The sequence below is a fragment of the Xenorhabdus sp. KK7.4 genome, assembly GCF_963876465.1.
In the GTDB taxonomy this organism is placed as follows: Bacteria; Pseudomonadota; Gammaproteobacteria; order Enterobacterales; family Enterobacteriaceae; genus Xenorhabdus; species Xenorhabdus stockiae.
Map to the genome: position 1 here is coordinate 1 of NZ_CAWNQF010000080.1, position 46445 is coordinate 46445.

43 protein-coding genes and 1 tRNA gene are annotated in these 46445 nt (G+C 40.8%); 27 read left to right on the forward strand and 17 right to left on the reverse strand.

What is annotated here, in order from left to right:
- Nucleotides 1-139: 139 nt before the first annotated feature.
- On the reverse strand, nt 140-2776 hold the full coding sequence (gyrA, locus tag AACS90_RS13965; protein WP_099123067.1) for a DNA topoisomerase (ATP-hydrolyzing) subunit A: 2637 nt from the start codon (nt 2774-2776) through the stop codon (nt 140-142).
- 209 nt (nt 2777-2985) lie between these two features.
- On the opposite strand from gyrA, the gene ubiG reads away from it, so the two are divergent.
- From ubiG to AACS90_RS14000, 7 genes are all read left to right on the forward strand, one after another.
- The gene (gene ubiG, locus AACS90_RS13970) at nt 2986-3720 is read left to right on the forward strand and encodes a bifunctional 2-polyprenyl-6-hydroxyphenol methylase/3-demethylubiquinol 3-O-methyltransferase UbiG (RefSeq protein WP_099123068.1); all 735 of its coding nucleotides are present in this window, start codon (nt 2986-2988) and stop codon (nt 3718-3720) included.
- Between the two features lie 358 nt (nt 3721-4078).
- Nucleotides 4079-6370 (forward strand): class 1a ribonucleoside-diphosphate reductase subunit alpha, encoded by a 2292-nt coding sequence (nrdA, locus tag AACS90_RS13975; RefSeq protein WP_099123069.1) that lies wholly within the window; start codon nt 4079-4081, stop codon nt 6368-6370.
- A gap of 12 nt (nt 6371-6382) precedes the next feature.
- Nucleotides 6383-7513 carry a class Ia ribonucleoside-diphosphate reductase subunit beta gene (nrdB, locus tag AACS90_RS13980; protein ID WP_099123070.1) on the forward strand — a complete coding sequence of 377 codons (1131 nt, stop codon included), beginning with the start codon at nt 6383-6385 and terminating at the stop codon, nt 7511-7513.
- Nucleotide 7514: 1 nt separating this feature from the next.
- Nucleotides 7515-7781 carry a class I ribonucleotide reductase maintenance protein YfaE gene (yfaE, locus tag AACS90_RS13985; protein ID WP_099108346.1) on the forward strand — a complete coding sequence of 89 codons (267 nt, stop codon included), beginning with the start codon at nt 7515-7517 and terminating at the stop codon, nt 7779-7781.
- A gap of 376 nt (nt 7782-8157) precedes the next feature.
- Nucleotides 8158-8928, forward strand: a complete 771-nt coding sequence (locus tag AACS90_RS13990) for an N-acetylmuramoyl-L-alanine amidase (protein ID WP_099123071.1) — start codon at nt 8158-8160, stop codon at nt 8926-8928.
- Nucleotides 8929-9648: 720 nt separating this feature from the next.
- Complete coding sequence (locus AACS90_RS13995; protein ID WP_153043686.1) at nt 9649-10116, forward strand: hypothetical protein; 468 nt, start codon at nt 9649-9651, stop codon at nt 10114-10116.
- A gap of 654 nt (nt 10117-10770) precedes the next feature.
- On the forward strand, nt 10771-11229 hold the full coding sequence (locus AACS90_RS14000; RefSeq protein WP_099123073.1) for a lysozyme: 459 nt from the start codon (nt 10771-10773) through the stop codon (nt 11227-11229).
- Nucleotides 11230-11245: 16 nt separating this feature from the next.
- On the opposite strand, the gene AACS90_RS14005 is transcribed toward AACS90_RS14000, so the two are convergent.
- Nucleotides 11246-11839 carry a lytic polysaccharide monooxygenase gene (locus AACS90_RS14005; RefSeq protein ID WP_099123074.1) on the reverse strand — a complete coding sequence of 198 codons (594 nt, stop codon included), beginning with the start codon at nt 11837-11839 and terminating at the stop codon, nt 11246-11248.
- 444 nt (nt 11840-12283) lie between these two features.
- Nucleotides 12284-12781 (reverse strand): HIT family protein, encoded by a 498-nt coding sequence (locus AACS90_RS14010; protein WP_099123075.1) that lies wholly within the window; start codon nt 12779-12781, stop codon nt 12284-12286.
- Nucleotides 12782-12968: 187 nt separating this feature from the next.
- Between AACS90_RS14010 and atoD the strand changes: the two genes are divergently transcribed.
- Genes atoD through AACS90_RS14025 form a run of 3 tightly spaced genes read left to right on the forward strand, consistent with a single transcriptional unit; the run spans nt 12969 to nt 15621 of the window.
- Nucleotides 12969-13619, forward strand: coding sequence for an acetate CoA-transferase subunit alpha (atoD, locus tag AACS90_RS14015; protein WP_099108341.1), 651 nt, complete (start codon nt 12969-12971; stop codon nt 13617-13619).
- Nucleotides 13620-13633: 14 nt separating this feature from the next.
- The gene (locus AACS90_RS14020) at nt 13634-14299 is read left to right on the forward strand and encodes a 3-oxoacid CoA-transferase subunit B (RefSeq protein WP_099123076.1); all 666 of its coding nucleotides are present in this window, start codon (nt 13634-13636) and stop codon (nt 14297-14299) included.
- Nucleotides 14296-15621 carry a TIGR00366 family protein gene (locus AACS90_RS14025; protein WP_099123077.1) on the forward strand — a complete coding sequence of 442 codons (1326 nt, stop codon included), beginning with the start codon at nt 14296-14298 and terminating at the stop codon, nt 15619-15621. Before AACS90_RS14020 ends, AACS90_RS14025 begins: the two co-directional genes overlap by 4 nt.
- An 88-nt stretch (nt 15622-15709) precedes the next feature.
- Here the strand turns inward: AACS90_RS14025 and AACS90_RS14030 are convergent, their stop codons facing one another.
- A complete protein-coding gene (locus AACS90_RS14030) occupies nt 15710-16414 on the reverse strand; it encodes a LexA family protein (RefSeq protein WP_099123103.1) in 705 nt (234 codons plus the stop codon).
- Between the two features lie 98 nt (nt 16415-16512).
- Here AACS90_RS14030 and AACS90_RS14035 point away from each other — a divergent pair, with 98 nt between their 5' ends.
- The 3 genes from AACS90_RS14035 to dkgB all read left to right on the forward strand — a co-directional run bounded on the left by AACS90_RS14035 (nt 16513) and on the right by dkgB (nt 18191).
- A complete protein-coding gene (locus AACS90_RS14035; protein ID WP_099123078.1) occupies nt 16513-16719 on the forward strand; it encodes a Cro/CI family transcriptional regulator in 207 nt (68 codons plus the stop codon).
- 87 nt (nt 16720-16806) lie between these two features.
- Nucleotides 16807-17247, forward strand: a complete 441-nt coding sequence (locus AACS90_RS14040) for a DUF2335 domain-containing protein (RefSeq protein ID WP_099123079.1) — start codon at nt 16807-16809, stop codon at nt 17245-17247.
- A 137-nt stretch (nt 17248-17384) separates the two neighbouring features.
- Nucleotides 17385-18191 carry a 2,5-didehydrogluconate reductase DkgB gene (gene dkgB / locus AACS90_RS14045; protein ID WP_099123080.1) on the forward strand — a complete coding sequence of 269 codons (807 nt, stop codon included), beginning with the start codon at nt 17385-17387 and terminating at the stop codon, nt 18189-18191.
- Between the two features lie 170 nt (nt 18192-18361).
- Here the strand turns inward: dkgB and AACS90_RS14050 are convergent, their stop codons facing one another.
- Together AACS90_RS14050 and AACS90_RS14055 are read right to left on the reverse strand one after the other, a co-directional pair.
- Nucleotides 18362-19285: an AEC family transporter gene (locus AACS90_RS14050; protein WP_099123081.1), complete on the reverse strand. Its 924-nt coding sequence runs from the start codon at nt 19283-19285 to the stop codon at nt 18362-18364.
- A 76-nt stretch (nt 19286-19361) separates the two neighbouring features.
- Nucleotides 19362-20402 carry an NAD(P)-dependent oxidoreductase gene (locus AACS90_RS14055; RefSeq protein WP_099123082.1) on the reverse strand — a complete coding sequence of 347 codons (1041 nt, stop codon included), beginning with the start codon at nt 20400-20402 and terminating at the stop codon, nt 19362-19364.
- A gap of 328 nt (nt 20403-20730) precedes the next feature.
- Here AACS90_RS14055 and AACS90_RS14060 point away from each other — a divergent pair, with 328 nt between their 5' ends.
- From AACS90_RS14060 to lldD, 3 genes are all read left to right on the forward strand, one after another.
- Nucleotides 20731-21282, forward strand: coding sequence for an NADAR family protein (locus AACS90_RS14060; protein WP_099123083.1), 552 nt, complete (start codon nt 20731-20733; stop codon nt 21280-21282).
- Between the two features lie 267 nt (nt 21283-21549).
- The gene (locus AACS90_RS14065) at nt 21550-22122 is read left to right on the forward strand and encodes an RBBP9/YdeN family alpha/beta hydrolase (RefSeq protein ID WP_099123084.1); all 573 of its coding nucleotides are present in this window, start codon (nt 21550-21552) and stop codon (nt 22120-22122) included.
- A gap of 195 nt (nt 22123-22317) precedes the next feature.
- Entirely contained in the window at nt 22318-23469 is a 1152-nt protein-coding gene (gene lldD / locus AACS90_RS14070) for an FMN-dependent L-lactate dehydrogenase LldD (protein ID WP_099123085.1), read from the forward strand.
- Between the two features lie 60 nt (nt 23470-23529).
- Here the strand turns inward: lldD and AACS90_RS14075 are convergent, their stop codons facing one another.
- Together AACS90_RS14075 and AACS90_RS14080 are read right to left on the reverse strand one after the other, a co-directional pair.
- Nucleotides 23530-24036 carry a DUF1543 domain-containing protein gene (locus AACS90_RS14075; RefSeq protein WP_099123086.1) on the reverse strand — a complete coding sequence of 169 codons (507 nt, stop codon included), beginning with the start codon at nt 24034-24036 and terminating at the stop codon, nt 23530-23532.
- A gap of 55 nt (nt 24037-24091) precedes the next feature.
- On the reverse strand, nt 24092-24871 hold the full coding sequence (locus AACS90_RS14080) for a PhzF family phenazine biosynthesis protein (protein WP_099123087.1): 780 nt from the start codon (nt 24869-24871) through the stop codon (nt 24092-24094).
- 167 nt (nt 24872-25038) lie between these two features.
- Between AACS90_RS14080 and AACS90_RS14085 the strand changes: the two genes are divergently transcribed.
- A complete protein-coding gene (locus tag AACS90_RS14085; RefSeq protein WP_099123088.1) occupies nt 25039-25491 on the forward strand; it encodes a hypothetical protein in 453 nt (150 codons plus the stop codon).
- Between the two features lie 157 nt (nt 25492-25648).
- Here the strand turns inward: AACS90_RS14085 and AACS90_RS14090 are convergent, their stop codons facing one another.
- Complete coding sequence (locus AACS90_RS14090) at nt 25649-26593, reverse strand: Kdo(2)-lipid IV(A) acyltransferase (RefSeq protein WP_099123089.1); 945 nt, start codon at nt 26591-26593, stop codon at nt 25649-25651.
- 492 nt (nt 26594-27085) lie between these two features.
- On the opposite strand from AACS90_RS14090, the gene rmf reads away from it, so the two are divergent.
- Entirely contained in the window at nt 27086-27244 is a 159-nt protein-coding gene (gene rmf, locus AACS90_RS14095) for a ribosome modulation factor (protein WP_086956221.1), read from the forward strand.
- Nucleotides 27245-27352: 108 nt separating this feature from the next.
- On the opposite strand, the gene fabA is transcribed toward rmf, so the two are convergent.
- Both fabA and AACS90_RS14105 read right to left on the reverse strand, forming a co-directional pair.
- Nucleotides 27353-27871: a bifunctional 3-hydroxydecanoyl-ACP dehydratase/trans-2-decenoyl-ACP isomerase gene (gene fabA / locus AACS90_RS14100; RefSeq protein ID WP_086956222.1), complete on the reverse strand. Its 519-nt coding sequence runs from the start codon at nt 27869-27871 to the stop codon at nt 27353-27355.
- An 85-nt stretch (nt 27872-27956) separates the two neighbouring features.
- Nucleotides 27957-29687, reverse strand: a complete 1731-nt coding sequence (locus AACS90_RS14105) for an AAA family ATPase (protein ID WP_099123090.1) — start codon at nt 29685-29687, stop codon at nt 27957-27959.
- 204 nt (nt 29688-29891) lie between these two features.
- Between AACS90_RS14105 and matP the strand changes: the two genes are divergently transcribed.
- Entirely contained in the window at nt 29892-30341 is a 450-nt protein-coding gene (gene matP, locus AACS90_RS14110; protein ID WP_099123091.1) for a macrodomain Ter protein MatP, read from the forward strand.
- A gap of 77 nt (nt 30342-30418) precedes the next feature.
- Here the strand turns inward: matP and ompA are convergent, their stop codons facing one another.
- Together ompA and sulA are read right to left on the reverse strand one after the other, a co-directional pair.
- Nucleotides 30419-31549 carry a porin OmpA gene (gene ompA, locus AACS90_RS14115; RefSeq protein WP_099123092.1) on the reverse strand — a complete coding sequence of 377 codons (1131 nt, stop codon included), beginning with the start codon at nt 31547-31549 and terminating at the stop codon, nt 30419-30421.
- A 357-nt stretch (nt 31550-31906) separates the two neighbouring features.
- Nucleotides 31907-32479, reverse strand: coding sequence for an SOS-induced cell division inhibitor SulA (sulA, locus tag AACS90_RS14120; protein ID WP_099123093.1), 573 nt, complete (start codon nt 32477-32479; stop codon nt 31907-31909).
- Between the two features lie 249 nt (nt 32480-32728).
- On the opposite strand from sulA, the gene AACS90_RS14125 reads away from it, so the two are divergent.
- A complete protein-coding gene (locus AACS90_RS14125; protein WP_099123094.1) occupies nt 32729-33337 on the forward strand; it encodes a TfoX/Sxy family DNA transformation protein in 609 nt (202 codons plus the stop codon).
- A 110-nt stretch (nt 33338-33447) separates the two neighbouring features.
- On the opposite strand, the gene yccS is transcribed toward AACS90_RS14125, so the two are convergent.
- The gene (gene yccS / locus AACS90_RS14130) at nt 33448-35655 is read right to left on the reverse strand and encodes a YccS family putative transporter (protein WP_099123095.1); all 2208 of its coding nucleotides are present in this window, start codon (nt 35653-35655) and stop codon (nt 33448-33450) included.
- A gap of 66 nt (nt 35656-35721) precedes the next feature.
- Between yccS and helD the strand changes: the two genes are divergently transcribed.
- Nucleotides 35722-37791 carry a DNA helicase IV gene (gene helD / locus AACS90_RS14135; RefSeq protein WP_099123096.1) on the forward strand — a complete coding sequence of 690 codons (2070 nt, stop codon included), beginning with the start codon at nt 35722-35724 and terminating at the stop codon, nt 37789-37791.
- Nucleotides 37792-37833: 42 nt separating this feature from the next.
- On the opposite strand, the gene mgsA is transcribed toward helD, so the two are convergent.
- Nucleotides 37834-38292 (reverse strand): methylglyoxal synthase, encoded by a 459-nt coding sequence (mgsA, locus tag AACS90_RS14140; protein WP_099123097.1) that lies wholly within the window; start codon nt 38290-38292, stop codon nt 37834-37836.
- 136 nt (nt 38293-38428) lie between these two features.
- On the opposite strand from mgsA, the gene AACS90_RS14145 reads away from it, so the two are divergent.
- A complete protein-coding gene (locus AACS90_RS14145) occupies nt 38429-38842 on the forward strand; it encodes a CoA-binding protein (protein ID WP_099123098.1) in 414 nt (137 codons plus the stop codon).
- A gap of 72 nt (nt 38843-38914) precedes the next feature.
- Here AACS90_RS14145 and hspQ read toward each other — a convergent pair whose 3' ends face one another.
- A complete protein-coding gene (gene hspQ / locus AACS90_RS14150) occupies nt 38915-39235 on the reverse strand; it encodes a heat shock protein HspQ (protein WP_186435674.1) in 321 nt (106 codons plus the stop codon).
- Nucleotides 39236-39520: 285 nt separating this feature from the next.
- On the opposite strand from hspQ, the gene yccX reads away from it, so the two are divergent.
- Nucleotides 39521-39799 carry an acylphosphatase gene (gene yccX, locus AACS90_RS14155; RefSeq protein ID WP_099123099.1) on the forward strand — a complete coding sequence of 93 codons (279 nt, stop codon included), beginning with the start codon at nt 39521-39523 and terminating at the stop codon, nt 39797-39799.
- A gap of 15 nt (nt 39800-39814) precedes the next feature.
- On the opposite strand, the gene tusE is transcribed toward yccX, so the two are convergent.
- On the reverse strand, nt 39815-40144 hold the full coding sequence (tusE, locus tag AACS90_RS14160) for a sulfurtransferase TusE (protein WP_169926668.1): 330 nt from the start codon (nt 40142-40144) through the stop codon (nt 39815-39817).
- A gap of 182 nt (nt 40145-40326) precedes the next feature.
- Between tusE and AACS90_RS14165 the strand changes: the two genes are divergently transcribed.
- From AACS90_RS14165 to AACS90_RS14180, 4 genes are all read left to right on the forward strand, one after another.
- Nucleotides 40327-40414: transfer RNA gene (locus AACS90_RS14165), tRNA-Ser, on the forward strand.
- Between the two features lie 194 nt (nt 40415-40608).
- The gene (locus AACS90_RS14170) at nt 40609-41823 is read left to right on the forward strand and encodes a tyrosine-type recombinase/integrase (RefSeq protein ID WP_099123100.1); all 1215 of its coding nucleotides are present in this window, start codon (nt 40609-40611) and stop codon (nt 41821-41823) included.
- 101 nt (nt 41824-41924) lie between these two features.
- Nucleotides 41925-44366, forward strand: coding sequence for a toprim domain-containing protein (locus AACS90_RS14175; RefSeq protein WP_371635626.1), 2442 nt, complete (start codon nt 41925-41927; stop codon nt 44364-44366).
- A gap of 1056 nt (nt 44367-45422) precedes the next feature.
- Nucleotides 45423-46235: a hypothetical protein gene (locus AACS90_RS14180; RefSeq protein WP_099123102.1), complete on the forward strand. Its 813-nt coding sequence runs from the start codon at nt 45423-45425 to the stop codon at nt 46233-46235.
- Nucleotides 46236-46445: the final 210 nt, after the last annotated feature.

A 46445-nucleotide genomic window follows, 5' to 3' on the forward strand; every position in this document is an offset into this window, starting at 1 on the left:
TCACTAGAATGCAAATGTCAGATTGCGATGCGCCTGTTAGGGCGCGGCAGGTAAGAGAGCCTTATAGGCGCATATGAAAAACCCCCGGCTATGCCGGGGGATACTTATTAATGTATCAGTGGTTCAGAAAAAGAGGATGTTATTCCTGATTTTCTGTTCCATTACCTTCTTCATCAGAAGGCGTGACTATATTATCGTCTTCGTCTTCATCAGGTTCAGCGACACGCTGCAAGCCAACCACTTTTTCATCTTCCGCCGTGCGGATCAAGGTAACACCTTGAGTATTACGACCGACGGTGCTGACTTCAGACACTCTGGTGCGTACCAATGTTCCCGCATCAGTAATCATCATGATTTGATCGGTTGGTTCAACCTGAATTGCCCCAATCACATTACCATTACGTTCACTGACCTTGATCGAGATAACGCCCTGAGTTGCACGGGATTTGGTTGGGTATTCTTTCTCTGCGGTTCGTTTTCCATAACCGTTTTCTGTCACTGTCAGGATCTGTCCTTCTCCGCGAGGAATAATCAGAGAAACGACTTTATCTCCTTCAGCCAGTTTAATACCCCGGACTCCGGTTGCTGTACGTCCCATTGCACGGACGCCTTTCACGCGAACCGTACCATCTTCCAGCGTTTCTTCCTCTTCTTCAAGGAAGCGAACTACTTTACCCTGTGCAGAGAACAGCATGACTTCATTACTGCCATCAGTGAGGTCAACACCGATCAGTTCATCGCCTTCATTCAGATTAACGGCGATAATACCGGCGCTACGCGGACGGCTGAATTCGCTGAGCTTAGTCTTCTTAACAACGCCGCTTGCAGTTGCCATGAAGATATTTAGACCTTCTTCATATTCACGTACCGGCAGAATAGCGGTAATGCGTTCGTCCTGACCTAATGGCAACAGGTTGACGATTGGCCGGCCACGGGCACCGCGACTTGCTTCTGGCAGTTGATAGACTTTGAGCCAGTACATTTTGCCTTTGTTAGAGAAGCAAAGAATTGTATCGTGAGTATTGGCTACCAGCAGACGTTCAATGAAATCTTCTTCTTTGATACGTGCTGCGGATTTACCCTTACCACCACGGCGCTGGGCTTCATAATCAGACAGAGGCTGGTATTTTACATATCCCTGATGGGAAAGTGTGACGACAACATCTTCCTGATTGATCAGGTCTTCAATGTTGATATCTGCTGAGTTTTCAGTCAGTTCAGTACGACGTTTATCGTTATACTGCTCTTTGATGGCAAGTAACTCTTCCCGGATTACTTCCAGCAGACGCTCAGGGCTTTCCAGAATAAACATCAGTTCAGCGATAACTATCAGCAGCTCGCGGTATTCATCAAGCAGCTTTTCGTGCTCCAGACCGGTTAGTTTCTGCAAACGCAGATCCAAAATAGCCTGAGCCTGTTGTTCGGTCAGATAGTACTTGCCGTCACGAATACCAAATTCTGGTTCCAGCCACTCAGGGCGGGCTGCATCGTCACCGGCCTGAGACAGCATGGCTGCAACATTACCTAACTCCCATGCCTGAGAAATGAGGTTTGCTTTCGCTTCAGCAGGAGTAGGAGCACGGCGGATCAATTCGATAACCGGATCGATATTTGCCAGCGCAATAGCCAGTGCTTCAAGGATATGAGCACGATCACGGGCTTTTCGTAGTTCAAAAATTGTTCTGCGGGTAACAACTTCCCGGCGGTGGCTGACAAATGCAGAAAGAATTTCTTTCAGATTAAGCAGCTTAGGTTGACCCTGATGCAGAGCAACCATGTTGATACCGAATGAAACCTGCAACTGGGTAAGAGAGTACAGATTATTCAGAACAACTTCACCGACCGCATCACGTTTTACTTCGATAACGATGCGCATACCATCTTTATCGGATTCGTCACGTAACGCACTAATCCCTTCGATCCGCTTATCTTTAACCAGTTCAGCGATTTTCTCAATCAGGCGCGCTTTGTTTACCTGATAAGGGATTTCATTGACGATAATGGTTTCGCGGCCATTTTTCTCGTCAGTTTCAACTTCTGCGCGGGCACGGATATAAACTTTACCGCGACCGGTACGGTAGGCTTCCTGAATGCCACGACGACCATTAATAATGGCTGCTGTCGGGAAATCAGGCCCCGGGATATATTCCATCAGGCCTTCAATACTGATATTTTCATCATCAATATATGCCAGACAGCCATCGATCACCTCAGACAGGTTATGAGGCGGAATGTTAGTTGCCATGCCGACCGCAATCCCTGATGAACCATTCACCAGTAGATTGGGGATACGGGTTGGCATTACATCGGGAATTTGCTCAGTGCCATCATAGTTAGGCACAAAATCGACGGTCTCTTTTTCCAGGTCTGCCAGCAATTCATGGGCTATTTTTGACATGCGTACTTCGGTATAACGCATCGCAGCCGCAGAGTCGCCGTCAACTGACCCAAAGTTCCCCTGACCGTCAACCAGCATATAACGCATGGAGAATGGCTGTGCCAGACGAACGATCGTGTCGTAAACAGCGGTGTCGCCGTGTGGATGGTATTTACCGATCACATCCCCAACAACGCGGGCAGATTTTTTATAGGGTTTATTCCAATCATTTCCCAGTACATTCATCGCAAAAAGTACACGGCGATGTACGGGCTTCAGTCCGTCTCGAACATCTGGCAGTGCGCGTCCAACAATAACGGACATCGCATAATCCAGATATGAGCTTTTCAGCTCTTCTTCGATATTGACCGGGGTGATTTCTCTGGCAATGTCGCTCATGGAGCCACTGTCCCTCATACTCCGAATTCAAAGGCTTAGAATTATACCACAAATTGACAGTTTTATAAAAATCAGATGCGGGTATTTCAAGATTAAGGTGTGTATAATAGTTTCTTATCACACATCCCCATAATACTGTTACATTTTCTGTGAATCAGTTTTCTGTGAACCAGTTTTCTGTGAAGCAGTTCCTAGGAGCGATATTGCTGATGAACGCTAAAACCCCCGATTCACACACTCAATCACATGCCAACGTGGATCAACAGGAAATCGAAAAATTTGAAGCAGTTGCTTCCCGATGGTGGGACCTTGATGGCGAATTTAAGCCATTACACCGTATTAATCCATTACGCTTGAACTATATCCTGCAACGAGCCGAAGGGCTTTTTGGTAAAAAAGTACTGGATGTCGGATGTGGTGGAGGAATACTGTCAGAGAGTATGGCTCGTGAAGGGGCTGATGTGACCGGTCTGGACATGGGTTTTGAACCATTGCAGGTTGCCCGGTTACATGCATTGGAATCCGGTATGTCGGTGACTTATGTGCAGGAAACTGTGGAAAGTCATGCTGAACAGCATCCGCACACCTATGATGTCGTAACCTGCATGGAAATGCTGGAGCACGTCCCCGATCCGGGGTCGGCGATTCGCGCTTGTGCTAAACTGGTTAAACCTGGTGGCCATGTGTTTTTTTCCACCATTAACCGTAATCGAAAAGCGTGGCTAATCGCTGTTATCGGCGCTGAATATATTTTGAACATAGTGCCAAAAGGAACACATGATGCGAAGAAATTTATCCGCCCTTCGGAGCTAATTGGCTGGCTGGATAAAACTTCTCTGAAAGATCAACATATTATTGGTCTTCATTACAATCCGTTAACAGATAAATTTCGTCTTGGACACAATGTGGATGTGAATTACATGCTTCATACCCAATCCGCTTAACAAGAACAATTAAAGGATTAATAAAACAACAAATAGATACTTTTTTTAAGTTTTTATTTTTGAGTTTTTGCCGATAGGTTTGCGAAAGTAACATCAAGTAACTACGCAGGTTATCGGCTTTTTGACAAAATTAATCCTCAAGTTATCCACAAAACTTCCCGATCTTGTACACTTGATAAAATGCGAAATTAACATTATCTTGTTATTACAGTTTTATTTACCCCCTATATATTGTGTTTCTGGACGTTTCACTGCTACTAGTTCCCAACTGGCTTTCAGTCTTCTTGGGGGCATTGTGCTGTCAACGGACAGGAAAAACAATTCAAGGCGAGATACGAAAAAGAAGGTGTATTTCCTCATGAACCAGAGTCTGCTAGTAACCAAGCGTGATGGGCATAAAGAACAAATTGATCTTGATAAAATTCACCGGGTTGTTGCCTGGGCTGCCGAAGGGCTGAAAAATGTCTCAGTATCACAAGTAGAGTTGCGTTCCCAGATTCAATTTTATGACGGTATTAAAACATCCGATATCCATGAAACCATGATTAAGGCTGCTGCTGACCTGATTTCAGGTGATGCTCCGGATTACCAGTATCTGGCAGCGCGTTTAGCCATTTTTAACCTGCGCAAAAAGGCTTATGGTCAATTTGAGCCGCCAGCGTTATATGACCACGTTGTACGTATGGTCGATTTAGGTAAGTATGACAAACATTTGCTGGAAGACTACTCCAAAGAAGAATTCGAGCAAATGGACAGTTTTATTAGCCATCTGCGTGATATGGATTTTTCCTACGCAGCTGTTAAACAGCTCGAAGGCAAATATTTGGTACAGAACCGTGTTACCGGTGAAATTTATGAAAGTGCCCAGTTCTTGTATGTACTGGTAGCTGCATGCTTGTTTTCCACCTATCCGAAGGAAACACGTCTGGATTATATCCGCCGTTTTTACGATGCGGTTTCTACTTTTAAAATTTCATTGCCAACGCCGATTATGGCGGGAGTTCGTACTCCAACCCGTCAGTTCAGTTCCTGTGTTCTGATTGAATGTGGTGACAGCCTTGATTCTATCAATGCAACATCCAGTGCGATTGTGAAATATGTATCCCAGCGCGCAGGTATTGGGGTGAATGCAGGCCGTATCCGTGCATTGGGCAGCCCGATCCGCGGTGGTGAGGCTTTCCATACTGGCTGTATTCCATTCTACAAGCACTTCCAGACAGCAGTGAAATCCTGCTCTCAGGGTGGTGTTCGTGGTGGTGCGGCGACATTGTTCTACCCAATGTGGCATCTGGAAGTAGAAAGCCTGCTGGTGCTGAAAAACAACCGTGGTGTTGAAGGAAACCGTGTTCGCCATATGGACTATGGTGTGCAGATCAACAAGCTGATGTATGAGCGCTTGATCAAAGGGCAAGACATTACTCTGTTCAGCCCGTCTGATGTACCGGGGTTATATGATGCTTTCTTTGCTGATCAGGATGAATTCGAACGCCTGTACACGCAATATGAAAATGACAGCAATATCCGTAAAGAGCGTATCAAGGCAGTAGAGCTGTTCTCTTTGATGATGCAGGAACGTGCTTCAACCGGCCGTATTTATATTCAGAACGTTGACCACTGTAATACACACAGTCCGTTTGATCCGGCTATTGCGCCTGTTCGTCAGTCGAATCTGTGTTTGGAAATTGCTCTGCCGACCAAACCGTTGGATAACATTAACGATGAAAATGGTGAGATCGCATTATGTACGCTGTCTGCGTTCAACCTTGGAGCCATTGAGAATCTGAGCGAGCTGGAAGAGCTGGCAGATTTGGCTGTTCGCGCACTGGATTCCTTGCTGGACTATCAGGATTATCCGATTGTTGCGGCTAAACAGGGTTCAATGGGGCGTCGTACACTGGGTATTGGTGTCATTAACTTTGCTTATTATCTGGCGAAAAACGGTGTTCGTTATTCTGATGGCAGTGCGAATGGTTTGACGCATAAAACATTTGAAGCTATTCAGTATTATTTGCTGAAAGCTTCCAATAAGCTGGCTAAAGAGCAGGGAGCATGTCCGTGGTTCGGTGAAACAACGTATTCACGGGGCATTCTGCCGATTGATACCTATAAAAAATCGCTGGATACATTGACCAGTGAACCATTGCATATGGACTGGGAAGCTCTGCGTAGCGATATCCTGCAATATGGTCTGCGTAACTCAACTTTATCAGCGCTGATGCCATCGGAAACTTCTTCACAGATTTCCAATGCAACGAATGGTATTGAACCACCAAGAGGTTACGTCAGCATTAAGGCATCAAAAGATGGCATTCTGCGCCAGGTTGTACCGGAATATGATCGTCTGAAAAGGTCTTATGAATTGCTGTGGCAAATGCCAAGCATTGACGGTTATCTGCAATTGGTAGGGATCATGCAGAAATTTATCGATCAGTCTATTTCTGCCAACACTAACTATGACCCAGCGCGTTTCCCTAACGGCAAAGTTCCGATGAACCAATTGCTGAAAGATTTACTGCTCGCTTACAAATATGGCGTGAAGACTCTGTATTACCACAACACCCGAGATGGTGCGGAAGATGCTCAGGATGATTTGGAAGAAGTTGTCGAATCTACTGATTCCGATTGTGAAGGCGGCGCGTGTAAGATTTAATCTGAGGAAACTATGTCCTATACTACTTTTTCGCAAGTAAAAAATGATCAGTTACAGGAGCCGATGTTTTTCGGCCAATCTGTGAATGTAGCGCGTTATGATCAACAAAAGTACCCTATTTTTGAAAAGCTGATTGAAAAACAGCTCTCGTTTTTCTGGCGTCCTGAGGAAGTTGATGTTTCCCGTGATCGCATCGATTACAACGCGTTGCCGGATCATGAAAAACATATTTTTATTAGTAATCTGAAATATCAGACGTTGCTGGATTCTATTCAGGGCCGTAGCCCGAACGTAGCGTTCCTGCCACTGATTTCAATCCCAGAATTAGAAACGTGGGTTGAAACATGGTCGTTTTCAGAAACAATTCATTCGCGTTCTTACACACATATTATCCGTAATATCGTGAATGATCCTGCTGTTATATTTGACGATATTGTTACAAATGAGCAGATCCTGAAACGAGCGCAAGATATTTCGAAGTATTACGACGATCTGATTGAAATGACCAATTACTATCACCAGTTGGGTGAGGGTACATACAATGTTGCGGGTCAGGAAATCACAGTGAGTTTGCGCGCACTGAAAAAACAGCTTTATTTATGCTTGATGAGTGTTAATGCGCTGGAAGCGATTCGTTTCTATGTCAGCTTTGCTTGTTCATTTGCGTTTGCTGAACGTGAATTGATGGAAGGCAATGCAAAAATCATCAAATTGATCGCTCGTGATGAAGCCCTGCATTTAACAGGCACTCAACACATGCTGAACCTGCTGCGCTCTGGTCAGGATGATCCTGAAATGGCAGAAATTGCACAAGAGTGTGAACAGCAGTGTTATGACCTGTTTGTACAGGCAGCTGAACAGGAAAAAGAATGGGCAGAGTATCTGTTTAAAGATGGCTCGATGATTGGCCTGAATAAAGATATTCTGAGTCAGTATGTTGAATATATTACTAATATTCGCATGCAGGCTGTAGGCTTGAAACTGCCATTTGAAATTCGCTCAAACCCGATTCCTTGGATCAATTCGTGGTTGGTTTCTGACAATGTTCAGGTGGCTCCACAGGAAGTCGAAGTCAGCTCTTATTTGGTTGGTCAGATTGATTCGGAAGTCAATACTGAGGATCTCAGCGGTTTCGAACTCTGATATGGCTGATTACAAAGTTACCCTGCCTTTGAGGCAGGGATTATCTGTCTATTACTCTTCCCGTCTTCACAGTAATCTGTTGGAAGCTTTAGAACAAGGCAAAGTACAGATTGAATATCAATGTCGTGAAGGATATTGTGGTTCTTGTCGTGTTCGATTGCTAAAAGGGAAGGTAGGGTATCCTTGTAAGCCATTAGCATTTGTTAATGAGGGCGAGATTTTACCTTGTAGCTGTTATCCCCTTTCTGATATTGAAATTGAGCCTTGATTGATATTGACGGCAATTTTCTTTCCGGTAGATAGTAAATAAGGCAAAGAAATTGTAAATTTTTACTGTTGTCCAATATTAAAGTCATTATTAATAGTAAGTATATTAGAGATATGAATCGATATGCTTACTTTTTTCTCGTTGTTTCCCTTTCTTCTGCATTGCTTCTTGTTATTAATTCCCTTATCTTTATAAATACTATTCAATCCTTACTGAATATTGACAGTGCCAGAAAGATAATTTTAGTTAATTCAGTGATTATAGATATTTTATGTAATTTTAATTTATTAGGATTTAATTCTCTGCTGTTTTTGGCAGAGTGTTTCATTTAAAACAATTTAATCGATAAGATAAGTAAAAGGTAAGGAGCATATCTATGTATAAAATTGATTATAACTCATACCGTTCAATCAAAAGTTTTAATCGACGTCCCCGTTTTTTAGTGATGCATTACACGGCATTAAATTTCGAAAAATCTATTGAGGCATTAACGGGTGAAGGAGTCAGTGCGCATTATTTAGTGCCTAACCCTGATGACCCAACATATAAAGCAGCTGGCTTTGACAGTATTCGTATATTTAATCTGGTTGATGAGCCAGAAAGAGCCTGGCACGCGGGAATGAGTAGTTGGTCAGGGCGAAATAACCTGAATGATACATCTATTGGCATAGAAATTATTAATGAGGCCAGCGATAATTGTGGTGTTATAACTTTTCCACCCTATCATCCAGATCAGATTAATGCGATCAAGGAGTTAGTCGTTAATATACTACAGCGATATCCGGATATTACCCCGACTCATGTTATCGGGCATTCTGATATTGCTGTGGGTAGGAAAAGTGATCCAGGCCCTGCGTTTCCCTGGAAAGAGTTATATGAGGCAGGAGTAGGAGCGTGGTATGACGAAGAGGTAAAACAAAAATATATTAAAGAGTTTAGCAAATCTTTTCCTGATAGAGCCGACATTTTGGAAAAATTTGACCAGTATGGATATGCTGTTCCTGATTTGAATGATAATGACGGTTTTAAAAGTTTAATTAAAGCATTTCAAATGCACTTTCGCCAGTCAAATTATGATGGAATTTCTGATATAGAAACTATCGCAATTATATGTGCTTTAGTTGAAAAGTATTTTCACAAAGCTTAGAAAATAATAGAACAATTATTCGTGATATGATCTTATGAAATTTTCATTAATGTCTTATCTTAGTGTTTGTTTGTATTAAATACAGTTTTGGCAAACTATAAGAACGAATTACACTCTTTATCTTTTAAGCTGTCTCTTTTGGACTACACCTCCTCAATCGGTCATCTTATTTATAAAATATGGTGACCAGAGATGTATCAAAATCTCACCAAAAATTAGCCATTGGCTTAGCTGATTTTTCCTTTACTGCCAGGGTACAATTCTAATCTTCACTGAATATAATTCCATTTATATCTTTTTTATATAGATTAACTTATTGATAACAATAGCAAATAATTAAAATTGTGACTTTTTAAAACTCTATGCCATTATTAATATAAATTATAGGTAATATCTATTTTAGGTGAAATTTATTGTTTTAATCGCATATATTGTTATGCTTTTTTGTTTCATCCTTGCTCTTTGGTAAATGCTAATCTAATCTTAATGTTTTCTTTATGGATTTTTTTAATCCATGGATTATATAAAGTGTTTTATGCTGAAAATATCTTAAACTGTATTGTGGTAGCAATAGAATAAATTTTCTGGAGCATAGACAAATGACTATGCGTTTATGGTTTTACGTTTATAACGATAGGCATCAGAGGTAGGGTGCGGCCAGAAAACGAGGCAACTTATAAGACGACGAGTATATACCATTACGAAGATTGTCAGGAGCCTATGATGGGAGTACGGTTAGTTGTGATTGTTATGACGGTAGGAGTAGTTACAGCTATATATAATACCGCTAAAGCAAAATCACCTTATGATGGCGAATATTTGTGCAAAATAAATAAGGAATTGAATGATGCTACTCTCAGAAGTGGCGGGATGTATTTTTTTTCTGCAAATCAGGATACAGCTACAGTTTCTTATAAAGATGCGAGTTTTATTATTCATGAAATAAAACCTCAAGAATTTGTCAGCCCTAAATTAACCCTTATCACTAAATTTGGCATCTTAAATAAAAAAGATCTCTTAGAGATAGGTGAAAACACTTTAATATATGGTGGGAAAGATTATGGATTGGGGTATTTTAGACCGGGTAAAAATGAGTTTTTTATTTCTAAAATAAATATCCCTAGCCTAAAAGGGGCTTATATTCTCTCTTTAGAGTACTGTGTCAAAAAAATGAGTAATACTGAATGAAATTTCACCTAAAGAAATCAGGTTATTGAGTTAAATTAGCCTATGTTGTTAATGGATTTCTATTATGAAAAATTACGAACTACTGAATAATTCTTCATGCTACCGCTCCTCATAACCATTCATCTGAATCATACCTTTCCATCTAATGTGATAGACCACATTGTGATTAGTACATTTTAGAGAATTAGTCAGACTATTTTGAGAATTGAATGATAAAAAGCCAGTTTTTTATTTTAACTGACTTATTTTTTCAGCATTGGCATAGTTTTTTACATGAAACGTTTTGTTGACAGACGAATAACAACACAATGTACATTGGAGAAGAAAGATTTTACAGATTTCATAATGGTTTCCTTTCAGAGTTTATAAATTGTGATTTACTTCACGAAAATCTAAATTCTGAGAGGCATTTTATGCACAAACAGAAAAGAGTCAAGGTATTTATTAAATTATTTTTTTAAAATTTAAAATATTTTTGTAACTTTATGTAACCAATTGAAATTAAAGTTTTAATTGTTTGGTTGTGTAACTATAACCTGTTGATTTATGACCATTTGTACTGTGACATATGCGTATAACTTTTTAATCTGTCTATACTTTATCCAAAAGAATAAGTTTTAACCTGATAGTGAGTTCAACTATTGGAGAGCGCTTATGGAAATCAGTGAAAATGGTATCAATGCAATAAAAAGCTATGAGGGGTTGAGGCTAAAAGCTTATCCAGACCCTGCGACAGGTGCAGAGCCTTGGACAATAGGTTATGGACATACAAAAGGAGTTGTTCCCGGTCAGCTGATTACCAGCCAACAAGCAGAAGCATTTTTACGTGAAGATTTAACCCCTATTTATGCCGTTTTACAACGATTCGTTAAGGTAGCTTTAACACAGGGACAATTCGATGCGTTATGTTCGTTCATTTTTAATGTGGGCATTGGTAATTTTCTGCGTTCAACGTTACTGAAGAAATTGAATGGGGGTAATTATCAAGGTGCTGCGCAGGAATTTCTTAAATGGGATCAGGCCAGTGGGCACGAATTACCCGCGTTACTGGCCCGTCGAAAATCCGAACAAAAAATGTTTTTATCATGTGCTGGCTCTTTCACCAGCACATAATTAATATCCCAGATAACTATTTTATATCAGCATCAATGACCTGATAGAAAGCATTGGATGTATCAGCGATTGTCCAGACACCAAGGATCACGTGGTAGCCTGAGCGATCAGGAACCTCACAGCTAATATTCACTTCCTGCTCTGGCCGTTTTCCATGATCTTCCTGTGAACAGAAAGGCGTAAGATCGAATTGTGCGCGAGCAAGAGGTTTATTCGGATCCCAGTCAGGTTTAGTTATAAAAAACTGCCATGATGTCGTACTGTGTCGGGCAGTTAAATGCCATTTAAATGTATTTTGTCCTTTATTAACCGGAACGTGATGCCAACGATCTTCGCTTTGTTCATTGAGCTGTTTGAATTGTCCAACACCCGCACTGGCTATCTGGCCATCAGGTGGCCCTGCTTCAGGAAATCCTTTGGGGCCTTCAACAGATTGGGGTTCATACATGACAGGCCCACAATTTTTATTGATTCCTTTTTTACACAGAAGTGCTCTGCTTGGAGGGTTTTCTATATAGCCATGGCGATTCTGAGACTCAGCATTAGCAAATAGAGGAGTAGAGAATAAAGCTGTCAGTCCTACTAATAATAATGGCTTTTTAATATTCATGATAAAAGTCCTATTTTCCATTCTTGACTGTAAAAATAGTAAATTTATTAATGTGTTATATTAAATCACTATTATAAAATATATGTGATTTATACAGTAATACATATGAGTGTTTATAACAAAATCATTAAGTTATAAATACTTAATTTATATTACAGGTGTAATAGAAGGAGAGGACTTCCAAAAGAAGGTGAGTATATATAACAAAGAACCCTCCCAGACAACAAGGAGGGTGAAGGAATAATAAGAAGCAAATGAGGGTGTGTGAAAACATACTTTGATAGTAATATATGTTACATGAAGCTAGCATACAATAAACAGATAATAAATAGCTCTCTTTTTTTATAAATTTGAAGACAATACGTGTCATATCCTGCAATGATAATATTGATCTTTAGGTGGTTAATGCTTTGATTATTAACTGAATTTTATGGATAATTTTTCTTATGAAACGGTTATTGCGTTTTTCAGTTCTATTTTTAGTGCTGAAATAATTTCATCAACAGAAATTCCTTGCACTGGCGGTGAAATTTCTTTCTCGCAAAATTCACGCCAAATAAAAAAAGTTAGCTCAGCTCCATCGGTAAGGTGTGACTGTGATGGTTTCCCAAAATCACCTAATATCCGATAACGTTCATCACTCCAGAATAAATTCAATACCCATTGTGATATAGGAATAAAATGAAAGTGAAATGGTGTATTGGGTGTATGACCATATCTTCCTATATAGATATATTTTGGAAAGATAAATTTTTTTAAGGTTTTTTCAATATATCCCATAAAAATTCCCATTTCCTGTATGGCTTTGTTTGATAAATCACAAAGATTCATATGGTTATGTCTGGATTGTAGTATCACATAGCCAGGAAGGGATGAATCAATCCTATGATTAACAATCCAATTATTTGTTTTTAGAATTATTTTTTCGTTTGGGATTTTCATGTCTTAAATTTCTCAGTGTTTAAGTTTTATTACCGCATGATAAAATATTTTCTATCAATTTATATAGGTTCAATAAACTTTGTTGTCTTAATAATTCTATTATGGGTGGAAAAATTAAAATTTAATATTTTTTTATCCGCTTTATTATTTCATTGTTGAAGAGGATATTCTTAATCAGGAAAGTAACATGAAAAATAAACAAATAACGATTGAGCAGGCAAAGGAATTCTTTTGTGATGGAATGACCGTTATGGTTGGCGGATTTATGGCAGTTGGCACTCCACCACATTTAGTTACAGCGTTATTTGATTCAGGGGTAAAAGATTTGACCCTTATTACCAATGATACCGCGCTCGTTAATATTGGTCTGGGGCCTTTGATTGTCAATGGGCGGGTAAAAAAAGTCATTGCTTCTCATATCGGAACTAATCCGGAAACAGGCCGCCGCATGATTTCCGGTGAAATGGAAGTGCAGCTGATACCACAAGGAACACTGGCTGAACGGATCCGTTGCGCTGGTGCGGGATTGGGTGGTTTTCTAACTCCAACAGGTGTGGGAACCATGGTGGAAGAAGGGAAAGAAAAGAAAATGATCAATGGCCGTGAATATCTTCTGGAGCTGCCATTATATGCTGATCTGGCTCTGATTCAGGCTCATAAAGCCGATACTTTCGGCAATCTGACTTATCATCTCAGCGCCCGTAATTTCAACCCGCTTATTGCTCTGGCCGCAGATACTACATTTGTTGAACCGGATGAAATTGTTCCTGTTGGCTCTCTCGATCCGGATCATATTGTCACGCCGGGGGCCATTATTGATTATCTCATTGTTAAATAAAGAGGGAATTAACTATGGACGTCAAAGAATTTATCGCTCGCCGTGTAGCCCTTGAATTGAACGATGGAGATATCGTTAACCTTGGTATTGGTCTTCCGACTCAGGTGGCGAACTATTTGCCAGAGGGAGTGCATATCACCCTACAGTCTGAAAACGGTTTTCTCGGTTTGGGGCCTGTTACACAGGTTGATAAGGACTTGGTGAACGCTGGTGGGCAACCTTGTGGTGTCTTGCCGGGAGCTTCTATGTTTGACAGTGCTTTTTCTTTTGCATTGATCCGGGGTGGTCATATTGACGTCAGTGTACTGGGGGGCTTGCAGGTTGACCAGAATGCGAATTTGGCTAATTGGATGATACCGGGAAAAAGAATAACGGGTATGGGAGGGGCAATGGATTTGGTTACTGGTGCTCGTAAGGTGATTATTGCAATGGAACATTGTGCAAAAGATGGTTCAGCCAAAATTTTGCGTGAGTGTACTATACCGCTGACAGCAGTAAATGTGGTGAATACACTGATCACGGAACTTGCAGTATTCCGCTTCGAAAATAATCAGATGATACTGTCTGAGTATGCACCGGGTATAGGCATTGACACTATCAAGGCGAAAACTGAGGCTGAATTTATCATCTCTTCTGACGTGAAATCGATGCTTTCTGGCATAACCGGAGATGGCCTATGATTGGTCGCATTTCTCGTATAATGACACGGATTGTTAGCCGCTACCTGCCTGACCCTCTCATCTTTGCCATGTTACTCACCATACTTACCTTTTTCATTGCGCTATCATTGACGCCCAGCACTCCTGTGGATCTGGCAAGAATGTGGGGGGATGGTTTCTGGAACTTACTTGCCTTCGGAATGCAGATGGCGCTGATTATAGTCACGGGACATGCACTGGCAAGTTCTGATCCGGTTAAGCGCCTCCTGAAGCTGACAGCTTCACTGGCAAAAAATCCTGCTCAGGGAGCGATGTTGGTGACTTTTTTTGGCTCCGTTGCCTGTGTGATTAATTGGGGATTTGGTCTGGTTGTTGGCGCGATGTTTGCCCGTGAAGTAGCACGTAGGATACCCGGCTCTGATTATCCGTTGCTGATTGCTTGTGCTTACATTGGCTTTCTGACATGGGGAGGAGGTTTTTCCGGCTCAATGCCGCTGTTGGCTGCAACTCCCGGTAATCCGGTTGAACATATTTCAGGCCTGATACCCATTAGTCAGACCCTATTTACCAGTTACAATATCTTTATCACTCTCAGCCTTATCGTTGTGATGCCATTTGTCACTCGCATGATGATGCCTAAGAAAGAAGATATTGTGGTAATCGATCCAGTCCTGCTGGAAGAAGAGCCAGATTATCAGAAAAAATTGCCAGAAAATGCGCCGTTATCTGAACGTATGGAAGAAAGCCGTATTATCGCAGGGCTTATCGGAATACTGGGATTTACCTACCTCGGCATATATTTCTTCAGCAATGGTTTTAATATCACCATCAACACAGTCAATATGATTTTCCTGCTGACCGGTTTATTATTGCATAAAACCCCAATGGCGTATATGCGAGCGATAATTGCAGCGGCGAAAAGCACAGCAGGTATTCTGGTGCAGTTTCCTTTTTATGCCGCTATTCAGTTAATGATGGAAGGTTCAGGGTTGGGCAGGCTTATCACTGAGTTTTTTATCAATGTTGCCAACAAAGACACATTCCCGATGATGACGTTTTTAAGTTCTGCACTGATTAACTTTGCTGTGCCGTCTGGTGGAGGTCACTGGGTTATTCAGGGGCCGTTTGTGATGTCTGCGGCTGAAGCTTTGGGGGCGGATTTAGGTAAATCGGTTATGGCTATAGCGTACGGTGAGCAATGGATGAACATGGCGCAACCATTCTGGGCATTACCGGCACTGGCTATTGCAGGCCTGGGTGTGCGTGACATTATGGGTTATTGTATCACCGCGCTGCTTTTCTCCGGCCTGATATTTATTATAGGACTTACCTTGTTTTATTAAAGGATACACTTCGCGGTGGCCGGTCTTTGTCACTCCTTTGCCGCCGCGATACATCCTGAAATCCATTGTGTATAAATAAATTTTTGCTTTATGGTAATTTCGCCACTTTGGCTTCTACTACGACACCCAGAATATGAATATTCTCACTGAGAGGTATCATACTGTACTGAGGATTCAGTGGCTTGAGATATTTATCATATCCTTCCGTAATTAATTGTTTAAACGTTAATTTTTCTTCACCCTCAAGTTTTGCAATAACTAATTTATTAGCGAGGGGTTTTACTTTCGGGTCTACTAAAATGATCATTCCCTGCGGGATACTGATTCCATTTGGTGAAGTCATAGAATCATTTTTTACTTCCAGCCAAAAAGCATGGTGTGAACACTCAACAGTGCTGTCGTACCGCTGTTTAATACTGTAGGGCAATATGGGTTCTTCGCACCAATTGCCGACATCTGCCCAGTCGAGTAACGGGTATTGTTTGCAGGTATCGGGTTTCTCAACCAGAGCAATATTTTTGCCATAAACGGCCGTTAAGAGTTTCTTTGCTTGTTTATCCAATGTAGGGCTGAAATCTGTGATTGTGACCTCTAATTTATTGGCAAAATAAGCGGCTATCTCCAAATTAAGCGCATTTGTACCATTAATATAATGCGAGATTGCTCCTTGACTCTTGCCAAGTTCATCCGCGAATTTTTCCTGAGAGATACCTAGCTGTTTCTTCTTTGACACGTATATGTCTTTTAAGCGTTTGGCATCTGCAAGTTGTTCTGCTGTGAGTTTCTTTTTCATAAAACTCATTTTAATACCAATGCTATTAAAATAGTAAATACTAAAAGTATTGAAATATTTAATACTTTGGATATTATTCTGAAATACAGGAGGCATATATGGAAAAGATTTCATTATCAGAATATGTAAAACAAAATGGTCAGGCGAAAACAGCGAATTTAATTGGAGTACATCAAACCGCTATTAGTAAGGCATTACGTGCTGGGCGAAAAATATTTCTGATCCGTCAGGAGGATGGGAGTTATAAAGCTGAAGAATGTCGGCCATTTCCGAGTCAGAAACCACCTGAATCAGGAAAAGAATGAGTTTCAGCAGTATTAATTATTGATTCTTGTTAATTAGTTAGTTGATTTTATTCCCATCGGTTTTGTGTATATTCTTTCGGAGAAAATATGGCTTATCACATTCGTTGTTATCTCAGAGCAATGGGGAGTATTTTTGATATTATGCCCGCAAATGATTATCAGGACATTTTGGATAATAAAAAGAATTTCGAAAATCAGGCATATTCGGCCTGCATCGGGCCTCTGCCTCCTCCCGATGTATTAAGGGATTACGAATCCATATTGTCTGGAAGCACTGAAAGAATATTATTATTCAGGGAGAAAGAGCAAAAATTTCAGTATGACAATAATAGGTTGGCGCTGGATGGCATGATAAAAAAAGAGAGGAGAGGGCAGTGGATGGGTTTTTCCATTGCGATGTTTATCTTAATTATTGCGACATTTTTTGCATTCAGAGGTGAAATAGTATTTGCAGGAACGTTAGTTACCATTGATCTGATTGGGCTGGCAGCCGTATTTGTGATAGGAAGAAAGTTAAGCAGTAAATGATCCGGCCAAAATTCGATGGTAATTTCAGTATTGTTGCAGTAAACGCAAAAGACTTCTGCATTTATTGCTCTTTTTCATAGAAAACGATCTCATGATAATAAACCTCGGATTAAACATTAACGGTATGAGATTTTATTATGTCTGTTCCTGCATTTGGATTAGGTACTTTTCGTCTGAAAGATGACGTTGTCATAGCATCGGTAAAAAACGCTCTTGAGCTGGGGTATCGCGCGATTGATACTGCGCAGATTTACGAAAATGAAGCAGCGGTAGGCCAAGCGATAGAAGAAAGTGGTATTACCCGTGAAGACATCTATATTACGACAAAGATCTGGACAGAAAATCTGAGCAAAGAAAAAGTGATATCAAGCCTCAAAGAGAGTCTTGTGAAACTGCGCACGAATTATGTGGATTTGGCACTCATTCATTGGCCGTCACCAAAGAACGTGGTGAGTGTTGCAGAAACAATGAATGCGTTGCTGGAAGCCAAAGAAATGGGATTAACACGTGAAATTGGCGTTTCAAATTTCACCATTGATTTGATGCAACAGGCAATTGAGGCGGTAGGTGCTGAACATATTGCCACGAACCAGATTGAACTTTCCCCTTATCTGCAAAATCGTGATGTAACTGCTTGGGCACAAGAGCATGATATTCATATCACTTCTTATATGACCCTAGCTTATGGCAAAGCGATTCATGATGAAGTTATCGGGCGCATCGCTGAAAAACACCAGTCTACCCCTGCACAGGTCATTTTGTCTTGGGCAATGTCATTGGGGTATAGCGTGATCCCTTCTTCAACTAAGAAAGAGAATTTAGCGAGCAACTTAAAATCTACCGCGTTGAAACTGGATGCAGATGACATGGCCGCTATTGCTGCTCTTGAACGTAACGAACGTATCGTTAACCCGGAAGGTCTTGCTCCTCAGTGGGATAACTAATCACTCCCGTCTGTTCATTTCCTGAGTCATCCCTCAGCAATGCTGAGGGAAAATATGTTCAAATATTACACTATCAACGAATCTGCGCTTTTTAGCTGGTAGAACGATTTGAAAAACATTTCGTTAAAATATCCAATACTTTATTGGGATCAATGACCTGTAAAGTTGAGTTACAACATTTCGACGATGGTAATGCCACCGATAATAGAGATAAGGGCAGCAAGAGTACTGAGTAACACAGTTTCTGCGGAGGTATCTGTGTAGGCTTTATTAGTGATTGCCAGAGCAGGGACTGCCGTTGCGGTTGGCAAAAACCCGATAATAAATGCTGATTTCAGCATATCGCTTTGAAGACCTAATGCGATACCTGTACCAAGGACTAAAGCTGCTTGTACAAAGTTTTTCACAAAGACGTTAAAAACGATTTCAACACTGATTTTTAATTTAATGCCTGAGAGTAATAAGCCAAGGAAGAACAGGGCAACACCACCCGCCGTTTTACCTAATTCATCGACGGAGTTTTGCAAAATTTCCGGTAGCTTGACACCAAAAATTGCCAGCAGTGCTCCCAGAATGGGTAAGAACACTAATGGTTGAGCAATGGCTTTTCCTACCGATTTTAAAACACTACTATTTTGTTGCCTGTCACTTATCATCAGTAAAGTGAAAGGAATAATAATAATCGTATAGATTAAATTCCCAAGTATCATGGCAATCAGGCCGGATGAACCAACGGTTGCCAATAATACCGGTGGCCCACAGTAAGCCATGTCCGGGAAAGAAACGGATAATGCCTGCATGGCTGCATCTTTTTTATCATGGCGGAAGAGAATCTTACCTGCAAAAAAACCGATAATATAAGATGCAATCAACCCGACAGCTAACGTTAATAAGTAGTTAATATTCAGTAGTACTGATGGTGATGCTTTTGCGGCTGCGAGAAATAAAGCAAAAGGTAAGGCAATCTTAACAACAAAGTCGGCAAATGCTTGTGAATATTCACGTTTTATCAATCCATATTTACCGGACAGCCAACCTACTGCTAAACCTAAAACAATAGGCCCGAGTGCAGCCATTATGATTTGTAATAGCATAAAGCCCCTTAAAAGATGAAATAACAATACACGTTAATCAGAATAGCAGGCTTATGAGGTATCTGAGATCCTTATACTACTTCAATCCCAGATAGGACAGAATGGCCTGCTGAACCTTTAGTGCTGAGTTTAATATGGCTGAGGAAGTTGAACCCGCGATATGAGGTGTCAGCAGGGCCTCATCAAAATCTTTCATTGGCGTAGAAAAGCTCTCTCCTTCATTTTCGAAAGTATCCAGAGCAACACCGGAGATCCAACCTGGATTTTGTTGCATGAATGACGCGAGAGCCTTTTCATCGATCAAACCACCACGCGCCATATTAAGCAAGTAGGCTCCTTTTCGAAAATGAGGAAGGATGGCTCTATTAATCAGATGATGCGTCTCAGTATTTAGCGGAAGATGTAAAGAAATTATATCGTTATCAATAAGTAAAGATTTAATATTGTAGGCTCGACGAACACCCAGAGCTTCTGCTTTTTTATCAGTGAATCGATGGCTGCCTAGGATGGTCACTTGAGGAGCAAAAGGTTTTAACAGATGTAATAGGGCTTGAGAAATTGCGCCACTGCCAACCAACCCTATTTTGACATCACTCAATGAGTTTGAAGATGGTCGCATAGTTTTCGTCCAAATACCTTCGCGCATTTGTCGTTGATGCCAGTCTGTTTGATGTAATAGAGCTAACATTTGTAATAAGGTGAATTCAGCAACAGCAGTTGCATTTGAAGCAGGAGTGTTAATCACCTCTATTTTAAGTGATTCTGTAGTCTGAATATCGATGTGATTTAGCCCAACTCCCGCTTGGCCAATCACTTGTAATGGGGTAATAAGTTCTTTTTCAACTAAGCTGCACAATAAATTCCTTCTGAGAGGAATATTTTTTCTCAATTTTATAGCATGAAATCCACCAAAACGTTTAGCTACCGAAAGTATTTGTTGTGCGTTTTGCGTATTAATATTAACTCGTTCAAAGCGATAGTTGTGATTCTGACTATTTATCTGAATATCGTCAGGAATGTTAATAACTAATTCAATATCAGGAGAGAGATAGCCATTTATTTCCTTTTCGAATAGCGTTCCTGGAAGCGTATCTAACAAGAAAATTTTCTTTTTCATACATTACATCCTGTCAGGCCAAGGGCAGTATTTCTCCACCGAATTTGTTTAACAGCTAGCAGGTTACTTTCATCAGAGATTCGTTTGATGTTGGTTTGCCGAAAAATATGGGACAATCATCAAGATCTATTCTAACTGCACTAATTTTAGGATCCCTAATTGCCGATTTTAACCAATAGTATTGAAGTGTTTATAAATCTGGCGTATCGGAATGTGAAATTTACTTTCAACGCATTTAGATTTTGTGTGACCTGATTATAAAATGATTTTGTCACTTCAGTGGGTTGTGCTGAAGTGACATGGCTAATATTCACTACAGAGAAATAATATGGATATTAAAACGTTATGTAAGCTTTATCAGTCAAAAGAGGATATTAAATATCTCTTTTTCTGGGGGCATAAAAAGCATCATACTGAACTCATCACTAAATCATGTTTAAGCCAGTGGTATCCTGCGCAATTTGTCGTAGATGGAGTCAGTTATATTAGTGCAGAACATTATATGATGGCTGGGAAAGCCCGGTTATTTAATGATTTTGCTACAATGGAAAAGATTATTAATGCAAAAAATCCGGGAGCCGCGAAATCTTATGGTCGGGAAGTGAGAGGGTTTAACCAATCAATTTGGAACGAGTACCGGTCAAAGATTGTGATTGATGGAAATATAGCTAAATTCTCTCAAAATCCGGCAATGAAGGCATTTTTATTACGGACGGGAGATAAGGTATTAGTAGAAGCCAGCCCTGTAGATAGGATTTGGGGCGTAGGAATGGCAGAAGATAATCCTGATATTTATAATCCCTTAGCATGGAATGGTCTGAACTTACTAGGTTTTGCTTTAATGACTGTGCGCGAAAAATTAAAAATCGAGGGTGAGTGAATACAGAATATGACCGATACTCTTGTTCATTAGGATATACACTTCGTCTTTCAAGTTGCCTCTTTGTTGACTGCGCTCGTTCGCCCCAGTCACATAGTTATCTATGCTTCTGGGGATTACTGAGAGGCTCCTGCCTCTCACCGGAGGCCAGCCTTTGGCTGGGCAAATTCGTTCCCGACAAATTTGTCTCTCCCTTGCCGCCGCGATGCATCTTGAAATTCATTGTGTATAGAATCAATGACACCATCAATAATAAAGGAGCTGGCTATGTTTTCTGGTAAAAAAGTTATCATTATCCACGGTTATACTGCTTCACCTTCATCAAATTGGTTTCCCTGGTTAAAAGAAGTGCTGACTGAACAAGGTGCAGAAGTAATTGTACCGGAAATGCCTGAATCGTTATCACCTACACCGGAAGAGTGGGCCAAAAAGCTAATGGAGATTGCACCCAATGTGGATGATAATACAATCTTTATTGGTCATAGTCTTGGGTGTGTGGCTTTACTTCGTCACTTAGAAGCAATCAAAGACTCGACCGATAAAATTGGTGGGTATATTTTGGTTTCAGCGTTCGATTCAGTACAGAGTACTATGCCGGAATTAGCAAGCTTTACTCTTCAGCCATTGAATTATGCATTTTTATGTGAAGTAACAGCACACCGTGTTTCTATCATTTCTTCTAATGATGAGATTGTCTCTCCCGAATCATCCCATGCTCTTGCTAATTCATTACAAACTGAAATTATTAATATTGAGAATGCAGGGCACTTTCTTGACAGGGAAGGTTTTATCCGTTTGCTGCCTGTTTATGATGCCCTGAAAGCAATGGTATCCGCTTGAACAGTATCTACTCACTTTACTTTTGTTATTTTGCCTAAACTATCATCAGCCATCAGATAAAAAAGATGTTTTGTGGAACAGGTTTATCTATTTTTATGTTTCGCATTACGTTGCCTGATGTGCTGGTCATGGGCAATATGATCAGTCAAAACAATATTATTGCCGTTAATTTTATTTTGGGCAGAGGTGAAGGCCATGATTATTTCCGCTTCAACTGATTACCGGGCTGCGGCACAGGATAAGCTACCCCCTTTCCTGTTTCATTATATTGATGGCGGAGCCTATGCAGAACACACTCTGAGACGTAATACCGAAGATTTATCTCATATTGAGCTGCGCCAGCGTGTGTTGAAAGACATGTCTGAACTGAATCTGGAAACGTGTCTATTTGGTGAGAAGATATCAATGCCCGTGGCATTGGCTCCTGTCGGTTTAAGTGGTATGTATGCTCGCCGTGGAGAAGTACAGGCCGCCCGGGCCGCGACTAAAAAAGGTATTCCATTTACCTTATCTACGGTATCTGTATGCCCGATTGAAGAAGTGGCTTCAGCAATCGAGCGCCCGATATGGTTTCAGCTTTATGTATTAAAAGATCGTGGTTTTATGCGCAATGTTCTGGAAAGGGCAAAGGAAGCCGGTGTTAAAAATCTGGTATTTACTGCTGATATGCCTGTTCCCGGTGCTCGCTATCGCGATGCTCATTCAGGAATGAGTGGCCCGAATGCAGCGATACGGCGTTTTTTACAGGCAATCACCCACCCGCGCTGGGCGTGGGATGTTGGTGTGATGGGAAAACCTCATGATCTTGGCAATATATCCCTATACCGTGGTACACCGACCAGGCTGGAAGATTATATCGGTTGGATAGGGAGCAACTTTGATCCGTCTATATCATGGAAAGATTTAGAGTGGATACGCGATTTTTGGCAAGGGCCTATGATTATTAAAGGTATCCTTGATCCTGAAGATGCTAAAGATGCTGTCCGTTTTGGCGCTGATGGTATTGTTGTTTCCAATCACGGTGGGCGACAACTGGATGGTGTTCTCTCTAGTGCCAGAGCTTTACCGGCTATTGCAGATGCTGTTAAAAATGACATTACAATTCTGGCTGACTCGGGTATTCGCACAGGGTTAGATGTCGTAAGAATGCTTGCATTGGGTGCCGACAGTGTTTTATTGGGAAGAGCCTTTGCGTATGCTCTGGCAGCAGCGGGGGAAGCGGGAGTTTCCAACTTATTAGAATTGATTGATAAAGAAATGCGGGTTGCTATGACACTGACGGGAGCGAAATCTGTCAAGGATATAAATTCAGATTTATTAGTAGATAATCTGCGCCCATTATTTTAACTTACTGCTGGTTTGAAGTTAGCAGAGTCAGCAAAGTATGAAGCTGCTGACTCTTTTTTATTAGATCCCGATAGGGCGATACCCTTGCCATTCTGGTTTATCTGGCAGCCCGTTAGGGTTTTCAGTCAGATGAATATAGTAGCCACTCACTTGCCCCAAAAGCAGACAGTCATCAACATCTTTCAGATTATCTTTATGTAATTGATCATAGCCAGTAAGCAAATATTTTTTTGCTTTTTCTTTTGCTTCTTCAGCTGTACGGCCAACAAAAAATCCATATTCATGGGCTTCTGCCAGTGAATTTTTTTGATAGCCACCTACGTTTACAAAATAAAGTCGTAAATCCCCTGCGTATTCATTTTTGCTGAGAGAAATATCATAGCCATCTGCCCATCTAACAGGCATATAGCCATCCAGATGAAGTTTATCTTTATCACCAAACCACACATCGCGTAACACGGGGTAGGCTTCTTCAACCTTATTTACAGCAACAAACTGGACATCATGAACTTCGATATTGGATTTTCCGGCATTTCCACCAAGATAAAACATATATAACTGAGTCATACCTTTCCTTATTGCTTTTTTTATTTTTACTCTCAGAAGCAAGATGATAATTGATTTAAAGCACAATTTGACCGTAAGAAAATAGTTTAGCTTTTCCTGTCAGATAAACACGTTTTCCTTGTACTTCACACAATATATCACCACCCCGTTCAGATAACTGACGTGCGCGGAGGATAGATTTATTAAGCCTTTTACTCCAGAAAGGCGCTAAAACACAATGAGTTGAACCCGTGACAGGATCTTCATTAACGCCTTTTGCCGGAGCGAAATGGCGTGAAACAAAGTCAGTAGGTGAATCGCCGGGAGCAGTAATGGCAAGACCAGAAAAAGGAAGGGAGGCGATTTTATCGAAATCAGGCTGAATATGGCGGACTTGCTCAGCAGAATCCAATACACAGATATAACGATCATGGGAGGCAAATACTGCTTTGATTTTTTGCCCCAGAGCATCCTGAATAACAGGAAGCAGGGTGGCTTCTTCCTGGCAATCAGCAGCAGGGAAATCTAATGTAAAAACACCATCCTGATGAGTCACATGCAGATCACCGGAACGGGTCTTAAATGTAATTAATTTATTTTGGTATGAACATTTTTCAACGAGGACAAAAGCGGTTGCCAGTGTGGCATGCCCACATAAATTCACTTCAATTCTGGGAGTAAACCAGCGCAGGTGATCACCGACTAAAAAAGCTGTTTCTGAAAGATTGATTTCAGCAGCGATAGCGATAAGTACCTCATCTGACAGCCATTCATCCAGTAAGACAACAGCAGCAGGATTGCCGGAAAAGTTTTTTTCTGTGAAAGCATCGACATGATAAATAGGGTATGAGGACATCAGAAACTCACTTTACATAAAAAAATCTCAGCTAGCATGTTGAAATTGCTTTTGATTGTAAAGGGGTATTTGTTTTTGGCCTACTAACTACCTATAACTGGTAGTTGATCTCAGTGGAGAATGACTATTAAATAATGATTTTTAGTTATAATCACACTAGGATATTTATGCAGTTTAAAAGGATTATCGGCCTGCTTTTTCTCATGGTAATTGGCTGTTCTCAGGCGTTCGCGCATGATTTTAGCTATAAAAGTAATATACCTGCTGATAACAAAACACCAGAAGAATACCTGAAAAAAAGAGAAGGGTTGGGTACTAACAACTGGCAGGTTGATCAGTTAGCACGAGACAACGCACTGGTTGAGAAACGGGAAGAAGAAGCGGATAAATATAAATATGCCCGAAAAGATGATGCAAAAGCACATCTTGGGTTTTCTTATGATTGGGATAATCAAAAACTGAAATTTCCTCATCATGACAAAGACTGGGCAACTATGAATGACAGGAATCGAGCCTCCCAACGCAAATGCTACCGGGAAACCAGACAAAAGCTGGAACAAAAATGGGGAAATGGCTATTCCAATATGGAGATTGCGGATGCCTGTGGAGGGGCTTATTAGATGGTTTATTGAACCACCTATTTAACTTTGTAGCTTAGAAATCAGGCTGTCACTTTTGGAGTGAGAGCCTGATTTTTTTAAGTTATGATGATTGATATGTGATGACTTTCAGCGACTTTATAGCCAAGAAAAACGTAATCTGAAAGGGGCTGAGCATCTAGTGAATATTATCGCTATTATCACCATATAAAGATGGCATACCTTCGGGACGTGTTTTAAAACGGCGATGTAACCACATATATTGCTCTGGTGCCTGAATGATCTCCTGCTCGATGATCTTATTCATAAATGCGGCAGCTTCCGTTTCATCTTTTTCAGGGAAGTTTTCTACAGCTGGTTGAATAATCAGCTCATAACCTTTTCCATCTGGTAGTCGACGCGGAGTAAAAGGAAGTAGAACCGGATTCGATAATCGAACCAGAATTGAAGTCCCAGTTGTTGTTGCCGCATGTTCAACTGCAAATAATGGAGCAAATACACTTTTACGTGGGCCATAATCATGATCTGGTGCATACCAGACAATTTCACCATTTTTCAGACAGCGGATCATTCCCTTGAGATCTTTTCTGTCCAGCATATATTTGTTGGAGCGTAAGCGTCCCCAGGTTTGTAGCCAGTCCAGAACCGGATTATCATTTGGTCGATAAACACCGATACCCGGATTCAGTATACCGAAAATGCGAGCACCCAATTCCAGTGTCAGGAAATGGATCCCAATAATAATGATCCCCTGGCCTGTGGTCTGTGCTTTCTGGATATTTTCTCGTCCTGTCACTTTGAACCAGCGCTTTACTCTCCAATCAGGCCAGAACCATGCCATACCAGTTTCAAGTAATCCCATGCCCACGGATTCAAAATTTTTGACCAGCCACTTATCCCGTTCTTCCTGTGACATATCGGGGAAACAGAGAAGCAGATTACGCTCAGCGATTTTAGCTCGTTTTTTTAAAAAGCGCTGTGATAGCCGGCCAAGGTGGGTTCCGATCCAGTAAATCGCTGGATAGGGAAGTAAGACCAATAAATAAAGTATTCCGATACCGAACCAAGTCAGCCAGTAGCGGGGATGTAAAAGTGAACGATGAAAAGAGGGTGTCTGTATCATGTGTTTTCAGTGTCTTAAAGATAACTCTTGAACTATAAAAAAACCTGTCTTATACCACCTCAGGAGTAATATGGGGCTATTGTGACACTTTTTAGTGGAATATCGAAATATCAGGGCACTAAATGGTTAATCAAGCAATAGCAACTTAGCAGTTATCCTTACGGTTTTGGCCTTGCTGTATCAGGTGTTGATTATGATATCACCAGATATGATATTCAAATGGTTGTGTTACCTCGTTGAACGGAAGCAGGATAGGGAGTACAGAAGGCAGCATGATTAGTAGCAAAGCGCAGGAATAAATGCCTGCCATCTTTCAAGCTACAGCTGGCTTTCTTACCTGTATTCACTTACACCGGCATGGTGTCAAATTATAACTTTTTTACAGCTTTCTTTGCTTGATCTTCATTTCAGATAGGAGTATCACTAGGAAGCCTTCTGAATAAGAAACATTCATTGTTTTATTTTCATAGTAAGTAAGTGAGGAAGTAAGACATGAAACGACAAAAAAGAGATCGTTTGGCACGTGCACTTTCTAGGGGCTATCACGCTGGTATTTTAGGGCGACCGCGGGAAAATTGCCCTTACCATTCGTTAGATGCCCGCTCACACTGGCTGGGGGGTTGGCGTCAGGCGATGGAAGACCGTGTTTGATTGCTGTGACTTTAGTCAATAACCCGTTACTTTAATAACAAATCACCTCTGCCATAATGCAGAGGTGATTAGTATAAGAGAAGGGAAGTAAACATCAGGACAAGAAAATCAAAAATTACTGGTATCTTTGAATATCCCTACCTTCAGATCAGTGGCTGTATAGATAAGTTTACCGTCAACCAACACTTCACCATCAGCCAGACCCATAATCAGTTTCCGGTTTATGACGCGTTTAAAATTAATGCGATAGGTGACCATTTTTGCTGTTGGTAATACTTGCCCGGTGAACTTTACTTCCCCAACACCAAGCGCCCGACCTTTACCTTCACCGCCAAGCCAGCCCATGAAGAAACCAACAAGCTGCCACATCGCATCAAGACCGAGGCAACCTGGCATAACGGGATCTTTGAAAAAGTGGCAACCGAAAAACCACAAGTCAGGGTTAATATCAAGTTCAGCTTCGATATACCCTTTGTTATAAGTGCCACCATCTTCTGTCATTTTAATGATGCGATCCATCATTAACATATTACCGGAAGGCAGTGGTGGCCCATTTTCACCAAATAACTTACCTTGTCCAGAGGCTTGAAGTTCTTCTTTAGTGTAGGACTCTTGTTTTTTAAACATATTCTCAGATAGCCTTATTATTGGGTAAGGGTAGAGAATAGCGTACACTTGTACGCTGAACAACTCCGATCAGATATCTGAGATACTAACCCAACCAGCGTAAGAACCAAGGTAATTTTGGGCGTTCTTGACTATTAATTTGTGTAATACGTTCATATATCATAGCTAACAGATGTTCTTTCTGTTCGTCATAATAAGGGATGTCTGTCAATAATGAAGCGGCTTCGGACACGTGCTCTACAGCCCAAATATGGAATTCTCCATTTTTCACCGCATTAATAACATCCTGATGCAAACACAGATGCTGCACATTGGCTGTCGGGATAATCACCCCTTGTGAACCGGTTAGCCCACGGCAGTGACATACACGGAAAAAACCTTCAATTTTTTCATTAACACCACCAATCGGCTGAACATTACCAAATTGGTCGACGGCTCCTGTCACCGCAATTTGCTGGTTTATCGGCTGTTGAGACAATGCACTGATTAATGCACATAATTCAGCTAACGAAGCACTGTCACCATCGACTTCGCCATAGGATTGCTCGAATACAATAGAAGCAGAAAAGGGCTGAGGCTGATCGAGTTTTAACTCAGAAATCAAGTAGGCCTGCATAATCATCATGCCCTTGGCGTGAATATTACCCCCAAGCTCGACTTTACGTTCTACATCAATAAATTCGCCATCGCCTAAATGGGCAACACAACTGATTCGGGAGGGCTCACCAATCGGATCTGGATGGCCCGGATATTCAAGTACAGACAATCCGTTTATTTGACCAATAACAGTACCCTGTGTACGGATCAGTATTTGACCTTTCAGAATTTCATCCATACTGCGTTCAGCTAAATAGCTATGACGCCAGCGCCGGTTATCTTCTGCCTGTTGCAGAGAATGCAGGGTAATCTGATTTTCCTGCTGATAATTAGCCGCTGTTTCCAGAGTTTGTTTCAGCCACTGGATGTCTAAAGGCAAACTGAATTGATCTTCGGTGTAGCGAACAGCTTGCCTGAATAATTCGCTCCAGGCATCTTGGCTCAAAGACGGGAGTTTTTGCTGCTGAATGAATCCACTTACATAGCGACACCACATCGCCAGATCATCTTCCTCATGAAATGGCATATCAGGTTCGAATTCACTGTATAAAGCACTGCTTGCCAATTCCGGTTCAATAGTATGCAATTCGTCAAGACTGAACCGATCTCCTACAAGGATCAGACGCAAATCTAACGGTATTGAGGGAACTGGCAGAGGCAGAGAGTGGTTTTCATTGTGTGGTAACCAGTCAAAACGTCGTTGAATGATCATCTGTTTGAGCCGAACCCACATTAATGGCTGGGATAGCAGCGTGCGTAGGGGTAAGATTAAAACACCACCATTAACTTGGTGGATAAGCCCCGGCTGGAGTTGAAGCACATTCTGGTGTGTGTAGATGTTGCCAAATAATTGTTCAGGTTCAATCCACTCGCGATAAGCAACTCTTTGATTTGGCGAGAAAGGGCCTTCACCGGAGGAATGCCATGTAATGGTTTGGTGTTCTATCTGATAATAGCCACCAACATCAGGATAGCTTTCTGGTAATAATGTAGAAACTGTATCGGATAAAAGGGCCAGGCAGGCATCACTTTCTTCTGCTTTTAACAGCATAAAAGATTGGCGTAAATTGGCCTGACAAAAAAGTGTTAGCCCATTGTGCAGCCTGGGTTGAATGACTTCCAGGGTGATGGAAGGTGATTCAGAAACAGAATTGAAAAGTGATTGATAAGGTACACTATTTGGCTGTAATGATTGCCAGTCTAATTTTATATTCGTCAAAGTGATAGCTACATGTAGTGAAAAAGAAACATTTATTATACAAGATTAGGCTGTGAACCTACATGCCATAATCTTTGAAAGGCATGATATTTGTACTATCCCATTAATTGTTTAAGAAATGCACGATAATCAGGTGTTGTTATGAGAAATTAAGATAAATAATTGCTATGCTTAATTTAAGTTACGCTGTCACTGAGAGATGAAATGAAATATCAACAATTGGAAAATCTGGAATGTGGCTGGAAATGGGCTTATTTAGTGAAAAAACATCGAGAAGGTGAAGAAATCACTAAATATCTTGAAAAAAGTGCAGCTCAGGATGCAATTAATGCATTGTTAAAATTAGAGCGAGAACCTGTCAAGGTTTTGCAATGGATTTCACTGCATATGAATCAAGCTCTATCCAACCGTATGAAGCAAACTATCCGAGCACGGCGTAAGCGCCATTTTAACGCAGAACATCAGCACTCGCGTAAAAAGTCGATTGACCTGGATTTTCATGTCTGGCAGCGTCTTTCAAATCTCTCCCGACGCCGTGGTAATACTTTATCAGAAACAATTGTACAATTATTGGAAGATGCTGAACATAAAGAAAAATATGCTCACCAAATTCTGAATTTAAAACAGGATTTAGCTGCAATTTTAGATAAATAGTCTTTGAAAAACGATGAAATAAATAAAAACCCCATGCTTACACATGAGGTTTTTATTTTATGAATAATGTAGATAAATCAAAGGGCAACTTTTGCCGGAACAGTTACTTCCTGAGTACCCTGAATATTGATAACAACACGGCGGTCTGGTGACAGACACGAGATCAATGTAGAGCGCGCTTTGATATTGTCACATGTTGAGCCGGTAACCGGATCTTCTTTACCGCGACCTTCAGCCTGAATACTGTTTGCAGGAATGCCTTTTGCAATCAGATAGTCAACAACGGATTGAGCCCGTTTCTGGGACAGAGGTAAGTTATAGTTTTGGCTACCGATTCGGTCAGTGTAACCAAGAACGACAACATGCCCCTGATTTGGGTCAATTTTACTTAATTGGTTATATAGTGCATCGAGTTCCTGTTTACCTTCAGCCTTCAATGTTGATTTGTTGAAGTCAAACAGGACATCAGAACGCAGGGTAAAGCTTTTGTTTTCAACAACAGGCATCGGAGCAGGGATCACAGGAGGAGGCGTAGCTTCATCATCCTGCCCAAAACGGTAAGAAACACCGAGGCTTAGCAGACCATTATTTGGTTTAGGCCCTAAATAAGAGCTGCGATCCTGCGTATATGCATCTGAGCTGCCTTTTCCGCTCTGACCAACTTTTGGTGCCCACTGGTATTCCAGACGAGTTGCAACATTTTTCGTCAATGCATATTCAGCACCGAGAGCGATTAGCGGTGAAATACCAGTACTATTATTTTTCACATAGTCTTTTGTTTTATCTGAGTGGCTGTAATTTGCTGAAGCGTTTGAATGCCACACTATGCCCCCCAGACGTGTATAAGCATCTAAAGAGTCTGTCAGCGGGGCGCTCAATTTCATTGCAAGCTGAATACCCTGGCTTTTGAAACTGGCGTCATTAATCTTAGATTTATAGGTCATTTTCCCCAGCCAATCATAACCTAGTTCGAAACCTATATATGGTGTTGCTTGATAACCAACATAAGCTCCGGCACCCAGAGCATCTTTCTTGTCAGCATTACCTGTTGCTATTTTAGCAGCATCGATATCTTTAAATCCTGTTCTACTGTAGTCGGACCAACCTACCTTAGTACCTGCATACCAAGTATGCTCTTTTGGAGCTGCTTGAGCCACAGTTGCAAAAGTTGCTACTGCCACGGCCACTGCGATAGCTGTCTTCTTCATTGTACGCCTCGTTATCATCCAAATAATAAGTAGTTGGCCTTAAAGTCTTATTGTTGGCCATTGGTTGAAACAATCTGTTAGGTATATGCGCTTAATATCAATAGATAATTCCTGAAATGTTAGTTAAATCAGCATCAACCCAACTTTGTAGAGTCTACAACGAACTTTAAAACTTACAAGTACATGGTGATTTGTGATACATATTTTTTAAATTAATACCTGTAAGAAATTAAATATTATTAATGATGGCTTATGAAGGCAGATTATTTAATTATTTGATTTTTATAATAAATAAAAAAGTTTTATTACTCATAGCATGTTTATTTTAAAAAATACTGAGAATAATCTTAAATTAATTCAATGATAGTAAATAGAATGAAACTTTATCCTGCTTTCTACAGGATTATACTGTTCGGGTGAGGCCTGAGGACGCATAATCAGGCCTAGTGTTGTGCCTTTCTGTGCAGCTAATCTCAGTTTTTGTACTCCATATTCAGACAGTTCTGGCAGCCATCCTAATACGATGCAGTAGCTACCACTTGCTAAGGCTTTCTCCATGGCATAGGGTGATGCAACAGGGGTAATTTGGTTTAATTGAACGTTCTTGTCTAAAGACAAACCCGAATCGACTAACCACTGGCGGCTTAATCTTTTATTAGGCGTTATCCAGAGTAACCACCTGTTTTCATCTCTGGATTGATGTAGCAAAGGAAGTAGGATGTGGTTAACCACAGGCCATTGTTCACAATAGCTTAACTCACGGATTGTACCATTTACTGCTTGTAAGGAATTTTGCTCAGCCTGACTAAAAGGTTGTAATTTTGTAGATGTAGTGCCCGTTACATTAGTGATTTCGTGTGTGTGAGTTGTACTGTTCTCAGCTTCAATTTTACTCTCAATGAGATACTCCAGAGTGGGTTGAATACGCATAATGTTCCTCACCATGATGCCTGTATATATATACAGTAATTGGTTATTTGGCTAAAAGCAAGACCATTTTTTTCAAGGCGCTTCGCAAAAATTCATATAAAACAGTTTTTTTCTCATTTAATGATTGGCAGCCAGAAATAGATTGCGTATGGTTTTAATTACTTGTTCTTGTTATTTATTTTGTTAATAACAGACAAGGGAACTGAGCATAAAATATTTAGTCAGGATATAATTCATGGAGTGATAAAAATGTTTTTATCTGGGGCGCGTTTTGATCAATTGAAACACGGCGTATCTTCATTGGGTAAACTTAAAAAAAAATCCCAGTTTGGTGGAATTGGATTATCAATTGATGGAGTCTTGTTCGCCCTGAGTTATGAAGGTGAGCTTTATTTACGAGGGAATAGTTATGCAGAGACGTTATTTAAAGCCAAAGGCATGGAGACGTTTATCTATTCAAAAAGGGGAATTCCTGTGGCTTTGCGTTATTACCGAGTCAGTGAGTCACTTTGGCGGGATCAAAAACAATTATTCGAATATGTTAATTTAGCTTATCAAGATACACTGACAGATATCATTAATAAACAAAGAACACCTCTCAGATTAAAAGATCTTCCTAATCTTGGGATGGCTTTGGAGCGCCAGTTATGGAAAGCAGGAATATCAAAAGTAGAAGAATTACGTGTGTTAGGAGCAAAAGTAACTTATCTTAAATTACAACAAAATGGAAAGAAGATAAGTGTTAATATCTTACTGGCATTAGCCGGAGCAATAGAAGGTTGCCATGTTGCTGTATTGCCAGAAAAACTACGCCATGATTTACTTATATGGCATCAAGAATTAGAACATAGTAACTAGTATTATTCTATTTTATCTTAATTTAAGACGACAGATGATAATTGATTTTAAATACAGCAAATATAAGTTACAAAAATAAAAAAACCGCCTTCATAGAAGGCGGGATGTATTTAATTAGATTTCTGATTGTTTATTTGCTTTTTCAAATTAACTATTTCCGGTAATAATTCAACTAGCAATCCTACTTGCTGTAATACAAGTTGAACCTTGCTGTTATCAGAATTTAATTGATTACTTTTTTGTATCAAATGCTCTGAAATCTGATGTAGGAACTCATCATTAACTCTGTCTTGTTGCAATGCAGATTCAACATGGTGAATTGCTTCAGTCAGTAGATCCAGAATGACAGGTTCATTAAGTCTGTCACGATGTGCACCTAAGGCGGAAATATAACTCAACATGGTATGATTCAGGCAAAGAAAACGAAATGCTTCTTCCTGAGAAATACGATGATGCTTAGGTTCTGATGACATGTTTGAGACAACCGATGCCAGTTCGGCATCATAATTATGAGCGTTACGGCGAGCAACCCGATATTCCAGGCAATTACTCTTTCCTTGATGATATTGCAGCAAAATAGCATTGAGATAATGGCAATTGGCATTCATTGTACGGGTAATGACTTGTGGCAATTGGCGAAAATTCCAATCAGGCCAGATAAAACTGACTGCCAACAAAGCAATACCACAACCGATCAGGGTATCGACTATTCTGGGTAACGCTACTTCAAAGCCTTCACCCAATAGATTAAAGCTTAATAATACCAATAACGTAATAAATAGAGTGGCATGTGCATACTGGCTACTACGGAAGGCAAAAAATAACACACCTGAAATGACAATCAGCAATAATTGCCCTTCAATAGAAGGTACAAGATAGAGAATAGGCAGGCCAATCAAAATACCCGCCAATGTCCCGATAACCCGCAGAGCCAGACGGCGGCGAGTTGCGCTGTAGTTAGGCTGGCAGACAAACAGGCTGGTCAGCAGGATCCAATAACCTCTTTGCATATCAAATAGCTGAATAATGGCATAACCAGTACAAAGCAAAGCAGACATACGGATAGCGTGACGGAATAGTGCTGATTTGGGTGTTAGATTGCTGAGAAGCCGAAATGAAATATCACGCCATCCCGTTAAAGCCTCATCGGATAATTGCGTTTCTTCTTGTTTATCGTTGTACTGTTTGTCAGGGTACTGCCTGTCATCGCTTTGCTTATTATATTGAGCAATTTCCTGAAGGGTCAGATATTGCTCAGAACTGAGTCCGGCTAGTTGTGCATCAATTGCCCGCAAATTTTTCAGTAAATTACTAAATGCAACGATCTTAGTATCAACTAGTTGTTGGTTTTTTAATTTCTCTAAAGAGATTTCAAGATAGGTGAAAGCATTCTCGAACCGTGAGCTATGCTGATATTGTTTACGCAGGATAATGGATTGTGAAACCCGCGCACAGGCCTGTGCCTGCATGGACAACAATCGCTGGAAACGGAATAGAAGATCGCTGTGGCGCAATGTTTCTCGTAGCTTTTGATACTGAATGTGAGATGAACTGGCACGTTCATGGATATCCTGAACAACAAAATAATAGTGTAGCGTCCTTCGGGTTCCCTGTTGCCCACGGTCTCCTTTCAAACGACTTAATAAAGTTATTTTAGTTTGATTCAGTGTTGATACTAATGTGCCGTTGGCCATCGCAATATCAAATACAGCCTGCTCGTATTCCTCTGCTTCAGCATCTGGGTCAAACAAATTTGTTTTGGCGTGCAGATACACAGAAAGCTGATGATAACAGCGTGCTAGGTTTTCTTGTAACGGGCGGATAGGAAATAGTGCATGCCCTGCTAGTGTCAGCAAGTTATACCAAATTGCACCAGTGAGTAATAATAAAGGTTGCTGATACCAGACAGGGAATATCGATGTACCCAGCATAGTATATATTGCAATCAATAAAGCACCGAAAGCGATGGTGGCATAACGCTGCCCTAAAGCACCAAGTAGTATGAAACTACAGGTAGAAATCGCCAGCCCAAGAGCGAAGAACCAAGGGTATGGAAAAAGTAAAGTAATAGAAACAGAAGCAACAAAGAAGGAGACTAAGGTGATGACCAGATTGCGTAAACGACCCGCTAAACGATCATCTAAGTCTGTTAATGCGGCGGCGACAACACCTAACGTCAAAGGGATTGTAATCTTGGGTTCTTCTTTCAATAGCCAGGGAACCAGTGTAGTTCCTGTTAGCGCAATAAATATACGAATATAATAGAAAACGTGATTGTTATACAAAAAATGGCGGGAGCTGGAAAAAACAGTTAGCACAAAAAACTCCTAACAACATTTAAGTGAGCAGATAGCTCAACAATTTTCAGGTACGGTGCTATTACAATGGAACTAAAATCAACACAAATTGGTCAACGACTTGCTCGGCATCCTTATAATCGAGTGCGTTTACTGAGTGCTGGCATTGAAGTCAGTGGTGACAAACATCAGTACCTAATTCCATTTAATCAATTAATCGATATTCAGTGTAAGCGAGGGCTTGTCTGGGGGGAACTGGAATTTGAGTTACCGGAAGGGAAAGTTGTTCGTTTACATGGCACTGAATGGCAGCAAACACAGCGTTTTTACCATTATTTATTCAAGGAATGGCAGGCCTGGAGCTCTGATATGAGCGGCATCAGCTCTGGCGTTCTGTCTGCTCAGGTAAATAAAATTGATAAAATTCGCCAGCAAGATTATTGGATGAAGGCAGAAGATTTATCTCTATTACAGCAACAAATCCATGAAACATTTCAATCTATTCCCTTGCCATCACAAAGACTCAAGGACTTTGCAAACTGTCGGGAAAATTACCAGACGTGCCTGAACTGGCTTAATGAAGGAGAGGAACGGCGAAAGTTCATAAACCAGCAGTGGGCTGAACGCATTCAGGAACGATATGGTGAATTGTTCCAAATCGCAGAAAATGTACCATTCAATCCGTTACAATATCAGGCTGTTATTAATGGTGAAAAATCCATATTAGTTTCGGGAAGTGCAGGAAGTGGAAAGACATCTGTTTTAATTGCCCGTGCAGAGTGGCTATTATTACGCCAGCAGGCGCTTCCTGAGCAGGTTTTATTACTGTCAGCCGGGCAGAAATCGGTTGAAGAAATAAATAAACGTCTTCAGTTACGCTCGGGAACAAAAACGATACAAGCGAGAACATTCCATGAACTGGCCCTTTGTATCATCCGGCAGGCAAATAGCAATACACCAAAAATTAGTGAATTAGAGACTAATATTCAAAAGCGCCATGATTTTCTTATTCGGGAATGGCAAAAACAGTGTAATGAAAAAAAAGCACAGGCCAAAGGCTGGCGCGAATGGTTGAATGAAGAGTTAGACTGGCAGTTACCCGATGGAGCATATTGGAATGACAGGCAGGTACAATCCCGTTTATCCAGCCATCTGGATTATTGGCTGGAGTTAATGAGAATGCATGGTGGTAGCCAAAAAGAGATGCTGGAACGGGCTTCGCCTGAATATTCAGATATATTCCCAAAACGTATCCGCCTGATGGCACCTTTGTTGAAAGCCTGGAAATCGGTATTAAAAGAAGAAGGCGCGCTGGACTTTTATGGGTTGATTCATCAGGCAGTAAATACTCTGCAAAAAGGACGTTTCATTAGCCCGTGGAAGCATATCCTGTTAGATAATCTGGAGAATATTTCTCCTCTAAGTATTAAGTTATTAACTACACTTCAAGCACAAAATAGACAAAGCCATATATTCGCAGTAGGAGATAACTGGCAGGGAGTTTGTCGGTTTAATAGTCTTGAATGGCCTTCAATAAAGACTTTTTCTGCTTATTTTGGTGAGAGTGACGAGTGCATTTTAGATACCACGTATCGTGTTAATGAGCACATTAGTAAAATGACTAATGGAATTACCCGTTTTTTTCACAGCCAAGTGAGTGATTCATTGTGTAGGCTTACCAACCATAGTTCAATAAAAGGAAATAAAAAATCAGTCATGATTTTGCCCGAAGAACAATTGGAAGCCTTGTTAAACCGCATGAGTGGCTACGTCACCAGTCAGGAAACCATCTTCTTATTGGCTCGTTACCATTTTCATAAGCCTGAGGTATTGAAGAAAGCGGCAACCCGTTGGCCGAATTTAAATATTAACTTTATGACCATTCACGAATCTCTGGGGCAACAGGCTGATTACATTATTATCTTAGGATTACGAAAAGGAAAAGAGGGTTTTCCGGCATCAGAAAAAGAAACAGTGCTGGAGCAGGTTTTACTGCCGAAACCTGAAACATTTTCTGATACACAAGAGCAGCGCCTGTTATATGTTGCATTAACGAGAGCAAAAAAGCAGCTCTGGCTGATGCAGGAACCTAAAAATCCATCGGTATTTATTCACCAATTATCTAAATTAGGTGTCCCAGAGCACCGAAAGCCTTAGGTTTCGGGGAGATAATCTGTTTTTCTTTGCTGGTGGCTGTGCTTATTTTAGCCTTTCATCAAGGTACCCCTGATAATCAGGTACGTAAATATCGACTTTTTCGGTAAAAAGCGAAGATTTGATAAGAAAATCAGCAGTTGTTCGATTTGTTGCTACAGGGATATTCCAGACTGTGGCCAGACGTAACAGTGCCTTGACATCGGGATCGTGAGGAACGGCATTCAGAGGATCCCAAAAAAAGATTAGAACATCAATTTTTCCTTCAGAAATCAATGCACCAATCTGTTGATCACCTCCCATCGGTCCACTCAATAGGCTGGTAATCGGTAAGCCCGTTTGTTGTTGAAGCAAGTTTCCGGTTGTACCTGTGGCATAGAGCCTGTTTTGTTCTAATACACGCTTATGCTCATTGACCCAAGACAGAAGAGATTGTTTACAGTGATCATGCGCAATCAGAGCAATACTTTTGGATTCAGTCAGTGTACGGGTTGTTAATTCCATATTAATACCTTCGTGAGAATGCACCATTTACCAATTATTTTAATAACAAGATAATAGAAATAAACGTGATTGTCATAAACACTGTAGTAAATGAAACGTATAATTATTGCGGCATAATCATGAGTTAGGGGGCTTTATGAGTGATCAATATCTGATAGATATCCTGAAAAAAGTCGGAACAATCGCTCTGGTGGGAGCGAGTGAAAAACCAGATCGACCCAGCTATGAGGTAATGGAGTACCTGATTAATCAGGGATATAACGTTATACCAGTTAGCCCTAGGCTAGCGGGCAAAACATTATTAGGACAGCAAGTTGTGAAGCAGCTAGCTGATATCGAACAGCCAGTTGATATGGTTGATGTCTTTCGTAATGCAACAGCTGCTTATGGTATTGCGGAAGAAGCGATTGCCATTGGAGCAAAAGTGCTTTGGCTGCAAAAAGGGGTAATTCATGATGAGGCGAAATTACTGGCAGAAAATAAGGGATTAGATGTGATTATGGATCGCTGTCCGAAAATTGAGATCCCACGTTTAGGATTAGAAAAGTAAAGAAGGCGATGGGTTATTTTTATTTCATCGCCTTTCCTTATCAGTATCGTTTAACTTTTTAAAGGAATGTGTTTAATTTCGTAACCTTGGAGCCAGCAATTGACTGCGGATAGATTCAGCTAACTCATCCAGAGAAGGATGTTCCGGATGATCATCTGATATCTCGTAAGTCAATTGAGCCTCTGCTAAATAGGTGTGGACAGGTTGCCCATCATCACCTTCCATCACAACGTGATACCACGGAGCTGAACGTAAAGTAGCATTAGATGCGATATCATTTTCCTGTGGTTGTTCTAAAGAATATTCGGCATCAATATCTACAACAACACCCAGATAGCCCAACAGGCTATGTCTCACTTGTTGGCCGATACCGAATTTGCTGGCGATCATCATAGTCACCTCCAGAGAAACCTTGCAATCACTCTTATATAAGGGCCGTAAGGTAAATTTCAAGCGCACACCCGGTAACCGGAATCTTGCATTTGAGATGGTATGTGATCACCATCTCATATTTCAGGTTAGCTGTTGTGTATATAAAATACAATACTAAAAGTGGTCTTAGCATGCCAAAGTTATTATACCTGATAGTTTTCAATCTATTGCATAACAGAAAATAAATACTTTTCCATCAGGATACTGAAGAGTCACTTTTCAATTTTGTTTGAGGGAGAAAAAGAAATGACAGTTCAAAGTGTCACTATTTATGTTTATGGCCGAGTACAGGGAGTTGGTTTTCGTTATCAGACATACTACTGGGCAAAGAAAAATAAGCTATTGGGGTATGTTCGGAATATGAATGATGGCAGTGTCAAAATCGTTGCCTGTGGTAATGAAGAACAAATAGCAGCGCTAATACATTGGCTGGAGAAAGGCGGGCCTCCGGGTTCAAAGATTGAACATTTTCAGCCTCAGTTTTGTGAGATAGAGGAAATGGCTGATTTCAGCATCCGCCATTGAAGGCGGATGACAGACTCAGATACATTTCACTGGTTTTGGTAACCCTGCAATTTTAGTTGCTTGCTTTGCCGGTCCTTTAGGAAACAAGCGATAAAGATAGCGGCTATTACCTTTTTCTTCGCCATGCTTTTGTGATATCGCCTTGACTAACATCCTGATAGCGGGGGAAGTGTTAAACTCCTCATAAAACTCGCGGACAAATCGAACCACCTCCCAATGCTGTTCGGTTAAGATGATATCTTCCTGCTCGGCAAGTAGCGGTGCCATCGCTTCTTCCCAGTCGTTACTGTTTTTAAGATAACCCTGTGCATCAGTTTCGATTTCTCGACCTTCAAATACCAACATAGCTTTTTAACCACTCGACAATAATGGCTGCAATTTAGCAAAAATCACCTTTATTCCAAAGAAAGATTGCCATAAATGCTGAATAAATGCGCCAACGAACAGTTATGTGAGTGATTTGGCATCAATTGAGCATATAAGTACTTTACATTGGGAACAGTGATGTTTATAGTGCACGACATCGCGGAGGGGTGGCCGAGCGGCTGAAGGCAGCGGTCTTGAAAACCGCCGATGGGAAACCATCCGAGAGTTCGAATCTCTCCTCCTCCGCCATCTACACTTCTAGCAGCATCTCTTAAAGTCTATTTTCCCCAATAAAATCAACGAAAATTCCCAAATAACACTCTATCAACGTCTACTGGCATCTATTGCAATGTACCCCAGTTAGGGGGTATATATAGGGGTAACTTTCTGTACCCCCTAAAAAAATACCCCCATTACTGTGAGGGGGCAAGGATGCTGGAAATATGAAACTAACAGCCCGACAAGTTGAAACAGTAAAACCTCAAGATAAAGATTTTAAGCTATCGGATGGCGGCGGTTTATATCTGCTGGTAAAGACAACCGGTTCTAAATACTGGCGACTGAAATACCGCATTGCAGGAAAAGAAAAGTTACTCGCTATTGGTACTTTTCCGCTTATTACGTTGGCAGAGGCCAGAAGAAAACGTGATGAAGCCAAGAAACTGATAGCCGAAGGTATTGATCCTAACCAAGATAAAAAACAAAAGAAATTGGCAGCTCAGGGAGAAATCAGTAATACCTTTGAAAGCATTGCGCGTGAATGGTACGAGGGAAGAAAAGACAGGTGGTCTGTTGGTTATCGTGAAGATATGATGGACGCTTTCGAAAAAGACGTTTTCCCTTATATCGGTCATCGCCCGATTGCTGAAATAAAACCTCTCGAATTATTAGACCTCCTTTCTATTATGGAAAAGAGAGGCGTCACCGATAAATTAAAGAAAGTCCGCCAACGCTGTGGTGAAGTTTGGACATATGCAATTATTACGGGCAGAGCCGAATATAATCCAGCCCCCGATTTAGCGAGTGCTTTTATCCCTCATCAACGCGAACATTACGCTCACCTTTCAGTAGATGAATTACCTGAATTTCTGCGCTCTATTGATAAATATATGGGTAGTCAGATAGTCAGAACGGCTTTGCGAATGCTGATATTAACCGGCGTTCGTCCGGGAGAACTCCGCAAAGCTGAGTGGTCAGAAATTGATTTAGATAAGGCTGTTTGGACAATTCCAGCCGCAAAAATGAAAATGCGCCGTACTCATGTAGTGCCATTATCAGAGCAAGTTATCGATTTATTGAAGCAGATTCAGCCTATCAGCGGCAGTTATCAGTATGTTTTCCCAAGCCGGACAGATTACAGAAAGCATATATCTGATATGGCAATCAATACCATGATCCGCCGTATGGGATATTCAGGACGAGCGACAGGCCACGGGTTCCGCCATACCATGAGTACCATCCTGCATGATCTAGACTTCAACACTGCATGGGTTGAAAAACAGCTGGCTCATGTCGATAAAAACAGTATTCGAGGCACTTACAACCACGCTCAATATCTGGATGGTCGCAGGGAAATGCTGCAATGGTATGCGGATTATATGGAGATGCTGGAACGAGGCGAAAATGTCCTGATCGGGAAATTTGGCAAAAGGGCATAAAGATAGATATTTTTTAAGAAAAGTAACATAAAAAAGCAACGCCCCAGTGTGCGCGAACACATCTGAGGCGTCTGACCAAACCGTTAAACGAGGTAACGATGATGGCTGATACACAGTCTAACCAAACTCACCCCAAATTTACATCTTCAGATAAAATAAACGAACAAAAACCACTCGATTTTATCCAGTCTGTGAAAAAATCCGCCATGTATCACTGGGAAAATCTGCTGCCAGCATGTGGTATTGATATTCCCGGCAAGGGAAAACATGGCGCTTGCCCTGTCTGCGGCGGTGCTGACCGTTTCCACTTTATCGACGATCACCATCACGGCAATTGGCATTGTCGCCAGTGTGACGCTCCGAACTATGGTGATGGGTTGGATTTAGTGGCAAAAAACAAAAGGATCTCAATTTTTGAAGCAGCAAAGGTTGCTGCGGATGTACTGGCATTGCCTTTGCCAGAACCCAAACCAACTAACACACCAAATCATAGCGCTAAACCAATCGCAGAACGCATCACGGCACTGGTTGCCACTGCTGTTACGGGTGAATCTCAATATCTGATGAAAAAGGGATTGCAATACTCCAATCAGAGATTGTTAAAAGACGGTTCTTTATTGCTGGTGACTCAGACACTGGATGGCGCAATTACTGGCGCACAGACCATCAAGCCAAATGGTGAAAAACGACTTGTTGTAGGTACACAGAAAAAAGGCAGTTTTATTCTGGTAACTGAGATTACCGGAACGCCGGACACAATCATCATTACCGAAGGTTACGCTACAGCTTTAACTGTCAGTCAACTGCATAAAGGCGTGGTATTGGCAGCGATTGATGAAAGTAACCTATTGATTGTTGCCGAACAGGCTAGAGAGCAGTATCCAAACTCCAAAATTATAATTGCCGCCGATAACGACTGGCACGAACCGGAAGAACGAGACAAAAACGGCATGCTGAAAAAGAATATCGGCAAGGTTGCAGCAGAGAAGACCGCCAAAACGATTAACGGATGGGTAACGCTACCGCCTACGGAATCAAAAGCTGACTGGGATGATTACCGACAACAATACGGTATAGAAATAGCAAAACAAGCCTTTGCTCAGGGGCTTTATCAGCCAGCATTAACCAAGAAAAAAGCAGCAATTCAGCTTAATAATGATACCGAGCCTGCAAAACTGACATTATGCCAGATGGGAGCCAGCCAACGCGGGGAAGTATTGCTGGCACGTTATAACGGTGATTTGGCACTGGATGGTGCTTCGGAAACCGTTTATCACTATGACGGTATTATCTGGCGTCCGGTCAGTGACCGTGATTTAAGACGGGAAATGGTCGCCGCCTTTATGGAAGAAAAATTACCATATTCACCGCATGGTATTAGTTCAGCCGTAGATGCCCTGAAATTACAGCTTCCCATGATGCAGCCTCCAGAACGCCACTTAATCGGGTTTAGTAATGGTGTATTTGATCTGAAAACCTGCCAGTTCCGGCCTCACGGCAAAAATGACTGGCTATTACTTGCCAATGACGTTGAATTTAATTCCCCTGTTTCGGGGGAAACCCTGCAAGATTATGCGCCACAATTCTGGCGCTGGCTCAATCAGGCAACTGCCAACTGTGAAAACAAAGCATATAGAGTGCTAGCGGCGCTGTTTATGGTGTTGGCGAACCGTTATGACTGGCAATTTTTTCTGGAAATCACCGGAGTCGGAGGCAGTGGTAAAAGTATCTTTGCTGAAATTTGTTCCATGCTGGCAGGTAAAGGCAATACCGTTTCCGCAAGTATGGCTGCACTGGAAAATCCACGGGAACGGGCGTTGATTGTCGGCTATTCGCTGATTATCCTGCCAGACCAAACTCGCTATGTGGGTGATGGTTCCGGCATTAAGGCGATTACTGGCGGCGATGAAGTTGCTATCGATCCGAAACATAAACAACCTTATTCAACCCGCATTCCTGCGGTGGTGCTGGCAGTAAACAATAACGCCATGAGTTTTAGTGATCGCAGTGGTGGGGTATCGCGGCGTCGGGTAATTTTTAATTTTTCCGAAGTCGTGCCGGAAAATGAACGCGATCCACTCCTACGGGATAAAATTGCGGCAGAATTGCCTGTGATTATCCGGCACTTGCTTCACCGATTTGCTGATCCACAATCAGCGAGGCGTTTACTGGCAGAGCAACAGAAATCTGCGGAGGCGCTGGATATCAAACGCGGCACAGATCCACTGGTCGATTTTTGCGGTTATCTCATTGCTTCCCATGAAGTTGACGGCCTATTAATCGGCAATGCGGAAATTATGCCGTTCAATCCCCGTAAGTACCTCTATCACGCCTACCTTGCTTATATGAAAGGCAATAACCTGAACAAACCTGTTTCCGTGACTCGCTTCGGGATGGATATGCCGGGCGCACTGGCAGAATACAGCCAGCAATATTTACGCAAGAAAAGCAAACAGGGCATTCGCAGCAATCTGAGCCTGAATCTTGATACCGCTATCGAATGGATGCCGAAACTGACAAGCAATAGCCAGCCAGAAGAATAATTTTTTTCTGATTACAGGTATTTTTCAAAGAAATATAAAAAAGTGTTCACCACTGTTCACTCTATAATTTAAACCAAATATATCAAAGTATTATAGGGTGAATAGTTATTTTTAAACTGTTCACAACTATTCATCACTGTTCACCTTTTTTCTGGTTGGAGGTGAACGGTTGGGTGAAGAGTAGCGAACAGTTTAGTTTCAACTCATCACCCTTTAAGGGTTTGAATTTAAATTTAATTATTCAAAGGTGAACAGGGTGAACAGTTTTACCCCTAATTCTTTAATAGGGAGGGGGTAGGTAAAAATGTTTTCTCTGGCAGGTGATCTTTCAGATCTCCGAGTTACTGGGTTAATTTATTAGCCCGGTAACTCGGAGAAGGCAAGCGTAGCGCGTCAGTGTGGTTTTAATCTGTCGCCTTAAACAAAATGTAACATAGGTAACCATATCTATTTGTTTAATATACGATATTAATCACGATTTTTCCGCTTTATTGTCACCTATACTAGAATATATAAATAATTCTGGTATATCCTATCCAGCGGTGTATCAAAAACATGCAATTATCATGGGCAAGATAAAAAATTTTTCAGCTAGATTGGTTTTAGAACTGGCAAAAATGATAGGAAGGGTTAAATGTGGATTAAGTCATTATTTAATATACTGATAGTAATAATTTTATTTATTTTTTGTAATATAGGATTTATTTCCATTGATTTGACTACAAAAGAAGTAATAACCTTATGGACAAGCAATGAGTACACCCCATCTGAATTATCTTTTTTTATTCAGATCACTGATTATGCAATGCTGGCTAATAATTTTCTGTTTGTTTTATGTACCATAATGTTATTTTTACGAAATAAATTAAAGCATAGTTTAAGAATAATTTTTTTAATCTTTTTAATTTCCCTAATAAATAACATATCTACATTTATTTATGCCTTAAATTTTCCAACTTTTTTTAAATTTATTAAAAACCATGATATACATTTAGTATTGGTTTCATTTCCTGCCTCAATCATTATCATTTATATTTTTGCAAGGATAAAAAGCAAATGAACAATAGGGACATAATCAAACAATCAAGAGTTTTTGATAAACTTGATACATATGCATTAAATATTTATGAAACCACTTGTCGATGGTTACCTAAAGGTGTTTTTTTATGGGTGGAAACAAAAGGCACAGGTCATACATTTATTTCTGTTCATACCGAAAAAGGAATAAATGTTTTTTCCTACGGTCGTTATGCCAATGTTAGTCCAACGCAAATAACAGGTGATGGTGTTTTAGTTTGGATGCAGGATAATGAAGCAATTGAATATATGTCAAGCGAACTTTATAGAATGGAAGCTCAAGTTTATAATATCAGGGACGCTGATATTATAGCGATAATGACATATTTTAAAAGCCGATGGCACACTGGTAAAGAAGTAACCAGTGCTTCCGCAAATGAACCCACTAAAAAATTCGGAAGAGTTATTGATACTTATGACTTGACTGGTGTCAACTGTACAACTCACTCTATCAAGGCACTTAATTACGCAGGAAGTAAGGTCTTTGAAAGAAAAAATATATTTTCTATAAACTATACAGAGGATTTTACTATCCCATATTCATTACGAATATACATGAATGATATTGATACACTTAAAAAAAGCATGATTATAACTGATGTTACATGGAGTTTTAAGCAACAGATGAGAAACACCAAAGGGTTAGTTCCTTTAAATAACGTAGGAAAGAAACAAGAAGCATTTGGTGTTGCAGCTAAATCAGCAGGAATGCTAGGCACTCAAAGTAGTGGATACGGTGGTGCTACTTTCGGTGGTTCGTCTGGCTGGAATTACACCCCGAAAGAAGAATGATTATAAAAAATGATGAACCAGCTATTGACGACATGAAATAATTAAAAAATTATACTAAAATGTCATAATACATTCATTAACAATATTGCGATTCATGTTTGAATCGCAATATTGTATATAGAAAACCCCCTGCTAGGCAGGGGGTTCCGTAGAGCTTTCAGCGATGAGGCAGCTATAAAAACCCCTTTTGATTTGTTAAAACACCTTGCG

Bases quoted from the DNA above. Each gene is read 5' to 3' on its own strand.
- gyrA (WP_099123067.1), bottom strand. From the start codon at position 2,776: ATGAGCGACATTGCCAGAGAAATCACCCCGGTCAATATCGAAGAAGAG.
- ubiG (WP_099123068.1), top strand. From the start codon at position 2,986: ATGAACGCTAAAACCCCCGATTCACACACTCAATCACATGCCAACGTG.
- nrdA (WP_099123069.1), top strand. From the start codon at position 4,079: ATGAACCAGAGTCTGCTAGTAACCAAGCGTGATGGGCATAAAGAACAA.
- nrdB (WP_099123070.1), top strand. From the start codon at position 6,383: ATGTCCTATACTACTTTTTCGCAAGTAAAAAATGATCAGTTACAGGAG.
- yfaE (WP_099108346.1), top strand. From the start codon at position 7,515: ATGGCTGATTACAAAGTTACCCTGCCTTTGAGGCAGGGATTATCTGTC.
- AACS90_RS13990 (WP_099123071.1), top strand. From the start codon at position 8,158: ATGTATAAAATTGATTATAACTCATACCGTTCAATCAAAAGTTTTAAT.
- AACS90_RS13995 (WP_153043686.1), top strand. From the start codon at position 9,649: ATGATGGGAGTACGGTTAGTTGTGATTGTTATGACGGTAGGAGTAGTT.
- AACS90_RS14000 (WP_099123073.1), top strand. From the start codon at position 10,771: ATGGAAATCAGTGAAAATGGTATCAATGCAATAAAAAGCTATGAGGGG.
- AACS90_RS14005 (WP_099123074.1), bottom strand. From the start codon at position 11,839: ATGAATATTAAAAAGCCATTATTATTAGTAGGACTGACAGCTTTATTC.
- AACS90_RS14010 (WP_099123075.1), bottom strand. From the start codon at position 12,781: ATGAAAATCCCAAACGAAAAAATAATTCTAAAAACAAATAATTGGATT.
- atoD (WP_099108341.1), top strand. From the start codon at position 12,969: ATGAAAAATAAACAAATAACGATTGAGCAGGCAAAGGAATTCTTTTGT.
- AACS90_RS14020 (WP_099123076.1), top strand. From the start codon at position 13,634: ATGGACGTCAAAGAATTTATCGCTCGCCGTGTAGCCCTTGAATTGAAC.
- AACS90_RS14025 (WP_099123077.1), top strand. From the start codon at position 14,296: ATGATTGGTCGCATTTCTCGTATAATGACACGGATTGTTAGCCGCTAC.
- AACS90_RS14030 (WP_099123103.1), bottom strand. From the start codon at position 16,414: ATGAAAAAGAAACTCACAGCAGAACAACTTGCAGATGCCAAACGCTTA.
- AACS90_RS14035 (WP_099123078.1), top strand. From the start codon at position 16,513: ATGGAAAAGATTTCATTATCAGAATATGTAAAACAAAATGGTCAGGCG.
- AACS90_RS14040 (WP_099123079.1), top strand. From the start codon at position 16,807: ATGGCTTATCACATTCGTTGTTATCTCAGAGCAATGGGGAGTATTTTT.
- dkgB (WP_099123080.1), top strand. From the start codon at position 17,385: ATGTCTGTTCCTGCATTTGGATTAGGTACTTTTCGTCTGAAAGATGAC.
- AACS90_RS14050 (WP_099123081.1), bottom strand. From the start codon at position 19,285: ATGCTATTACAAATCATAATGGCTGCACTCGGGCCTATTGTTTTAGGT.
- AACS90_RS14055 (WP_099123082.1), bottom strand. From the start codon at position 20,402: ATGAAAAAGAAAATTTTCTTGTTAGATACGCTTCCAGGAACGCTATTC.
- AACS90_RS14060 (WP_099123083.1), top strand. From the start codon at position 20,731: ATGGATATTAAAACGTTATGTAAGCTTTATCAGTCAAAAGAGGATATT.
- AACS90_RS14065 (WP_099123084.1), top strand. From the start codon at position 21,550: ATGTTTTCTGGTAAAAAAGTTATCATTATCCACGGTTATACTGCTTCA.
- lldD (WP_099123085.1), top strand. From the start codon at position 22,318: ATGATTATTTCCGCTTCAACTGATTACCGGGCTGCGGCACAGGATAAG.
- AACS90_RS14075 (WP_099123086.1), bottom strand. From the start codon at position 24,036: ATGACTCAGTTATATATGTTTTATCTTGGTGGAAATGCCGGAAAATCC.
- AACS90_RS14080 (WP_099123087.1), bottom strand. From the start codon at position 24,871: ATGTCCTCATACCCTATTTATCATGTCGATGCTTTCACAGAAAAAAAC.
- AACS90_RS14085 (WP_099123088.1), top strand. From the start codon at position 25,039: ATGCAGTTTAAAAGGATTATCGGCCTGCTTTTTCTCATGGTAATTGGC.
- AACS90_RS14090 (WP_099123089.1), bottom strand. From the start codon at position 26,593: ATGATACAGACACCCTCTTTTCATCGTTCACTTTTACATCCCCGCTAC.
- rmf (WP_086956221.1), top strand. From the start codon at position 27,086: ATGAAACGACAAAAAAGAGATCGTTTGGCACGTGCACTTTCTAGGGGC.
- fabA (WP_086956222.1), bottom strand. From the start codon at position 27,871: ATGTTTAAAAAACAAGAGTCCTACACTAAAGAAGAACTTCAAGCCTCT.
- matP (WP_099123091.1), top strand. From the start codon at position 29,892: ATGAAATATCAACAATTGGAAAATCTGGAATGTGGCTGGAAATGGGCT.
- ompA (WP_099123092.1), bottom strand. From the start codon at position 31,549: ATGAAGAAGACAGCTATCGCAGTGGCCGTGGCAGTAGCAACTTTTGCA.
- sulA (WP_099123093.1), bottom strand. From the start codon at position 32,479: ATGCGTATTCAACCCACTCTGGAGTATCTCATTGAGAGTAAAATTGAA.
- AACS90_RS14125 (WP_099123094.1), top strand. From the start codon at position 32,729: ATGTTTTTATCTGGGGCGCGTTTTGATCAATTGAAACACGGCGTATCT.
- helD (WP_099123096.1), top strand. From the start codon at position 35,722: ATGGAACTAAAATCAACACAAATTGGTCAACGACTTGCTCGGCATCCT.
- mgsA (WP_099123097.1), bottom strand. From the start codon at position 38,292: ATGGAATTAACAACCCGTACACTGACTGAATCCAAAAGTATTGCTCTG.
- AACS90_RS14145 (WP_099123098.1), top strand. From the start codon at position 38,429: ATGAGTGATCAATATCTGATAGATATCCTGAAAAAAGTCGGAACAATC.
- hspQ (WP_186435674.1), bottom strand. From the start codon at position 39,235: ATGATGATCGCCAGCAAATTCGGTATCGGCCAACAAGTGAGACATAGC.
- yccX (WP_099123099.1), top strand. From the start codon at position 39,521: ATGACAGTTCAAAGTGTCACTATTTATGTTTATGGCCGAGTACAGGGA.
- tusE (WP_169926668.1), bottom strand. From the start codon at position 40,144: ATGTTGGTATTTGAAGGTCGAGAAATCGAAACTGATGCACAGGGTTAT.
- AACS90_RS14170 (WP_099123100.1), top strand. From the start codon at position 40,609: ATGAAACTAACAGCCCGACAAGTTGAAACAGTAAAACCTCAAGATAAA.
- AACS90_RS14175 (WP_371635626.1), top strand. From the start codon at position 41,925: ATGGCTGATACACAGTCTAACCAAACTCACCCCAAATTTACATCTTCA.
- AACS90_RS14180 (WP_099123102.1), top strand. From the start codon at position 45,423: ATGAACAATAGGGACATAATCAAACAATCAAGAGTTTTTGATAAACTT.